56 protein-coding genes (1 of these 56 only partly in view) are annotated in these 56,511 nt (G+C 56.2%); 36 read left to right on the top strand and 20 right to left on the bottom strand.

What is annotated here, in order from left to right:
• The 3 genes from KO116_RS01675 to trhO all read right to left on the bottom strand — a co-directional run.
• A protein-coding gene (locus KO116_RS01675) for an IclR family transcriptional regulator domain-containing protein (RefSeq protein ID WP_035555152.1) crosses the window boundary here: on the bottom strand, nt 1-196 show its beginning. It extends 626 nt beyond the left edge of the window; only the first 196 of its 822 coding nucleotides appear in the window; the start codon lies at nt 194-196; its stop codon lies off the left edge, out of view.
• 179 nt (nt 197-375) lie between these two features.
• Nucleotides 376-1,182: an enoyl-CoA hydratase gene (locus KO116_RS01670; protein WP_035555149.1), complete on the bottom strand. Its 807-nt coding sequence runs from the start codon at nt 1,180-1,182 to the stop codon at nt 376-378.
• Nucleotides 1,183-1,241: 59 nt separating this feature from the next.
• Nucleotides 1,242-2,207: an oxygen-dependent tRNA uridine(34) hydroxylase TrhO gene (trhO, locus tag KO116_RS01665; RefSeq protein ID WP_045812039.1), complete on the bottom strand. Its 966-nt coding sequence runs from the start codon at nt 2,205-2,207 to the stop codon at nt 1,242-1,244.
• Nucleotides 2,208-2,415: 208 nt separating this feature from the next.
• Here trhO and KO116_RS01660 point away from each other — a divergent pair, with 208 nt between their 5' ends.
• Nucleotides 2,416-3,105, top strand: a complete 690-nt coding sequence (locus KO116_RS01660) for a pirin family protein (RefSeq protein ID WP_035555147.1) — start codon at nt 2,416-2,418, stop codon at nt 3,103-3,105.
• Nucleotides 3,106-3,186: 81 nt separating this feature from the next.
• On the opposite strand, the gene serA is transcribed toward KO116_RS01660, so the two are convergent.
• On the bottom strand, nt 3,187-4,431 hold the full coding sequence (gene serA, locus KO116_RS01655) for a phosphoglycerate dehydrogenase (RefSeq protein WP_035555143.1): 1,245 nt from the start codon (nt 4,429-4,431) through the stop codon (nt 3,187-3,189).
• A 249-nt stretch (nt 4,432-4,680) separates the two neighbouring features.
• On the opposite strand from serA, the gene KO116_RS01650 reads away from it, so the two are divergent.
• From KO116_RS01650 to KO116_RS01630, 5 genes are all read left to right on the top strand, one after another.
• Nucleotides 4,681-4,971, top strand: a complete 291-nt coding sequence (locus KO116_RS01650; protein ID WP_035555140.1) for an exodeoxyribonuclease VII small subunit — start codon at nt 4,681-4,683, stop codon at nt 4,969-4,971.
• Entirely contained in the window at nt 4,965-5,858 is an 894-nt protein-coding gene (locus KO116_RS01645) for a farnesyl diphosphate synthase (RefSeq protein ID WP_035555137.1), read from the top strand. The genes KO116_RS01650 and KO116_RS01645 overlap by 7 nt, the downstream gene beginning before the upstream one ends.
• A gap of 2 nt (nt 5,859-5,860) precedes the next feature.
• Entirely contained in the window at nt 5,861-7,786 is a 1,926-nt protein-coding gene (gene dxs, locus KO116_RS01640) for a 1-deoxy-D-xylulose-5-phosphate synthase (protein ID WP_035555133.1), read from the top strand.
• A 33-nt stretch (nt 7,787-7,819) separates the two neighbouring features.
• Complete coding sequence (gene djlA / locus KO116_RS01635; RefSeq protein ID WP_035555129.1) at nt 7,820-8,584, top strand: co-chaperone DjlA; 765 nt, start codon at nt 7,820-7,822, stop codon at nt 8,582-8,584.
• Nucleotides 8,585-8,668: 84 nt separating this feature from the next.
• Entirely contained in the window at nt 8,669-9,292 is a 624-nt protein-coding gene (locus KO116_RS01630; protein ID WP_035555127.1) for a glutathione S-transferase family protein, read from the top strand.
• Here KO116_RS01630 and trhA read toward each other — a convergent pair.
• The gene (gene trhA, locus KO116_RS01625) at nt 9,289-9,984 is read right to left on the bottom strand and encodes a PAQR family membrane homeostasis protein TrhA (protein WP_035555124.1); all 696 of its coding nucleotides are present in this window, start codon (nt 9,982-9,984) and stop codon (nt 9,289-9,291) included. The two genes, KO116_RS01630 and trhA, sit on opposite strands and share 4 nt — an antisense overlap.
• 34 nt (nt 9,985-10,018) lie before the next feature.
• A complete protein-coding gene (gene ribA, locus KO116_RS01620; RefSeq protein ID WP_035555120.1) occupies nt 10,019-10,654 on the bottom strand; it encodes a GTP cyclohydrolase II in 636 nt (211 codons plus the stop codon).
• A 262-nt stretch (nt 10,655-10,916) separates the two neighbouring features.
• Between ribA and hemE the strand changes: the two genes are divergently transcribed.
• The 7 genes from hemE (at nt 10,917) to KO116_RS01585 (ending at nt 17,994) form a co-directional block, all read left to right on the top strand.
• A complete protein-coding gene (gene hemE, locus KO116_RS01615; RefSeq protein ID WP_035555117.1) occupies nt 10,917-12,032 on the top strand; it encodes a uroporphyrinogen decarboxylase in 1,116 nt (371 codons plus the stop codon).
• Entirely contained in the window at nt 12,029-12,895 is an 867-nt protein-coding gene (gene speE / locus KO116_RS01610) for a polyamine aminopropyltransferase (protein WP_035555114.1), read from the top strand. Before hemE ends, speE begins: the two co-directional genes overlap by 4 nt.
• A gap of 254 nt (nt 12,896-13,149) precedes the next feature.
• The gene (locus tag KO116_RS01605) at nt 13,150-14,175 is read left to right on the top strand and encodes an amino acid ABC transporter substrate-binding protein (RefSeq protein ID WP_035555111.1); all 1,026 of its coding nucleotides are present in this window, start codon (nt 13,150-13,152) and stop codon (nt 14,173-14,175) included.
• A gap of 99 nt (nt 14,176-14,274) precedes the next feature.
• A complete protein-coding gene (locus KO116_RS01600; protein ID WP_035555108.1) occupies nt 14,275-15,465 on the top strand; it encodes an amino acid ABC transporter permease in 1,191 nt (396 codons plus the stop codon).
• 15 nt (nt 15,466-15,480) lie between these two features.
• Nucleotides 15,481-16,581 carry an amino acid ABC transporter permease gene (locus tag KO116_RS01595; protein WP_035555105.1) on the top strand — a complete coding sequence of 367 codons (1,101 nt, stop codon included), beginning with the start codon at nt 15,481-15,483 and terminating at the stop codon, nt 16,579-16,581.
• An 86-nt stretch (nt 16,582-16,667) separates the two neighbouring features.
• Complete coding sequence (locus KO116_RS01590) at nt 16,668-17,396, top strand: amino acid ABC transporter ATP-binding protein (RefSeq protein ID WP_035555299.1); 729 nt, start codon at nt 16,668-16,670, stop codon at nt 17,394-17,396.
• A gap of 205 nt (nt 17,397-17,601) precedes the next feature.
• Complete coding sequence (locus tag KO116_RS01585) at nt 17,602-17,994, top strand: RidA family protein (RefSeq protein ID WP_022521312.1); 393 nt, start codon at nt 17,602-17,604, stop codon at nt 17,992-17,994.
• 19 nt (nt 17,995-18,013) lie between these two features.
• Here KO116_RS01585 and KO116_RS01580 read toward each other — a convergent pair whose 3' ends face one another.
• Both KO116_RS01580 and KO116_RS01575 read right to left on the bottom strand, forming a co-directional pair.
• Nucleotides 18,014-19,477, bottom strand: coding sequence for a sensor domain-containing diguanylate cyclase (locus tag KO116_RS01580; RefSeq protein ID WP_035555102.1), 1,464 nt, complete (start codon nt 19,475-19,477; stop codon nt 18,014-18,016).
• Nucleotides 19,478-19,527: 50 nt separating this feature from the next.
• Nucleotides 19,528-20,127, bottom strand: coding sequence for a histidine phosphatase family protein (locus KO116_RS01575; protein ID WP_035555100.1), 600 nt, complete (start codon nt 20,125-20,127; stop codon nt 19,528-19,530).
• 172 nt (nt 20,128-20,299) lie between these two features.
• Between KO116_RS01575 and phnD the strand changes: the two genes are divergently transcribed.
• The 5 genes from phnD to KO116_RS01550 all read left to right on the top strand — a co-directional run bounded on the left by phnD (nt 20,300) and on the right by KO116_RS01550 (nt 24,269).
• Nucleotides 20,300-21,292 carry a phosphate/phosphite/phosphonate ABC transporter substrate-binding protein gene (gene phnD / locus KO116_RS01570; protein ID WP_035555097.1) on the top strand — a complete coding sequence of 331 codons (993 nt, stop codon included), beginning with the start codon at nt 20,300-20,302 and terminating at the stop codon, nt 21,290-21,292.
• Between the two features lie 56 nt (nt 21,293-21,348).
• Nucleotides 21,349-22,146 (top strand): phosphonate ABC transporter ATP-binding protein, encoded by a 798-nt coding sequence (gene phnC, locus KO116_RS01565; RefSeq protein ID WP_035555094.1) that lies wholly within the window; start codon nt 21,349-21,351, stop codon nt 22,144-22,146.
• The gene (gene phnE, locus KO116_RS01560) at nt 22,133-22,945 is read left to right on the top strand and encodes a phosphonate ABC transporter, permease protein PhnE (protein ID WP_035555091.1); all 813 of its coding nucleotides are present in this window, start codon (nt 22,133-22,135) and stop codon (nt 22,943-22,945) included. The genes phnC and phnE (KO116_RS01560) overlap by 14 nt, the downstream gene beginning before the upstream one ends.
• Nucleotides 22,939-23,748: a phosphonate ABC transporter, permease protein PhnE gene (gene phnE / locus KO116_RS01555; RefSeq protein ID WP_035555089.1), complete on the top strand. Its 810-nt coding sequence runs from the start codon at nt 22,939-22,941 to the stop codon at nt 23,746-23,748. Before phnE (KO116_RS01560) ends, phnE (KO116_RS01555) begins: the two co-directional genes overlap by 7 nt.
• 92 nt (nt 23,749-23,840) lie before the next feature.
• Complete coding sequence (locus tag KO116_RS01550) at nt 23,841-24,269, top strand: host attachment protein (RefSeq protein WP_035555087.1); 429 nt, start codon at nt 23,841-23,843, stop codon at nt 24,267-24,269.
• A 33-nt stretch (nt 24,270-24,302) separates the two neighbouring features.
• On the opposite strand, the gene KO116_RS01545 is transcribed toward KO116_RS01550, so the two are convergent.
• A complete protein-coding gene (locus tag KO116_RS01545; protein WP_009286188.1) occupies nt 24,303-25,229 on the bottom strand; it encodes a LysR family transcriptional regulator in 927 nt (308 codons plus the stop codon).
• 180 nt (nt 25,230-25,409) lie between these two features.
• Between KO116_RS01545 and KO116_RS01540 the strand changes: the two genes are divergently transcribed.
• Nucleotides 25,410-26,186, top strand: coding sequence for a ferredoxin--NADP reductase (locus tag KO116_RS01540; protein ID WP_007112363.1), 777 nt, complete (start codon nt 25,410-25,412; stop codon nt 26,184-26,186).
• A gap of 156 nt (nt 26,187-26,342) precedes the next feature.
• Here the strand turns inward: KO116_RS01540 and glnK are convergent, their stop codons facing one another.
• From glnK to KO116_RS01525, 3 genes are all read right to left on the bottom strand, one after another.
• A complete protein-coding gene (gene glnK, locus KO116_RS01535) occupies nt 26,343-26,681 on the bottom strand; it encodes a P-II family nitrogen regulator (RefSeq protein WP_027957942.1) in 339 nt (112 codons plus the stop codon).
• A 190-nt stretch (nt 26,682-26,871) separates the two neighbouring features.
• Nucleotides 26,872-28,119, bottom strand: a complete 1,248-nt coding sequence (locus tag KO116_RS01530) for an ammonium transporter (RefSeq protein WP_035555084.1) — start codon at nt 28,117-28,119, stop codon at nt 26,872-26,874.
• Nucleotides 28,120-28,155: 36 nt separating this feature from the next.
• The gene (locus KO116_RS01525; RefSeq protein ID WP_007112359.1) at nt 28,156-28,494 is read right to left on the bottom strand and encodes a P-II family nitrogen regulator; all 339 of its coding nucleotides are present in this window, start codon (nt 28,492-28,494) and stop codon (nt 28,156-28,158) included.
• A gap of 344 nt (nt 28,495-28,838) precedes the next feature.
• Here KO116_RS01525 and KO116_RS01520 point away from each other — a divergent pair, with 344 nt between their 5' ends.
• The 6 genes from KO116_RS01520 (at nt 28,839) to KO116_RS01495 (ending at nt 37,474) form a co-directional block, all read left to right on the top strand.
• Nucleotides 28,839-29,186 (top strand): accessory factor UbiK family protein, encoded by a 348-nt coding sequence (locus KO116_RS01520; protein ID WP_022521302.1) that lies wholly within the window; start codon nt 28,839-28,841, stop codon nt 29,184-29,186.
• Between the two features lie 143 nt (nt 29,187-29,329).
• Nucleotides 29,330-31,507: a TonB-dependent receptor gene (locus KO116_RS01515; protein ID WP_235272472.1), complete on the top strand. Its 2,178-nt coding sequence runs from the start codon at nt 29,330-29,332 to the stop codon at nt 31,505-31,507.
• A gap of 49 nt (nt 31,508-31,556) precedes the next feature.
• The gene (locus KO116_RS01510) at nt 31,557-32,555 is read left to right on the top strand and encodes a helix-turn-helix transcriptional regulator (RefSeq protein ID WP_045812038.1); all 999 of its coding nucleotides are present in this window, start codon (nt 31,557-31,559) and stop codon (nt 32,553-32,555) included.
• A gap of 159 nt (nt 32,556-32,714) precedes the next feature.
• A complete protein-coding gene (locus KO116_RS01505; protein WP_035555080.1) occupies nt 32,715-34,817 on the top strand; it encodes a TonB-dependent siderophore receptor in 2,103 nt (700 codons plus the stop codon).
• A gap of 149 nt (nt 34,818-34,966) precedes the next feature.
• On the top strand, nt 34,967-35,848 hold the full coding sequence (locus KO116_RS01500; protein WP_035555077.1) for an ABC transporter substrate-binding protein: 882 nt from the start codon (nt 34,967-34,969) through the stop codon (nt 35,846-35,848).
• A 117-nt stretch (nt 35,849-35,965) separates the two neighbouring features.
• Entirely contained in the window at nt 35,966-37,474 is a 1,509-nt protein-coding gene (locus KO116_RS01495; protein WP_035555072.1) for a YifB family Mg chelatase-like AAA ATPase, read from the top strand.
• A gap of 12 nt (nt 37,475-37,486) precedes the next feature.
• On the opposite strand, the gene KO116_RS01490 is transcribed toward KO116_RS01495, so the two are convergent.
• Nucleotides 37,487-38,467, bottom strand: a complete 981-nt coding sequence (locus KO116_RS01490; protein WP_035555069.1) for an alpha/beta hydrolase — start codon at nt 38,465-38,467, stop codon at nt 37,487-37,489.
• 219 nt (nt 38,468-38,686) lie between these two features.
• Between KO116_RS01490 and KO116_RS01485 the strand changes: the two genes are divergently transcribed.
• Together KO116_RS01485 and KO116_RS01480 are read left to right on the top strand one after the other, a co-directional pair.
• A complete protein-coding gene (locus KO116_RS01485; protein ID WP_035555066.1) occupies nt 38,687-40,867 on the top strand; it encodes a malate synthase G in 2,181 nt (726 codons plus the stop codon).
• A 110-nt stretch (nt 40,868-40,977) separates the two neighbouring features.
• Nucleotides 40,978-41,406 (top strand): PaaI family thioesterase, encoded by a 429-nt coding sequence (locus KO116_RS01480; protein ID WP_035555065.1) that lies wholly within the window; start codon nt 40,978-40,980, stop codon nt 41,404-41,406.
• 12 nt (nt 41,407-41,418) lie between these two features.
• Here the strand turns inward: KO116_RS01480 and KO116_RS01475 are convergent, their stop codons facing one another.
• The 4 genes from KO116_RS01475 to KO116_RS01460 all read right to left on the bottom strand — a co-directional run bounded on the left by KO116_RS01475 (nt 41,419) and on the right by KO116_RS01460 (nt 45,667).
• Nucleotides 41,419-41,865, bottom strand: a complete 447-nt coding sequence (locus KO116_RS01475; RefSeq protein ID WP_035555062.1) for a DUF411 domain-containing protein — start codon at nt 41,863-41,865, stop codon at nt 41,419-41,421.
• A 101-nt stretch (nt 41,866-41,966) separates the two neighbouring features.
• On the bottom strand, nt 41,967-44,156 hold the full coding sequence (gene paoC / locus KO116_RS01470) for an aldehyde oxidoreductase molybdenum-binding subunit PaoC (RefSeq protein ID WP_035555059.1): 2,190 nt from the start codon (nt 44,154-44,156) through the stop codon (nt 41,967-41,969).
• Between the two features lie 3 nt (nt 44,157-44,159).
• Nucleotides 44,160-45,110 (bottom strand): FAD binding domain-containing protein, encoded by a 951-nt coding sequence (locus KO116_RS01465; RefSeq protein WP_035555057.1) that lies wholly within the window; start codon nt 45,108-45,110, stop codon nt 44,160-44,162.
• A complete protein-coding gene (locus KO116_RS01460; protein WP_035555054.1) occupies nt 45,107-45,667 on the bottom strand; it encodes a 2Fe-2S iron-sulfur cluster-binding protein in 561 nt (186 codons plus the stop codon). The genes KO116_RS01465 and KO116_RS01460 overlap by 4 nt, the downstream gene beginning before the upstream one ends.
• A 171-nt stretch (nt 45,668-45,838) precedes the next feature.
• On the opposite strand from KO116_RS01460, the gene KO116_RS01455 reads away from it, so the two are divergent.
• Nucleotides 45,839-46,864 (top strand): XdhC family protein, encoded by a 1,026-nt coding sequence (locus KO116_RS01455; RefSeq protein WP_235272469.1) that lies wholly within the window; start codon nt 45,839-45,841, stop codon nt 46,862-46,864.
• Nucleotides 46,854-47,471, top strand: a complete 618-nt coding sequence (locus KO116_RS01450) for a nucleotidyltransferase family protein (RefSeq protein WP_035555051.1) — start codon at nt 46,854-46,856, stop codon at nt 47,469-47,471. The genes KO116_RS01455 and KO116_RS01450 overlap by 11 nt, the downstream gene beginning before the upstream one ends.
• Here KO116_RS01450 and KO116_RS01445 read toward each other — a convergent pair.
• Both KO116_RS01445 and KO116_RS01440 read right to left on the bottom strand, forming a co-directional pair.
• On the bottom strand, nt 47,452-48,567 hold the full coding sequence (locus KO116_RS01445; RefSeq protein WP_035555048.1) for a metallophosphoesterase: 1,116 nt from the start codon (nt 48,565-48,567) through the stop codon (nt 47,452-47,454). The two genes, KO116_RS01450 and KO116_RS01445, sit on opposite strands and share 20 nt — an antisense overlap.
• A 66-nt stretch (nt 48,568-48,633) precedes the next feature.
• Nucleotides 48,634-49,014: a DUF423 domain-containing protein gene (locus KO116_RS01440; RefSeq protein WP_035555044.1), complete on the bottom strand. Its 381-nt coding sequence runs from the start codon at nt 49,012-49,014 to the stop codon at nt 48,634-48,636.
• A 136-nt stretch (nt 49,015-49,150) separates the two neighbouring features.
• Between KO116_RS01440 and thiS the strand changes: the two genes are divergently transcribed.
• From thiS to trmB, 3 genes are read left to right on the top strand one after another with little or no spacing between them, the layout of a single operon-like run.
• The gene (thiS, locus tag KO116_RS01435) at nt 49,151-49,357 is read left to right on the top strand and encodes a sulfur carrier protein ThiS (protein ID WP_035555041.1); all 207 of its coding nucleotides are present in this window, start codon (nt 49,151-49,153) and stop codon (nt 49,355-49,357) included.
• Nucleotides 49,358-49,367: 10 nt separating this feature from the next.
• Nucleotides 49,368-50,177, top strand: coding sequence for a thiazole synthase (locus tag KO116_RS01430; RefSeq protein ID WP_035555038.1), 810 nt, complete (start codon nt 49,368-49,370; stop codon nt 50,175-50,177).
• A gap of 15 nt (nt 50,178-50,192) precedes the next feature.
• Nucleotides 50,193-50,963 carry a tRNA (guanosine(46)-N7)-methyltransferase TrmB gene (trmB, locus tag KO116_RS01425; RefSeq protein ID WP_035555034.1) on the top strand — a complete coding sequence of 257 codons (771 nt, stop codon included), beginning with the start codon at nt 50,193-50,195 and terminating at the stop codon, nt 50,961-50,963.
• A 138-nt stretch (nt 50,964-51,101) separates the two neighbouring features.
• On the opposite strand, the gene KO116_RS01420 is transcribed toward trmB, so the two are convergent.
• On the bottom strand, nt 51,102-52,022 hold the full coding sequence (locus KO116_RS01420; RefSeq protein ID WP_035555031.1) for a LysR family transcriptional regulator: 921 nt from the start codon (nt 52,020-52,022) through the stop codon (nt 51,102-51,104).
• 227 nt (nt 52,023-52,249) lie between these two features.
• Here KO116_RS01420 and KO116_RS01415 point away from each other — a divergent pair, with 227 nt between their 5' ends.
• Genes KO116_RS01415 through argE form a run of 4 tightly spaced genes read left to right on the top strand, consistent with a single transcriptional unit; the run spans nt 52,250 to nt 56,499 of the window.
• Complete coding sequence (locus tag KO116_RS01415; protein WP_035555028.1) at nt 52,250-53,215, top strand: Bug family tripartite tricarboxylate transporter substrate binding protein; 966 nt, start codon at nt 52,250-52,252, stop codon at nt 53,213-53,215.
• 59 nt (nt 53,216-53,274) lie between these two features.
• The gene (locus KO116_RS01410; RefSeq protein ID WP_035555025.1) at nt 53,275-53,778 is read left to right on the top strand and encodes a tripartite tricarboxylate transporter TctB family protein; all 504 of its coding nucleotides are present in this window, start codon (nt 53,275-53,277) and stop codon (nt 53,776-53,778) included.
• A 25-nt stretch (nt 53,779-53,803) separates the two neighbouring features.
• The gene (locus KO116_RS01405; protein ID WP_035555021.1) at nt 53,804-55,276 is read left to right on the top strand and encodes a tripartite tricarboxylate transporter permease; all 1,473 of its coding nucleotides are present in this window, start codon (nt 53,804-53,806) and stop codon (nt 55,274-55,276) included.
• A gap of 35 nt (nt 55,277-55,311) precedes the next feature.
• Nucleotides 55,312-56,499 (top strand): acetylornithine deacetylase, encoded by a 1,188-nt coding sequence (gene argE / locus KO116_RS01400; protein ID WP_035555018.1) that lies wholly within the window; start codon nt 55,312-55,314, stop codon nt 56,497-56,499.
• The last annotated feature ends 12 nt before the right edge of the window (nt 56,500-56,511 follow it).

Raw genomic sequence — 56,511 nt, 5'->3', positions numbered from 1 at the left:
AGGCTTGTAGCAAGCGGTGGGTGGTAGAGGGCGCCAATTCGGCCATCTCCGCCACTTCTGAAAGGGCCAACCCAAGCGGGCTGGCCGCAAGGTACTCCAGCAGCGTTAAGCCACGTACCAGCGACTGGCTATGGCCTCCGCTGGCTTTGGCGGTACTCGCCGGACGACCGACCGTCCTGCGTTTGGCTTCACTCACCTGGCTTTCTCCTAAAAGGCGCTCCTAAAAAGACGCTCCCAAAAGCGCCCCTACTACTGACTAAAAGCGCCCTTGCTGACGGCGCATTACCTGAAAACACAAAGGGCGTCAGGATAACGTGTCAACATGGCGATTGTCGCGTTTACGGAAACGAATTCCATTCATTCAATGACGTCATCTTAGCGGTGCCGCCACTGCGGTGGCCGTTTGGCGATAAACGCATCGATCCCTTCGCCCACATCCTCGGCCAACATATTGCAGGCCATGGTTTCTCCGGCGAAGGCGTAGGCTTCATCGAGCGGCATGGCAAGCTGGCGGGCAAACATGGCTTTTCCGGTACGCACCGCAACGGCGCTTTTAGCGCAGATACTGTCCGTCATCTGTTTAGTTGCCTCATCCAGCGCATCGTCCTCTGCCACGCGGTTAATCAAGCCCCACTCGGCCGCCTGCTCGGCGCTGATAAACTCCCCGGTAAGCAGCATCTCCATGGCGCGCTTACGGGCAACGTTTCGCGACAGCGCTACCGCCGGGGTAGAGCAAAAAAGCCCAACGTTGATACCGGAAACGGCAAAGCGGGCACTGCGCGCCGCCACCGCCAAGTCACAGCTCGCCACCAGTTGGCAGCCCGCGGCAGTGGCGATGCCCTGGACTTTAGCAATTACCGGCACGGGGAGATTCACAATGGCCTGCATGACCTCGCCACAGCGGGCAAATAGCGCCTGGTAGTAAGCTTTATCGGGGTTAGCGCGCATCTGCTTGAGATCATGACCAGCACAGAAGGCTTTGCCTTCGGCGGCAAGTACCACGCAGCGAACGCTGCTATCGTTGGCAATCTCGGTTAGCGCATCGTTAAGGGCTTGTAGCATGGCTTCCGAGAGCGCGTTAAAGCGCTCCGGTGTGCTCATTGTCAGCGTTGTTACGCCCTGCTGGTCAAGGCGCTGTAGAGGGGAAGCCGTTGACGATAGACCGTCAGAGGTGATGGGCATGGTGAACTCCTGGGGTTGAGTAACACTTTGCCCATCAGTCTAGCGCACACTCTTTTTTATCAGGCTTTTTTCATTAGGCGGGTATCACGGCCTAAGGGGTGCGGCTCGCCGCGTTGTTTGGCTAAGTCAATCTGGCGCTGGCGTTCACGGGCGGCGGCGCGGGTCTTTTCTGGCAGCGAATCGATGCAGTGAGGGCAACTAATCCCCGGCTCATAAGCGGAAGACTGCATATCCTCGGCGGAAATCGGCATGCGGCAGGCGTGGCACTGCTCAAACTCACCCTTGCTCAAATCGTGGCGAACCGTCACGCGGTTATCGAACACAAAACACTCACCTTTCCATAGCGACTGCTCTTGCGGGACTTTTTCCAGGTAGTTCAGCACGCCGCCTTTCAGGTGGTAGACCTCTTCAAAACCCTCTTTAAGCATAAAGCTGGAGGCTTTTTCACAGCGGATGCCGCCGGTGCAGAACATCGCCACTTTCTTGTGCTTTTCCGGGTCGTAGTGCTCGCGCACGTACTCGGGAAATTCGCGGAAGGTGGTGGTTTTCGGGTCTATCGCCCGCTCGAAGCTGCCAATGGCTACTTCGTAATCGTTGCGGGTATCGATCACCAGCACTTCGGGGTCGGCGATGATGTCGTTCCAGTTTTCCGGCTCGACGTAAGTGCCCACGGTGTCGTTGGGGTCGATATCCGGTACGCCGAGGGTGACGATCTCTTTTTTGAGCTTCACCTTGGTGCGGTAGAACGGCGTTTCGTCGCAATAGGACTCTTTGTGATCAATATCAGCTAAGCGTGGGTCAGCAGTCAGCCAAGCCAGCAATCCATCAATGCCCTCGCGGCTGCCCGCCACCGTGCCGTTAATACCCTCTTTAGCGAGTAGCAGGGTGCCCTTTACATCGTTATCGAGCATGGTTTGGCGCAGCGGCTCGCGCAGCGCTTCAAAGTCATTCAGGGTGACAAATTTGTACAGCGCTGCGACCACAATGGGCGGCACTGGGTTAGGCATAGCAATGGATACTGACATGTAAAACTCCAGGTAGTCACCCTCGCAAAGGGCGGACCGGGTTAGAAGAGGCGAGGATTTTACTCGAAAGCTAACCAAAAGTTTAGCGCTGGCAATCACATTTAATACATCGATTTATTCGACAGAAACGTACTGAAACCTTCACCCCACGCGACTTCAACGAGGCGTATATTGTCACTATTCCCTCACGCAACCTGCGGAGCACAGCATGATTATTCGTCGTTCAAACGAGCGCGGCTACGCCGACCACGGCTGGTTACGCTCATTCCATACCTTTTCGTTTGCCAACTACGTTGACCGCAACCATATGGGGTTTCGCGCTTTGCGCGTGATCAATGAAGATCGCGTAACCGGCGGCCATGGTTTTGGCGCCCACCCTCACCGGGATATGGAGATTATTTCCTACGTGCTGGAAGGTGAGATGGAGCACAAAGACAACATGGGCAACGGTGAGGTAATGCGCCCAGGCGATGTGCAGCGCATGTCAGCGGGCACCGGCGTGCTGCATAGCGAGTTCAACCACTCCAAGGAGAACGGGCTCCACTTCCTACAAATCTGGATTGAGCCAAAACAGCTCGGCATTAAACCCAGCTATGAGCAGAAGGCGTTTCCTACCGCCGAACGTCAGGGCCAGTGGCGGTTAGTCGCTTCTGAACAGGGTCGCGAAGGCTCAGTGAGTATTAATCAGGACCTCAATCTTTACGCCGGCTTGTTTAGCGCTGGCGAACAACCAACCGCACCACCTTCGCGCCACGCTTGGCTGCATGTGGTCAATGGTGAAATGGAGGTAAACGGGGAGACATTAAGCGCAGGCGACGCTGCCGCATTCCAACCGGATGAGACGATCAATCTCACCGGTAAGCAGGCAGGCGAAGTACTGCTGTTTGATCTAGCTTGATTAGTTGTTATTCGACGCTAACCAAAACGGCCCCAATTAAGGGGCCGTTTAGTTTCTGAATCAACGTTTTAGCTAACAGGATTAGCTATTTTGCGATGAGTAGAGCGCACGAATTTTCAGCGTGTGGTCTACCTCACGCAACGCTTCCAGCGCCTGAGGGCCGTAAGCTTTATCGACATCGATAACCACATAACCCACTTTCTCGTTGGTCTGCAGATACTGGCCCGAGATGTTGATGCCGTTTTCAGACAGTACCCGGTTAATTTGCGACAGCACGCCCGGCACGTTGTCGTGAATATGCAGCAAACGGTGCTTGTCCGGGTGAGCGGGCAGTGCCACTTCGGGGAAGTTAACCGACGTCACGGTGGTGCCGTTGTCGGAGTAAGTGATCAGTTTTTCCGACACTTCGATCCCAATGTTCTCCTGCGCTTCCAGAGTAGAACCACCGACGTGCGGGGTCAGAATCACGTTTTCCAAGCCGCGTAGTGGGCTCTGAAACTCTTCGTTGTTGCCTTTTGGCTCAACGGGGAATACGTCGATAGCGGCACCGTTTAGCTTGCCCGCTTTAATCGCATCCGCCAGCGGCTCGATTTCTACCACACTGCCGCGCGCGGCATTAATCAAGATCGCGCCTTGTTTCATGGCTGCGATCTCTTTCTCACCGATCATCCAGCGGGTAGAGGCCAGGTCAGGCACGTGCAGGCTGACCACATCGGCGCGCCCCAACAACTCTTCAAGGCTCGATACCTGGCTGGCATTACCCATGCCCAGCTTGGCAATCACATCGTAAAAAATAACGTTAAAGCCTAGCGACTCGGCTAACACAGAAAGCTGCGCACCGATGCTGCCGTAGCCCACTATGCCTAACGTTTTACCGCGCGCTTCGTGGGAGTTCTTGGCTGATTTCAACCAACCGCCCTGGTGGGCACGGGCGTTTTTCTCAGGAATACCGCGCAGCAGCATAATCGCTTCCGCCAGCACTAGCTCAGCCACCGAACGGGTATTGGAGTACGGCGCATTGAACACCGCGATACCACGGGTAAGGGCAGCGGTTAAATCGACCTGATTGGTGCCGATACAGAAACAGCCAACGCCGACCAGCTTCTCCGCCGCCTCGAACACGCGCTCAGTCAGCTGTGTGCGGGAACGGATGCCGATAAAGTGAACGTCGCGAATCTTTTCGATCAGCGCTTCTTCATCAAGCGATGTGGGCAGATGCTCGATATTTTCATAACCGGCGTTGTGAAAATTGTCCACCGCACTCTGGTGGACGCCCTCGAGTAGCAGGATCTTGATCTTGCTCTTGTCCAGGGACGTTTTGGCCATGGCTGAATCAACCTCTATGGTCGGCGGCATGCGCCGTGTATCGGTTCACGGGAGGCGCATATCGTAGCACAGACAGCCCCATTCACGCCGGGTCAAGATGATGAAAAGTCTGCGTGCTGACAATGAATGAACCGCAAGTCGTTACCAACAGCGTAGGTGGAAAGGCAGACGCCACCCCCTGGCGTCGGTGTATACTGTGGGCTTATTTCAGCTTATTTTAAAAACATACCGGTTGGCAGGCATACCCCAATGAGCGACACCACATCACCTCCGCAGGATTTCGCCGCGACGGTTGAACAACTCGAAACCATCGTTGAACGTCTTGAGTCAGGCGAGCTCTCATTGGAAGATGCGCTGACCGCGTTTGAACAGGGCGTGCGGCTAACCCGCGATGCCCAGCAGCGCCTGGATAGCGCCGAACTTAAAGTGCGGGCGCTAAGTGAAGACAGCGAAGGGCGCTTAAATGTAGCGCCCTTCGCTGGCCCCGACGACCCCAAGGATGTGGCCGAGGATGAAAGCAAGGAGACGCCCCCATGGTAGCCACGAAGCCTAGCCCGCTTGCCACCCTGCGCCACACCAGTAATGCCCGCGTAGACGCTACCCTCGCGGCACTGTTTGATAGTCGCCCGGCGGTAGCACCAAGGCTTGAGGCCGCCATGCGCCACGGATTGCTGGCAGGAGGCAAACGCCTGCGCCCCCTGTTGGTGTATATGGCTGGCCACGCACTGGGTGCAGAAGACAAAGCGCTAGACGCGCCCGCTGCCGCGATTGAGTTAATCCACGCTTACTCATTGATCCACGATGACCTACCGGCCATGGATGACGACGACTTGCGCCGCGGTCAGCCCACGGTGCATAAAGCCTTTGATGAAGCGAGCGCGATTCTCGCCGGCGATGCCCTGCAGTCGCTGGCGTTTGAAGTGCTGGCCAGCAACGCTCATCCACGGCTGGGCCATTTGGTGCACACCTTGGCTGCGGCCTCTGGCCGGGATGGCATGGTGGCCGGGCAGGCGCTGGATTTAGACGCCGTCGGCGGCCACCCGGATGTCGACGCTCTGGCCCATATGCACGCTCATAAAACCGGCGCCCTGATTGTCGCTGCAGTACGTATGGGCGGCCTGGTAGCCGTGGCGGATGATGACCCCCGTTTAAATGCGCTTACTCGCTACGCTCGCGCCATTGGACTAGCCTTTCAGATTCACGACGACATCCTGGATGTGACCGGCGATACCGTTACCCTAGGCAAAACGTCAGGCGCCGATGCCGCACGCGCGAAGCCTACCTACCCCAGCCTGCTGGGATTAGAGGGCGCTCAACGCAAAGCGCACAGCCTGATTGACGAGGCCATTGCCGCGCTCGCCCCACTGGGCGAACGTGCCGCACCGCTGGCCGACTTAGCCCACTATATGATCGAGCGCGACCACTAAAGATGCCCATGAAGCTGTTCGACGAAATCCCCCGCGAGCGCCCCACGACGCCGCTGCTCGACTCCTTTGATCATCCCGCCGCGCTGCGGGCCATGAATGCCTCCCAGCTCGCCCAACTGGCCGACGAGCTACGCGCCTACCTGCTCTATAGCGTGGGCGTTTCCGGCGGCCACTTTGGCGCGGGCCTTGGTGTGGTCGAGTTGAGCGTTGCCCTGCACCACGCCTTTAATACCCCCCATGACCGCTTAGTCTGGGACGTTGGCCACCAGGCTTATCCGCATAAAATCCTCACCGGCCGCCGCGAGACGATGCTCAGTATTCGCCAGCACGGTGGGCTGGCGGCGTTTCCTCGCCGCGCCGAGTCCGAGTACGACACTTTCGGTGTGGGCCACTCCAGCACATCGATTTCAGCGGCGCTGGGCATGGCGCTGGCAGCCAAAGCACAGGGCGATAAGCGACACGTATGTGCGATTATTGGCGACGGTGCGCTTACCGCGGGCATGGCCTTCGAAGCTCTGGCCCACGCGGGCCACGTGGATGCCAACCTGCTGGTGGTGCTAAACGACAACGAAATGTCGATTTCCGAGAATGTCGGCGGCATGGCGACCTACCTAGCCCGGGTGCTCTCCAGCAAGCCTTACCTGAAAATACGCGAAGAGAGCAAAAAAGTGCTTTCGCACCTGCCCGGCGCACTGGAACTTGCCCGACGCACCGAAGAGCATATGAAAGGCATGGTCAGCCCCGCCACGCTGTTTGAGGAGATGGGTTTTAACTACGTTGGCCCCATTGATGGTCACGACCTCAGCGCGCTAACCGATACGCTGGAAAACCTGCGCGACCTCGACGGCCCGCAGTTCCTGCATATCAAAACGGTAAAAGGTAAAGGTTTCTTGCCTGCCGAGGCCGACCAGATTGGCTATCACGCCATTACCAAGCTGGAAAAGCCCAGCACTGCTGCCAGTAACGGCGCCGCCAAGAAACCCATCATTAAACAAGCCGTCGCCAAGAAAAAATACTGCAATGTTTTCGGTGATTGGCTTTGCGATATGGCCGCCGCCGATTCGCGCTTAATGGGCATTACCCCCGCGATGCGCGAGGGCTCCGACCTGATTCGCTTCTCTAAAGAGTACCCACAACGCTATTTCGATGTAGCGATTGCCGAGCAGCACGCGGTAACGCTCGCAGCAGGTATGGCCTGCGAAGGCATGAAGCCAGTGGTGGCAATTTATTCCACCTTTCTACAACGCGGTTACGACCAGTTGATTCATGATGTGGCGGTGCAGAACCTGGACGTCACCTTTGCCATTGACCGTGCAGGCTTAGTCGGCGAAGACGGCCCCACGCACCACGGCAGCATGGATCTCTCCTTTCTGCGCTGTGTGCCCGGCATGGTGATTCTGGCCCCGGCGGATGAAGCCGAGTGCCGGGCTATGCTGAGTGCGGCCTATCACCACCCTGGCCCTGCCGCGGTGCGCTACCCCCGTGGCACCGGTCCAGGCGTAGCAATACCTACACACCTTGAGCCGCTGACCATCGGCAAAGCCGAGGTGCGCCGCCAGGCCGCCAACGACGGTGTGCGCATTGCGCTGCTCGCGTTTGGCAGTCTCAACAGCGCCGCAGCGGAAGTCGCCGAACGGCTCAATGCGACTCACATCAATATGCGCTCCATCAAACCGCTGGATCGCGATGCGCTGCTGCACGCCGCTGACGAGCACGAGCTGCTGGTGACCCTGGAAGAGAACGTGATTGCCGGTGGCGCGGGTAGTGCCGTGAATGAGCTACTCCACGCTGAAGGCGTCCAGGTGGAAGTGCTCAATCTCGGCCTGCCGGACGCTTTTGTGGAGCATGGCACGCCCGCGCAGCTGCTTGCCGACTGCCGACTGGATAACGATGGCATAGAGCGGGCTATTCGCGCTCGACTGCCATAAGCCATTATTTTTTAAATTACTTTTGAGACCCATATGCTATTTCTAATTATTATCTTCGCTTTGATTGGCCTTGCGTTTGGTGGCCCGGTGGGTCTCCTGATTGGCGGTGGCCTGGGCTGGTGGCTAGGCAAGCGCCTTAGCCGTCGTCTTAATATCGCCCGCATGCGCATCCAGGAAGGCTTTCTGGAGTCGATCTTCTCCGTGATGGGCTGTCTGTGCCAAGCCGACGGTAAAGTGACCGACGGCGAGTTGGACGTTGCCGAGAAACTGTTTGACCAGATGCACCTCCAGGGCGAGCAGCGCGCCAAAGCCCGCGCCGCCTTCGAGCGTGGCCGCGCCGATGATTTCAATTTGGACGCCGAACTGGCCAACGTTAACCGCCTCACCCAGCGCCAGCCGGTGCTGCGCCAAGTATTTATCCAGGTTCAGCTCTCGGCGATTGCTGCCGATGGCGTGCTTCACCCCGCCGAACACGAGATGATTCTGCGTGTCGCCCGCGGCGTCGGCTGCAGCGACGCTGAAGTTCAACAGATCGAAGCGATGCTCCACGGCGCCGCGGCTAACTCCCAAGGCGCCAGCGAAGAAGCACTGAAAGACGCTTACCGTGTATTAGGAGTTTCTGATGACGCCAGCGATGCCGAGATCAAGAAAGCTTATCGCCGCCTAATGAGTCAAAACCACCCGGATAAACTGGCCGGTAAAGGCCTGCCCGAAAGCATGCGCGACATCGCCCAAGCGCGTACCAGCGAAATCGGCAATGCCTACGAGCGAATCCGTACGGCGAGGGGCAGCGCCTAAAGGCAGCCTTATCAATAAGTGAATCGACAACGTTACTAACGCCCACTAGATTGAAGCATCGACTGTTTTCGTCAGGAGCACGCCATGATCACGCTATATAGCTTCCCCCAGTCGCGCTCGTTAAGAGTGGCGTGGACGCTTGAAGAGCTAGGCCTTGAGTACCAGTGCCAGCACGTGGCCTTGGATAAAGGCGAGGGCCAAACGGCCGCGCATTTGGCACGTCACCCGGATGGCAAGGTACCGGTCATTGAAGATGGCGATGTACACCTGTTTGAGTCGGCGCCTATTTGCCGCTATCTGGCCGAGACCTATGGCGATGGCACGCTGCTGCCCAGCGACCCCGCGGCCCGCGCCCAAGTTGATCAATGGCTCAGCTTTATCGTGACGGAAATTGAGCAGCCGCTGTGGAATCAGGCCAAGCATAAGTTTGCCTTGCCAGCAGACAAACGTGTTCCTGCTATTTTGCCGGTTTGTGCCTGGGAGTTTCAGCGTGCAGTCGGTGCCTTGGAGCGCCGTTATAACGGTCAGAAATATCTAGTAGGTAACACCTTTACCCTAGCGGATCTGTTTCTGACCCATACCCTTTCCTGGGCGGCCAGCATGAAGCATCGCTTACCCGAGCCGCTCTTTGCTTACCGCGAGCGTCATATCAAGCGCCCCGCCATGGCTAAAGCCGTCGCGCGTGAGAAAGCCGCCGCTGAGGGTTAAGCAGGCCTAACGGGGAGAACCGCGCTATAAATAGCAAAGTAGTGGCAGACGCTTCCCCCTATTACAAACAGATGCCAAATAGCGTGGTTATAGGGGATCGCACGCACGGCGTAGAAGATAACCCCGAGCGTGTAGATGATTCCTCCCGCGGCCAGCAGGGTAATACCGGTTGACGATAAATTAGCCGCCATCTCCTCTGCTGCGAGTAAAATCATCCAGCCCATCAGCAAATAAATCGTGACGCGCAATACCGCAAAGCGATGCGGCCAACATAGTTTGCAGACAATGCCCGCCAACGCGAGCGACCATACAGCAGTAAATAGCATCCACCCGGTGGGGCCGCGCATGTTCACCAATAAAAAAGGCGTGTAAGTACCCGCGATGAGGAGATAAATCGCACAGTGGTCAAGCAGTTGAAAACGCAGCTTCCAGCGCCGATGCGGAATGCCGTGATAAAGGGTCGAGGCGGTGTATAGCAGAACCAATGTAGTGCCGTAGAGGCTCAGGCTAACCACCTTCCATGGGTCGACATGGGCAGCGACGCTCGCAGCGATCAGCAGAACCACCATTCCCACAAGGCTGAGCACGGCTCCGATACCGTGAGTGATACTGTGCAGCCACTCTTCGGCAGCACTGAATTCACCCTGCTCTTCAGAAAAGACTTCACCCTGCTCATTACGTGCGGCTTTCATTCGGGTGGCTCCTAAAACCTATACCTCACTATTATCATCCCTTACGCTCAATATCCACATCGCTGGCGTGAGTGAAGTCATCCAGCGCCATTATATGACCAAGTTTGCCCGCTTTGGTGGCAAGGTACTGCTCGTTATGCGGGTTCAGACCGGTGGTGATCGGTAAGCGCTCCACCACGTTCACTCCATCGCGGGTGAGGGCATCCACTTTGCGCGGGTTATTGGTCATCAACCTTAGCGAGGTGATCCCCAAGTGATTGAGCATCGGTACGCATAGATCATAGCGGCGCATATCAGCACCAAAGCCGAGCTGCTCGTTGGCTTCGACGGTATCTGCACCTTGATCCTGAAGATGATAAGCGCGAATTTTGTTTAGCAACCCAATACCACGCCCCTCTTGGCGCAGGTAAAACAGCACGCCGCGGCCCTCTTCAGCAATGCGCTTAAGCGCTTCCTGCAACTGAAAACCACAGTCACAGCGCATGGAAAAGAGCGCATCGCCGGTCAAACATTCAGAATGTACCCGCCCCAGCACCGGTGCGTCGCCGGTCACATCACCCAACGTCAAGGCAATATGATCCTTGCCGGTGGCCTCATCTTCGAAGCCATGCATCGTAAAGGTTGCCCAGGGCGTGGGCAGTTGGGAAGCGGCAATAAAGCGAATGGTCACAGGTTACCTCGCTGATTGACCAAACCAGTTAACCACACCAGTGTTGGCAAAATGGGCAAGCATTCTAACAGGAAGCGGCGCCCGCCTCACGGTGGCAACGCGACTAAAATCGGCTCATTAGTGGAGAAAAATTGGCCGGATGCGACGATTTTTGCCACCGAGTACGCCGCCCTCGCGCTTATCTTCAAGTACAATTGCTCGCATATGATCCCCGATACGGTTTCGAATACGATGCGGGCAAATTTCCTAAGAGCAAGTGTCTATGACCACTACACCTTTACAAAATGATCGATTCCTTCGTGCACTAGCGCGCCAGCCCGTCGACCGCACCCCGGTGTGGATGATGCGTCAAGCGGGCCGCTACCTGCCGGAATACCGTGCCAGCCGGGCCGATGCAGGCAGCTTTATGGATCTGTGCCGTAATCATGACCTGGCCTGCGAAGTCACTATGCAGCCTTTAGAGCGCTATCCGCTGGATGCCGCCATTCTGTTTTCGGATATTTTAACCATTCCGGATGCCATGGGTCTGGGGCTCTATTTTGAAACCGGCGAAGGCCCTAAATTCCGTAAAACCGTGCGCACCCCGGAAGAAGTTGCAGCGCTCAGCGTACCCGACGCCGAGCGTGACTTGGATTACGTGATGCGTGCGGTGTCGACCATCCGCCGGGAGTTGAATGGCCGTATGCCGCTGATTGGTTTCTCCGGCAGCCCCTGGACACTGGCGACTTATATGGTCGAAGGCAGCTCCAGCAAGGACTTCCGTCACCTGAAAACCATGCTTTACGATACGCCAGATACCATGCACCAGCTGCTGGATACGCTAGCGCATGCGGTCACCGACTACTTAAATGCACAGATTCGCGCCGGTGCCCAGGCGGTGCAGATTTTTGATACCTGGGGCGGCGCGCTTTCGACCCCTGCGTATCTGGAGTTCTCGCTGCGCTACATGGAGCAGATCGTTTCCGGACTGATCCGTGAACACGATGGCCGTCGCGTGCCGGTGATTTTGTTTACCAAGAATGGCGGGCAGTGGCTTGAGCATATCGCCTGCGCCGGTGCCGATGCCCTGGGTATCGACTGGTCTACCGAGCTTTCCGATGCCCGCGCCCGCGTTGGCCATAAGGTCGCCCTGCAGGGCAATCTGGACCCTAACGTACTATTTGCGCGCCCCTCGGCTATCCGCGCTGAAGTGGCTCGCGTGCTGGAAAGCTACGGCCACGGCCCTGGCCATGTGTTTAACCTGGGCCACGGTATCAGCCAATTTACCAACCCGGATCACGTCACCGCCTTTATGGAGGCACTGCACGAGCTCAGCCCGCAATACCACCGGGATATCCCGACGCAACCCAAGACAGCGCAATCAGGAGCCAATTCATGAGCGATTTACGCGACGACCAGTGGTTTACCGAAGTCTTTGATAGCCACGGCAGCGCCTTCTCGCTGAAAATTTCTGAAAAGCTGCTGGATGTACAGAGCCAGTACCAGCATCTGGAAGTCTATGCTACCGAGACTTACGGCAACCTCCTGGTGCTGGACGGCTGTGTGATGCTGACTGATCGCGATAACTTCCTCTATCACGAGATGATCGCGCATCCAGCCCTGTTTACCCACCAAGACCCTAAGCGGGTGGTGATTATCGGTGGTGGCGACTGCGGCACGTTAAAAGAGGTGCTGCGCCACTCAGGCGTTGAGAAAGTTACCCAGATTGATATCGATGAAGAAGTGACGAAAGCCTCTGAGCGCTTCTTTCCATCATTGGTAGAATCAAATAATGATCCGCGCGCCGAGCTACTGTTCGCCGATGGCGTCAAGTGGGTGGACGATGCACCGGATGAGAGCATCGATGTGCTGATTATCGACTCTACCGACCCCGTCGGCCCCGCTGAAGGGTTGTTTAAAACCGATTTTCTCAAGCGCTGCCACCGCATTTTGAAAAGCGGCGGCGTGATGGTGCAGCAGAGCGAGTCACCGCTTTACCACACGGGTTCGATCATTCGTGAGTTACGCCACGATATGCTGAAAGCGGGTTTCGACAGCGTCGCGACCCTGCCCTTCCCACAGCCGGTTTACCCCTCAGGCTGGTGGAGCGTCACATTGGCGGGTAAAGCCACTGATGTGAATACGTTCCGTGAACAGGCAGCCGCCAGCCACGAACTGCCGCTTGAGTACTATAGCGTTGATGCCCATCGCGGTGCGCTCGCCCTGCCGCCGTTTATGCGCAAGGCATTCACGGCTGAATAAACACCCTTCACTGCTGCCTTTCTGCCACCGCCCACCCCAGCTTGCCCTATAAAAGTGCAAAGCAAGGTGGGTGGTAACATTTTTGCACCTAGACGTTCGTCTCGAATTCGTTGAGTAGCGTTGAAAAGCGCTGAATGTGCGCCTGTACCCTTGTTGGCATCTTCCTTGCTAGGTTTAGTTACATGCTACGGCATGCATGGCTATTTCAATGACAGATTTCAATAACCAATTTCAAGAACTTCGAGGGAAACTAAATGTTCAATAAAAAACACCTAGCGCTTCTGGCGTCCGCAGGCTCATTAAGCCTAGCGGGAATGGCGACTGCTCAAGCCGATACCTTAGAAGATACCATTGAGCGTGGCGCCGTTCAGTGTGGTGTGAGCGATGGTTTGCCGGGCTTCTCAGCGCCAGACGACGATGGTAATTGGCAGGGTCTGGACGTTGATGTTTGCCGTGCAGTCGCAGCAGCGGTACTCGGCGATGCGGATGCGGTTAACTATATTTCTCTAAATGCCGTTGAGCGCTTCACCGCACTGCAGTCTGGTGAGGTTGACTTACTTTCACGTAATACCACCTGGACCACTACCCGTGACACCACGCTGGGCCTTAACTTCACTGGCGTTAACTTTTACGACGGCCAAGGCTTCATGGTTTCACGCGACCTGGGCATTACCGGTGCCGATGAGCTCGACGGTGCTTCTATCTGTATTCAATCGGGCACCACGACCGAGCTGAACTTAGCCGACTACTTCCGTGCTAACGACATGGAATTCAACCCGATCGTTTTTGATACTTCTGAGCAAACTGTGGGTGGCTATCAAGCTGGCCGCTGCGACGTTCTAACGTCTGACACCTCTCAGCTAGCGGCACTACGTATCCAGCTTGATGATCCTGAAGCGTCGATGATTCTGTCTGACGTTATCTCCAAAGAGCCGCTGGGGCCTGTGGTTCGTCAGGGCGACGACCTTTGGTTCAACATCGTGAAATGGTCGCTGTTTGCCATGATCAATGCTGAAGAGTACGGCGTTACCAGCGAAAACGCTGAAGAGATGCGTGACTCTAACAATCCTGATGTTGCTCGCCTGCTGGGCCAAGACGGCAACTACGGCGAAGGCATGAACCTAGAAGCTGACTGGGCTTACAACATCATTAGCCAAGTCGGCAACTACGCTGAAAGTTTTGAACGTAACGTGGGTATGGATTCGCCGCTTGAAATCGAGCGCGGTGTTAACGCCCTGTGGAACGACGGTGGCTTCCAGTACGCTCCCCCGATTCGCTAAGCGTCTCGCTTGACCCCGGCCCGTCATCTCTCAAGTACTTATTACGAGAGTATAGGCGGGCCATTTGATTGACCCTTTCCGTGTCGCGGAGACGCCACCATGTCTGTAAGACCCAACGTTCGCCCCGCTGGCCATAAGCCGCCGTTTTGGCGAGATCGCGCTAAGCGCGCACTTATTTTTCAGCTCATTCTTGTCGCCGTAGTGGCGGCTTTTCTGATCTATATTATCGGCAATACCCAAGCCAACCTGAATGCCCGCGGCATCACCACCGGCTTCGGCTTCCTGGGCAATACAGCCGGCTTTGGTATTGGTCAAACCTTAATCGAGTACTCCTCCCAAAGTACCTACGGCCGCACCTTCGTGATCGGCTTGCTCAACACGCTGCTGGTCGGAGGGCTGGGGGTAGTGGCTGCTTCGATCATTGGGTTTATCGTCGGTATTGCGCGACTATCGCCCAACTGGTTGATCGCCAAGTTAGCCAACGCCTATATCGAGACCTTTCGTAATATCCCGCTGCTGCTGCAGATTTTTTTCTGGTACTTCGCGGTGCTGCGGACGCTACCCAGCGCTAGAGAGAGCATGGCATTTGGAGAAGCCATTTTCCTCAATGTACGCGGGCTCTATTTGCCCCAGCCACTGTTTGAATCAGGCTTTGGGCTCATCCCCGCTACTTTCGTAGTGGCGATCATTGCCAGCATCGTTCTGGTCATTTGGAATAAGCGCCGCCATGAAGCCACCGGCAAACGCTTGCCGGTTTTCTGGATGTCTCTGGTGATTATTTTTGGCCTGCCACTGCTAATACTGGTGGCCACCGGCGTTCCGGTGACCTGGGAAATGCCGGTACTGCGTGGCTTTAATTTCGGTGGCGGGATAACCATCATTCCGGAGTTTCTGGCGCTATGGCTAGCGCTTTCCATTTATACCGCATCGTTTATTGCGGAGATTGTGCGCTCGGGCATTCAAGCGATTCCCCATGGCCAAACCGAAGCGGCCCAAGCACTTAGCTTGCCGCGCAAGCTCGTTCTGCGCCTAGTGGTGATTCCTCAAGCCTTACGCGTCATTATTCCGCCACTTACCAGCCAATACCTCAACCTGATTAAAAACTCTTCTCTGGCCACCGCCATTGGCTACCCCGACCTGGTGTCGGTTTTTGCTGGCACCACGCTCAACCAGACCGGTCAAGCCATCGAAGTGATAGCCATGACCATGGCGGTTTATCTAATCATCAGCTTGCTGGTGTCCATGTTCATGAACTGGTTCAACGCTCGCGTTGCGCTGGTCGAACGCTAGGCCGGAGGCGACCCCATGATTCACAATAAAGAAACCATACCTCAGCGCCCGGCCCCCAAAGGCACCATCGGGCCAATTGCCTGGCTACGTGGCAACCTGTTTAACGGTCCGATCAATACTGTTTTCACGCTGTTAGGCCTGTATGTGCTTTACCTGCTCGTGGTGCCAACGGTTCAGTGGGCGTTTATCGATGCCAACTGGGTAGGCGACAGCCGCGAAGACTGTACACGGGCAGGCGCCTGCTGGGTATTCGTCAACGCGCGTTTCTCCCAGTTCATGTATGGCCTCTACCCAAGCGAAGAGTACTGGCGCGCCAACATTGTGTTTGCCATGTTCGCGGGCATTATTGCCTGGATGGTGGTCCCGCGCCTGCCGTTTAAGCGCTGGATGGCGCTGTTTGCGCTGCTGATCTTCCCGGTCATCGCGTATGTGTTGCTGCACGGCGGCTACTTTGATCTACCGCGTGTTTCCACCCACCGCTGGGGCGGCTTAATGCTGACCCTGCTACTGGCCACAGTGGGTATGGTTGGGGCACTGCCGATTGGCATCGTACTCGCCCTTGGGCGACGCTCGAACATGCCTATCGTCAAAACCTTCTGCGTGATTTTTATTGAGTTCTGGCGTGGTGTGCCGCTTATCACCATTCTGTTTATGGCCTCGGTAATGCTACCGCTATTCCTGCCGTCGGAGCTCAGTGTGGATCGGCTAGTGCGGGCGCTGATCGGCCTAACGCTGTTCCAAAGTGCCTATATGGCCGAAGTTATTCGCGGTGGTTTGCAGGCGATTCCCAAAGGTCAGGATGAGGCCGCCGCGGCGCTGGGGATGACGTATTGGAAGCGCATGGGGCTAATTGTGATGCCCCAGGCGCTAAAAATGATGATTCCGGGTATCGTTAATACGTTTATCTCACTGTTTAAAGACACCACCCTGGTGATGATCATCGGGCTGTTTGACCTGTTGGGCATTGTGCAAGCGGCGCTTTCCGACTCGCGCTGGCTGGGCTTCTCAATCGAGGGGTATGTATTTGCCGCGTTCGTGTTCTGGATCTTCTGTTTCAGCATGTCGCGCTACAGCCAGTACCTGGAACGCAAGCTAAATACCGGCCATAAGCACTGACGCCGCATCTCTATTTACGTTTTGAGTAGGATTTCAACATGACACAAGCAGCCACCAACACCTCTGACACCAGTACTTCTGACCTGATGGTCGAGATGCGCAACGTCAATAAGTGGTACGGCGATTTTCACGTACTACGTGATATCTACCTCGAAGTAAAACGCGGCGAACGTATCGTGGTTTGCGGCCCTTCGGGTTCGGGTAAATCAACGCTGATTCGCTGCATTAACCACCTCGAAGAGCACCAAAAAGGTGAAATTGTGGTGGGCGGCGTACCGCTGACCCAAGACGTTAAGCGTATCGAGCAGATTCGTCGCAGCGTGGGCATGGTGTTTCAGCACTTCAATCTATTCCCGCATTTATCAGTGCTGGAAAACTGCTGTATCGCGCCAATGTGGGTACAAAAGAAGCCCCGCAAAGAGGCCGAAGCGTTGGCGATGGAGTACCTGGAGCGGGTGCGCATTGCCGAGCAGGCGACTAAGTACCCTGGGCAGCTCTCGGGCGGACAACAGCAGCGTGTCGCAATTGCCCGCTCGCTGTGTATGCACCCAGACGTGATGCTGTTTGACGAGCCCACCTCCGCCCTCGACCCCGAGATGATCAAAGAAGTCCTCGACGTTATGGTGGAGCTAGCGGAAGAGGGCATGACCATGATCTGTGTGACCCACGAAATGGGCTTCGCCAAAACCGTGGCCGACCGGGTGATCTTTATGGACCAAGGGCAGATCATTGAGGAGAACGCACCTGAGCCATTCTTCAATAACCCACAGTCTGAGCGCACCCAGCTGTTCTTAAGCCAGATTCTGGGGCATTAATCCACAGCCCGCGAAACAAAGCAGCTGTTGATAAGTACGTCATCATGGGCCTCATTTGAGGCCCATGATGTTTTAAAAACGTTAAAAAAAACAGCATGTCATTGCGAGCGTAGCGCGGCGATCTTGAGGTTATTCTACCGCTACAAACCAGATTGCTTCATCGCTCCGTTCCTCGCAATGGCATCATTCCAAAAAGGATAAGCACATGATTGAAAAGCTGTTTATTGACCGCGCGCCACAGCCTATCGCACCGTTTTCCCACGCCTGCCGCGTCGGCGATCTGGTGTTTATCACGGGGCAAATGCCGACGGTGCCCGAAACCAACGAAATGCTGCTGGGCACTTTCACCGAACAGACCCACCGGGTAATGCAAAACTTGGCGATTGTGCTGGAAGAAGTCGGCAGTGCCTTCGAGTATGTGGTGCAATCACGGGTATTTATTACCAATATGGGTCATTTCGACGAAGTGAATAAGGTCTACGCGAGCTACTTTCCGCAGCCGCTACCTACCCGCACCTGCATTGGAGTGACCGGCTTAGCCGGCGGTGCCGATGTGGAAGTCGATATGATTGCCTGGATTCCACCGTCGCAGCAATAAACCTTATCAGTAGCCGTTATCACCGCTGCCAGTGCGCCACAACGCGATTGCGCCCCGCCTCTTTGGCGGCATAGAGCGCTTGGTCGGCCTGGGCAACAGCGACTGCCTGACAGTGGTCTAAATCACTGGTGAGCGCCAGAGGGGCAATCCCCACGCTGACGGTGAGTGTCACCATCAGCGGCGTTTGCGAATCACCCGCCGTCAGATAAAACGGCTGCTGGGCTATTCGATGGCGAATACGCTCACCCAGCTGGACTACCTGTTGATGCGATAAATCACCCGCCGTAACGGCAAACTCTTCACCGCCGAGCCTTGCCAGACAATCCTCGGGCCGCAGGGCATCATGGACGCGCTTTGCCATCTCCACTAGCAGCGCATCACCCGCGGGATGACCGTAGCGATCATTGATATTTTTGAAGTAATCAATATCAATCATCAGCAAATAATAGGTTGCCGCTTCAGGCCGCTCATTGAGCTGTGCTAAGTGATTAGCTAAGCCACGCCGATTGCGCGTACCGGTCAAGGCATCGAACTCCGCCGCTGCCCAGGCCTGCTCTTCGCTTTTTTTGCGTTGGCTAATGTCGATGACTAGACCGCCAATACGCGCCAAGTAGCCATCGTCGGAGTAGTAGCTTTCCATCACCAGCTCGTGCCAGCGCCACTGCCCGGATGCGACCCTGAGCTGGACATCAATACGGCATTGGGTTTGCAGCCGCTGATGGCATTCGCGAATCACACCAAACACCCGTAAGCGGTCGGCGGGCATGGCATGGGCTAGTAAGCGACGCAGCGGAAGCCTAGCGTAATCGCCAGGATAACCCAGCGAAATCAGCAACGCCGAAGAGCACCAGGTGGCGCCGCTGCGCGTGTTGATCTCCCAGGTGCCACAGGCGGCGACCTGCTGTAGTAGATCGACCTGACGCTGCCTACGGGTAAGCTGCTGACGATAAATAGCCGAGGCGATTAGTTCAGCGCCGATCACTAGCGCCTGCAACCCCGCTCCCTCCCAGTCAACTTCGCGCTCACAGTCATCAAAGCCCAAAGTGCCCCACCACTGGCCACCTACCATAATCGGAACGGTCACCATCGATTGAATCGACTGGCTTTCCAAATTGTCGCGCAGCGATCCCAGATCCACTGTAGAGGTAATACAGGTGTGGGAGTCACCACGCTCCCGACGATTGACCATTTCCTCATACTCGGGATCGTCGATCAGCGTGGTAAAAAAGCGAAAGCGTTTTTGCGTTCGCTCACGGTAGTGCGATGCAGATGCCCATTCAAAAACAAAATCCTGCAGGATACCCTCTGGGTTACGCTCTATGGTTTGAAATATCCACACCCGATTGACACCCGACGCTTCCCCTAGCGCCGCTAATAGCTGATCAACACCCTCACTCCAAAAGTGCGCGTCGATTAACGCATGGCTGCCCACGGCAAGGGCGTTCAGCAGGCGCGTCGCATCCGGCGAAAAAGGAGCAGGCATAACAGGTTCTCTTTACTTTTCTTAGAGACTACCACACAGCTTACAATGGATTACACGCCATCCCCATAAAGAGTGATGCTAGCGGGAGCTAGCGGAGTTTGCTCACGGTGAGTCGTCAGCGGTTTCCCTGCCAGGGCAGTCAGCAGGATTTGCAGCGGATCACCGTGACTGACGAGCAGGATGGTTTCGCCGCTTACCTGCTGTTCCCAATCCGCGATGACTGCTTGCATACGTTGTGACACCGCGCTTAAGGCTTCCACCTGATGATGACGATGCTCGGCATCCTCGGCATCTAACGCCCACACGCTAGGGTAGTGCTCGTCTCCCTGACCTTCTAAGTCACCAAAATTTCGCTCCCGCAAGCGTTTATCCACGCAGGGTGCTAACCCGAACTTAGCGGCTACTCGGGCGGCGGTTTGCGTGGTACGCAAAAAGTCTGAATGCACTACGCGGGTCGGCGCAGGCCAGTGCCAATCAGCAACGAGCTGGGTAAGTTGTTGCTCGCCATGCATCGAAAGGCCAAAGTTTTCTATTCCTCGCTCTGGCGAGCTGACAATCACGCCCTGTTGATTGGCCTGGCTATGACCGTGGCGCATTAATAAATAGCGATTGCGCCAATGGTCGGAGAGTGGCTGTAAAGTATTTGACATAAGTTTGTCACAAACCCTAGATTGAAGGTGTCTGCTTTCGAAAATAACCATCCTTGGCGCGGAATGTCCACTTATGAAACATTTTCCGTTTCATTAGTGGCAAAACGCAGCAAAGGAAACACAGTTTGATCCATAGCAAGAACACAACAATAACGCACAAATGAGGCTTACCATGGCAACTTCGCTCTTCCGCAAGCGCCCGCTTGCGATGCTTACCGCCGCATCACTCTTACCGCTCGCCCTACTCACTACGCCCGCTTTCGCAGAGTGCGAACGCGGCGACTTAGATACTATTTACTGTGATGAAAATGGCGATATGGTCGCCGATCGCCCTGCCGATGAGGCTGAGTGGGCGAATCCAGATACGCTGATTTTTGCTTACACCCCCGTAGAAGACCCGGCTATTTACTCGGACATTTGGCAACCGTTTATCGATCACTTGGCTGAGGTCACCGAGCGGGATGTGCGCTTCTTTGCGGTACAGTCCAACGCTGCTCAAGTGGAAGCCATGCGCAGCGGACGCTTACACATCGCCGGTTTCTCCACTGGCCCTACGCCGTTTGCGGTGAACTTGGCCGGAGCCGTGCCGTTTGCGTTAATGGGCTCTGATGACGGCCAATTTGGCTATACCCTGCAGCTGTTTACCCATGTTGACTCCGATATCCATGAGGTCGAGGATCTCAAAGGCAAACGCGTTGCCCACACTTCTCCAACGTCCAACTCGGGTAACCTAGCCCCTCGCGCACTGCTGCCTGAGCTCGGCATCACTCCCGATGAGGATTACGAAGTGGTCTACTCGGGTAGTCACGATCAATCCATGCTCGGCGTTGTGGCCCAAGACTATGACGCCGCCCCGGTGGCTTCTGAAGTAGTCGAGCGAATGGCCGCCCGAGGCCTCTACGATGAAGAGGATGTGCGGCTGATATTTGAGTCCGACCGCTTCCCCACCACCTCGTACAACTACGCGCACAACCTGCACCCAGATTTGGTCGAAAAAATTGAAGAAGCCTTCTTCAGCTTTGATTTTATCGGCACCGAGTTAGGTGAAGAGTTTGAGGGCGTCGAGAAATTCATCCCCATCAACTACCAAGACAACTGGAAGGTGATTCGTACCATCCAAGCAGCCAATAACGTGAGCTATACGCCAGAAAACTTGGAAGAGTAAACGTAGCGCACCGCCGCCGGCGGTGCGGTTATTGTCTCGACGATGGAAGCGGACACATGCTGGAAATTACCAATCTGGTCAAACGTTATGGCCACGATGAAGCCGTGCTGAAAGGGCTTGACCTCAAGGTAGAGGGAAACAGCGTTGTTTCTATCGTAGGTGCCTCGGGGGCGGGTAAAAGCACCATGCTAAGATGTATTAATCGCTTGGTCGAACCGACTTCGGGCTCCATCAAACTCAACGGCAATGAGCTAGTGAACCTGAAGGGCGCTGAACTGCGCCGCGCCCGCCGCAAAATCGGCATGGTGTTCCAGGGCTTTAACCTGCTGGATCGCTTAACCGTGATGGAGAACGTGCTGGCCGGGCGGCTGGGCTACGTCAATCTCTACCAGGCGATTTCACGCCGCTATCCTCAGGCCGATATTGAGCGTGCCTTTGTACTGATGGAGCGGGTGGGCATTGCTCACTACGCCAACAAACGTGCCGATGAGCTCTCCGGTGGCGAGCGCCAGCGGGTCGGCGTGGTGCGCGCACTGATGCAGGAACCTGAAGTGCTGTTGGCCGATGAGCCTACCGCCTCACTAGACCCGCGTACTTCTGAACAGATTATGGTTCTGTTGCAGAGTTTGGCCAGCGAGCTGTCGCTGCCGGTGCTGATCAATATCCATAACGTTGCTCAGGCCAAAACCTATACCGAGCGCATCGTGGGCCTGCGCCACGGCAAGATGATCTTTGATGGCTTACCAGCCGACTTCAACAAAGACGCGTTAGACGCTATCTACGGCGGCATTGAAGCGCCAGACGATGCGATTACCGATACGCCTGTGGAGGAGCGCTCCCATGACTCCGCCTGACGCCCCTTCAACAGCGCCCCGTACCTGGAAAAAGCCGCCGTTTATTGCCAATCCGCTGCTGCGCTACGGGTTGATCCTGGTGGCAATGGTCTACTTAGTGTGGGCCTTCGGCTCGCTACCGTTTAACTGGGCGCGTATCTCTGAAGGGTTGCCCCGCGCAGCGCGTATTTTTAGCGGCGGCTTCCCCCCCAACTTAGAGCGCTACGAGCTGCTGATTACCGGCTTTAAAGAGAGCTTTCAAATCGCCATTTTGGCAACGCTGATGGGGGTTTTGCTCTCTATTCCCTTTGCCGTGATGGCGGCGCGTAATATCGCACCCATGCCTATCTATGTTATTGGCCGTGCAGTGATTATTGTATCGCGCAGCTTTCACCCCGTGATCGTGGCGATTCTATTTGTTGCTGCGGTTGGGTTTGGGCCGCTCGCGGGGATTTTGACCCTAACCCTCTACTCCATTGGCTTCGTAGGCAAACTGCTGGCCGAAGAGATAGAGGAGATTAACTGGGGCCAAGTAGAGGCCATGAAAGCCGCTGGCGCTGGGTATGTGGCGATTCTGTTCTATGCCGTTTTTCCGCAGATACTGCCACGCCAAGTGGGGCTTTCCATGTACCAACTGGACAGCAACTTGCGCGCATCAGCGGTGGTCGGAATCGTGGGCGCAGGCGGCATTGGCGGTACGCTAATGAACGCCTTTGGACGCTACGACTACGATTTCGCCTTTGCGATTCTGCTCATTATCATCGCGGTCATTTTGCTCAGTGAAGGTGTCAGCGGCTGGGTAAGGAAAAAAATATGGTAGATCACGCACAGCAGCTTGCCGATCGTATTTGGCAACGCTATGACCGCAAACAGCGCCTTATTCGATACGCCGTTCTGCTAGCGACCTTGATGGTAGTGGTTTGGGCGGTGCGCGATATTGATATTTTCTGGCCTTGGGTGTGGGATGCACCCAATCAAATTTCTGCACTAGGGGGTCGTATGTGGCCGCCCAGTGCCGATGGGTTAAACGGCATTATCGCGGCGCTGATTGAGACCGTGCATATCGCCACGCTAGCCACTTTCTTGACCATCTTTTTAGCGCTACCGGTGGCCTACATTGCCGCCCAGAACACCACGCCTAACCGGGCCTGTCTGTGGCTGGGGCGTTTTATTCTGGTCTCCAGCCGTTCGGTAAATACCATTATCTGGGCACTTCTGTTCGTGGCCATTTTCGGCCCCGGCGTGTTAGCCGGCATCCTCGCCATCGTATTTCGCTCCATTGGTTTTATTGGCAAGCTGATGGGTGAAGCAATCGAGGAAATTGATCGGCGCCCCGTAGAGGCGATGGAAGCCACCGGAGCCTCCAAGGCCAAAGTGGTCGCCTACGCGATTGTGCCCCAGGTCATGCCAGCATTTTTTGCCATTGTGATCCTGCGCTGGGATATCAATATCCGCGAATCGACGGTGCTTGGCTTAGTGGGCGCGGGCGGTATTGGGGTCATCCTACAGGGTGCGATTGATACCTTTGCCTGGCCAACCGTGGCGACCATCTTGATGGCCATCATTGTGCTGGTACTGATTGGGGAAGCCTTAACCAGCCTGCTGCGCAGCAAGGTGCTGTAACCCGCGTTGCTTAAGCCCTGGCAAGCGTTTGACCTAACGCCAAACGCTTGCCATGGTTAGATGACCATCAACGACATGGAGTATGCACAGCGATGACAACCTATATCGTGGTAGCCGACACCGCCCGCGCACGTATCTTTACTCGTGATGCCTTGACGCTGGCGGAACAGGAGAGCTTGGTTCACGCAGAAGGACGGCTGCATGAAGGTGATTTGATCACCGACCGTCGCGGTGATGTGCACGAGTCGATGTCTAGCACGGCGCGCTCTTCCGGCGAAGAGGGAGCGGCCTCCAAACATGAAAACGAGCTGTTTGCTAAAGAGGTCGCCAACCGCCTGTATAGCGCCCGTGTGGATAACAGCTTAGAGAAGCTGATTATGGTCGCACCGCCCAAATTTTTAGGCCTATTACGGGATAAGCTTGATGGCCCCACGCAGAAACTGGTGATTCACTCCCTGTCGAAAGACTTAAGCAAAGCCTCGCTAGCAGATATACAAACTGCCGTAAGCGACTTACGCTAGATGTATCGGTAACCACATTGCTTATCACGTTCATTAAGGAATCGGCGGCAGTGCAATATCGTCACTGCGCTTGGCCCCGGCGGTCATTTCACGGCACAAGCGCAGGAACTCGCGCACGCCGGTGGTGAGATATTTGTGCCGGTGCCAGATAAACGTAAACTGACGCTTTAGATCCAACTCCGGCGTAGGCAGCGGCACCAAGCTGCCGCGCCGGAAGGCATCTCGCAGTGCCAGGCGCGAGACACAGCCAATCCCCAGCCCTGACTCCACGGCACGCTTAATACCTTCCGTATGCTCTAGCTCTAGCAGGGTGTTAAACCGGCTGCGGCGGTGGCGCGCGGCATGCTCCAGAGTCATGCGGGTGCCAGAGCCCTCTTCGCGCATAATCCAGTCCTCACGCAGCAGCTGTTCAAGTTCAAGGTGCTCGCGGCCTGCCAGTGGGTGTCGCGGCGAGCAAAACACGCACAGCTCATCTTCCACCCAGGGTTGGCTGATGATCATGTCATCGTCGCACTGCCCCTCGATCAAGCCTAAATCCAGCGAGTGCTGGCGCACGCCTTCGATAATATGGCGCGTATTGCGCACTGCCAAGCGCACCCGGCTACCGGGGTGGCGCTGCATAAAATCGCTGATCAGCAGCGTGGCCAGGTAGTTGCCAATGGTCAGCGTAGCCCCTACATCCAGCGACCCAACCCCTTTCTGGCCACGTAGAAGCTCTTCAATCTCTTCGCCGCGATCCAGCAGCGCCACCGCTTTGGGCAACAGCTGAAAACCCAGTGCGTTAAGTTTTAAGCGTTTACCAATCCGATCCAGCAGTTGGCAGTCGAACTGCCGCTCAAGCTCCGCAAGCGCCGTGCTGGTTGCCGACTGAGACATGGCCAGCGCCCGCGCCGCATGGGAGACGCTCTCATGCTGAGCAACCGCCACAAAGACTTCCAACTGCCGCAGGGTGTAGTGCATAGAGTCTGACCTTTATTTGATCTATATCTATTTTTCAGATAACCGTTATCAATATAATTCGCTTAACAGATATACCACCCTTTGCTTAGACTTGCTGGCAACATATTTAATCATTTTTATTCTTTTTAAGAATATGACCGATGCGGACTAGCGCCAGCATCGACTAATGGAGAAAACGGCATGAGTAAGTTTGCTCTGGAAGAAGTGCTTAGCGTCCATCACTGGAACGATACCCTGTTCAGCTTCCGCACCACCCGCGAGCGCAGCCTGCGTTTCAAAACCGGTCAGTTCGTGATGATTGGTTTGGAAGTGAACGGCAAGCCGCTGATGCGCGCTTACTCCATTGCCAGCCCCAACTACGAAGACCACCTTGAGTTCTTCAGCATTAAAGTACCCGACGGCCCGCTCACTTCACGCCTTCAGCACCTGAAAGTAGGCGATCAGATCATGGTTAGCCGCAAGCCCACCGGCACACTGGTATGCGATGACCTACTGCCGGGCCGCAACCTCTACATGCTCTCCACCGGTACCGGCTTGGCGCCGTTTATGAGCCTGATCCAGGATCCTGAAGTGTACGAGCGCTTCGAGAAGGTAGTGCTGGTTCACGGTGTGCGGGAAGTTTCTGAATTAGCCTACGCCGACTTTATCACCAAAGAGCTTCCAGCCCATGAATACCTGGGTGAAGACATCGCTGAAAAGCTGGTCTACTACCCCACCGTTACTCGGGAGGAGTTCCACACCATGGGGCGCCTAACCGACCATATCCGTACGGGCAAGCTGTTTGAAGACACCGGCCTGCCGCCCATTGATCCGCGCCAAGATCGCGCGATGATCTGCGGCAGCCCCGCCATGCTGGACGATACCAGCGCGCTACTTGACGAGCTGGGTCTGAATATCTCGCCGCGCATGGGCGAGCCGGGCGACTACGTCATCGAGCGTGCGTTTGTCGAGAAGTGAGACGTAAATAGTGAATCGTAATGAGTGAGTGGTGAATAGAAAAAAGTTTATAGCCGCCAGAATGATCGCATCACTCATACAAAGCCCCTGGGGAGAGCATCCACAGGGGCTTTGTCTACTCGGCACTACTTACCATTCACACCTTACCCTTCACCGTTAAACCGCGTCTTTGCCCGTTTCGCCAGTACGGATACGAATCACCTGCTCCAGCGGCATCACAAAGATTTTGCCGTCGCCGATTTTACCTGTGTTCGCCACCTGGGTGATGGCATCAATCACCTGCTCGACCATGTCGTCGTCCACGGCGACTTCCAGCTTCACCTTGGGCAGGAAATCCACCACATACTCAGCACCACGATACAGCTCGGTATGCCCTTTCTGGCGCCCAAAGCCCTTCACTTCCGTCACCGTAATACCCTGAACGCCGATATCGGAGAGCGACTCGCGTACATCGTCGAGCTTAAACGGCTTGATAATCGCTGTGATCAATTTCATTACCATATCCTCTAACTGGGTGGCCATGATGGGGTCGGGTTGAACGGCTGCGAATGTTGCAGCCGTTAACCGCTAACTACCAGCATACACCGCTATCGGCAGAGAATAAAAAAGCCTCCCACTAAGGGGAGGCCAGAAGGAGCACGCCTGCTCACTAGGTCAGCATTAAATTATTTCTTAATGCCGCTGTTTATTTCTTAATGCCAAATTCGGGATAGGCTTCGAGACCGCACTCAGCGATATCAACGCCTTCATACTCTTCTTCTTCGCTAACCCGGATGCCCATGATGGCTTTCAGGATGAGCCATACCACCAGGCTGGCCAGGAATACCCAAGCGAAGATACCTACGATACCGATGATCTGGGCACCGAATGATGCGCCGTCATTGTTCAGCGGCACTGCCAGCACGCCCCAGATACCGACAACACCGTGAACCGAGATCGCGCCGACCGGATCATCCAGCTTCACTTTATCGAGGGTGACGATGGCTGCGACCACGATGATGCCGCCAATCGCGCCGATAATGGTAGCGCTCAGTGCGGTCGGAGAGAGCGGATCGGCGGTGATGGCCACCAGGCCAGCCAGGGCACCGTTCAATGCCATGGTCAGGTCAGCTTTGCGGAACCACAGTTTGGCCAGGATCAGTGCCGCAATCACACCACCTGCCGCTGCTGCATTCGTGTTTACAAACACCTGTGCCACGTTGTTAGCAGAATCGACAGCCGCAAGTTTAAGCTCGGAACCGCCATTGAAACCGAACCAGCCCATCCACAGAATGAAGGTACCCAGCGTTGCCAGCGGCATGTTGGCACCCGGAATCGCGTGGATAGAGCCATCTTTGCCATATTTGCCTTTACGTGGCCCGAGCACGATGACACCAGCGAGTGCTGCAGATGCACCGGCAAGGTGCACAATGCCTGAACCCGCATAGTCAGAGTAGCCTACTTCAGACAACCAGCCGCCGCCCCAGGTCCAGTAGCCAGACACCGGATAGATAAACGCGGTCATTACCACTGCAAAGGCCAGGAAGGCCCACAGTTTCATGCGCTCGGCCACGGCACCCGATACAATCGACATGGCGGTTGCCACAAAGACTACCTGGAAGAAGAAGTCAGAGCGCATAGAGTAATAGGGAGCATCATCGCCGCCTGCGGTCACCGCATCAGCGCTATTCTCAGCGCCAATCAAGAAGCCCAGGTTAGGCAGAAAGCCGCCCGCGCTGCTGGAGTACATGATGTAGTAGCCGACCAACAGGTACATGGTGCAGGCAATGGCAAACAGCGCAACGTTTTTGGTTAGAATTTCGGCGGTGTTTTTGGAGCGTACCAGGCCTGCTTCTAACATGGAGAAGCCAGCGGCCATCCACATCACGAGCACGCCACAAATTAGAAAGTAGAACGTATCGAGCGCGTAGCTCAACTCTGTAAACTCATTCATTGTATGTTCCCCGTTTAATGTCTGGTTAAGCCATGATTAGACGGCGTCAGCGCCGCGTTCGCCGGTACGAATACGGATCACGTCTTCCAGTGGCGTAACAAACACCTTGCCGTCACCGATCTTGCCGCTGTTAGCCGCACTACAGATTGCATCCAATACGCTCTCCAAACGGGCGTCGTCTACGGCCACTTCCACTTTTACCTTGGGTAGAAAGTCGACGACGTACTCCGCGCCACGATACAACTCGGTATGCCCTTTCTGACGGCCAAAACCTTTAACTTCAGTGACCGTAATGCCCTGAACGCCGTTGTCGGCCAATGCCTCACGAACGTCGTCGAGCTTAAATGGCTTGATGATAGCGGTGATGAGTTTCATCCCGGATCTCCCCTGCTGGATAAGTCCTGCTAGATTGGTAGCGGCACAGCCGCCAGAATAAGCACCTGAACCGATAATGCGCATACTGTGCCAGCTGACTTTTTTTGCTTATAAGTCAGCCAATTAGCCGTCATCAAAAGTGCAGCTCAGCGCTAAATCTGAGCAAATCCATTCTCACACCACCGCTATTGCACCAAAAAAGAGCGTAAGCAAAAGTAGCCTGCTCTATTTCGATGCACACCCTGGGTTAAGCAGTAAAAGCACGCGATACATGCGAATTCGCCAACTGTTGCGTATCCTTACCGGTAAGCAATATTTAAAGCAGGTTTATCTAGGAGAGAACGATGGCGCCTCAAGACCGTATTAGCCGCTTGGCCCAGCAGATTGGTGACCGTTTACAAAACGCCTCCCAGGCGCCAGAAGATATTCAAAAGGGCGTGCAGCAAGTCGTGCGTGGCGCCTTCGACCGCCTGGAGCTTGTCTCACGGGAAGATTTCGACATTTTAATGGATGTACTGCAGCGCACCCGTTCGCGGGTAGAGGCGTTAGAGCGCCAAGTCGCTAACCTTGAAGCAGCCGTTGATGCCTCCGCGCCAACGACGTCCACGCCGCTCGAAGCTGAAGCCCCACCAGTTCCAGAGCAGCATGCGCCGGAATCAGATGCAGAAGACGAGAAGAATAAACCCGCTTAACGTTTAAGCTTCATTAGCAGCAATAGGGGAATGGCCTATTGCTGCGCGCACCGCAAAATAAATACGAATCACTATCGTTGACTTTGTTTTTCGTGGTGATACTCTCCGCCTTTGATTTTCTTACCGTCTGCGGATTGTTCACTATGCACGCCCTGTCACTATCAAACCTATCTGTTGCAAAGCTGCCTTTTGCAAAGCCTTTCTTTTCGCCGTCGTCTGTTTCAATATCTGGGCTTGTTGGCACCAGCCTGTTACTGAGCTTCTCCAATGGCGTTTTCGCCCAAAATACTGCGTCTAGCGCCGACGAGACCATGGTGGTCGTTGGATCGCGCACTCCTAGTCAGATCAGTCAAATTCCCGGTGCTGTATGGGTAATTGACAAAGAGATGCTGCAACAGCAGACCCGCAATGGTGCAGACCTAAAGACAGCATTGGGGCATCTGGTACCGGGGTTGGATCTGGCGCCTCAAGGGCGCACCAATTATGGGCAAAACATGCGAGGCCGGGGCGTGCAGGTGCTCATCGACGGCGTATCGCTGAACAGTTCCCGTGGGCTTTCCCGACAGTTCGATGCCATCGATCCCTTCAATATTGAGCGCGTGGAAGTGCTTTCCGGCGCCAGCAGCCTGTATGGCGGCGGTGCTACGGGGGGCTTAATCAATATCATTACCCGCAAAGGTGAAGAAGGCCTGAACTGGCGTACTGAAGCAGGCATCACCACCGGCTTCAACAACAGCGATGACATAGATCGACGCCTCGCACAATCCATCAGCGGTGGTAACGAGCGGGTTCAAGGCTATCTGGGTACCGCCATTGGCGACAACGGCCGCCACTATGACGGCAGCGGCCAGGAAATCTTTCCCGATATCGCCCAGACCGACCTACAGGATAATCGCAGCATTGATGTATTGGGCAACCTCTCTTTCCGCTTGACCGATGAACAGAGTCTGGAACTGGGTGCCCAGCTGTACCGTTCAGGCTATGAAGGTGACCGGGGTGTTTACTTTCCCAACCTCGACGCTGCCACGCCCAACTTGAACGATGCCGAAATTCGCGATGGCTACCGTTCACAGCGCGATCCGGAAACCGACCGTAAGCTCGTCAACGTCAACTATCACCACGCCAACCTGTGGGGGCAAAACTTCTACCTGCAGGCGTTCCACCGGGAGGAGGAGTCCAGCTTCCAGGCATTTCCCTACCCAATTTCCGACGGCCTGCAATTTCGCGCCTCGCAACAAAACACCGATTTAAGCGGCATCAAAGCGCTGTTTGAATCGCGCCTGGGTGATGACGTTTCGCTAACCTACGGCCTCGATCTGGATCGTGAAACTTTCGATGCCAGCCAGATGCTGTTCGATACCAACATCTCGGACGCCTCCGGCGGCCTGGTGCAACAGGCATCAGGGGTTGAACCCCGCTACCCCGGTTATCAAGTGGACGGGCTTTCAGGCTTCCTCCAGGGCGATTGGCAGGCCACCCAGGCGCTCAAGCTCTCCGCAGGGTTGCGGCAGCAGCATATGGACGTCGAAGTGGATGAATTCCAGGGGATTCCTGGCGGCGAGAATGACTATGAAGCAACGCTCTTCAATGCCAGCGCCCTCTACGACTACGGCAACGGTCACCAGAACTGGCTGCAGTTTAGCCAGGGCTTCGAACTGCCAGATCCTGCCAAATATTACGGCAAGAGCCCCGACGTCAGTGTCGATAACAACCCGTTATCTGCCATCGAGACGGATCAAGTAGAGCTAGGCTGGCGCTATCAGGGGGGCAATTGGACGGCCCAGACAGCGCTTTACTACGCCTGGTCGGACAAGGCGGTAGAGAACGCCGAGGATTTAAGCGTCAGCGTTGTGGATGAGAAGAAGCGCGACTTCGGCCTGGAAAGCGCCGTGACTCGTTATTTCGATAATGGCCTGGAGGCAGGGGGCACTCTGCACTTGGTGCGTTCCGAGCAGGAGAACGACCAAGGGGAGTGGGAGAAGCGTGACGCCCGCTATGCATCCCTCTCTTCCGCCACCGCCTTTATTAGCTGGACGGACTATGTACGTTCGGCTCGCTTACAGGCCAACCACAACTTCGACCTGAAAGACGATGCCGACCGGGAGATCGATGGCAATACCACCCTCGACTTATCGCTCAGCCAGGAAACCGATCTTGGCACCTTAAGCCTAGGAGTGCAGAACCTGCTGGATGATCAGTACTCCACCGTCTGGGGGCAGCGAGCCGCCATGTTCTATTCGCCCTACTACGGCCCAGAGTACCTCTATGACTACCAGGGCCGCGGGCGTACTTACACCCTGAACTGGTCGATGGAGTACTGAGAGGTGGTTCGCTACTCGCTGACAACCGCTCAAGGGTGAGGTAACGAGGATGGCTACACTCGGCCCAATAACGCCATCTTGCGTACCACTGACCACCCATGACCTGCTGGCTATTGGTCAGCGCTTCGGGATCGACTACCGCTTTCCCGAAGCGCCCGAACGCTCCCAGCCAGCCCCTTGTGTTGCCCGTGGGCGGGTGATGGACGTCGAGATAGACCCCACACTGCGCGTGACACACTCGGATCTTGACGTCCTGCACGCTTACGCCTCCACTTCCCGGCGTACCGCGCCGTGGTTTCTCAGCGTGATACTCGAGGGCCATATCCAAGTCGGTCTCGGGCACCAGTCGTTTCAGTTGCAGGCTGGCGACGCCTTCAGTGCGCATTTCAACGAGCAGACGGGGCTTGAGGTCTTCCAGCCCGCGCCACAGCGTTTGCGCATCCTCAACGTATCGCTTCTGGCTTGTAAAGAGCTGCCCTCTTTCTCGTCCATTAACCCTTCGCCTATCGATGTTGCCCCTCCGGCAACGCCCGTACTGCATACCTGGCAGGTGCCGCAGTTCCTTATTCATAGCCTGGAGGCAGCGCTGGCTTCGAACTGGCCAGTAGAGCGACAGCGCCTGCTATGGCAAGGTCTCGCGCTCCAGTTATTAGCTCATGGGTTGCCTGCCGCCTCCCTTGAGTCCAACGACGCAGGAAAAGCAGTTAGCCTGCCGTCGGGTCTAACCCAACGCGATCACCAACGCCTGGAGTGCTTGCGTCAGCAGCTCGAACACTCCCCCAACCAGGATTATCGGCTTGAGCAGTTGGCCCGCAATGCCGCGATGAGCCCGAGCAGCCTACGCACCAAGTTTCACCGCTGTTACGGCTGCTCAATATTCGACTACCTACGACGTTGTCGCCTGACCCAAGCTCAAGCGTACTTACGCAAAGGTTATAGCGTGCAGCAAACCGCTCACGCCTGCGGCTACCGCCACGCCACCAATTTTGCCACCGCCTTTAAACGCGCTTTTGGCATTGCGCCTCATGAAGTGTTCCATCGCCATTAAAGGCCGCAGGGTTGTTTTGGGAGCGCTAAGTTCCTTTGTTGGGCGTTTTTTGGCAGCACGCATACGCCCTTTGTCATTGCGCATACCTTTCAGCCGTCATTAAGCGCAATAATTCTCATTAACACATTGGTTAATTGATGCTTACTGCAGGTGCCTCCCATGTTTATCCCCCATCACCGTTTTCTACGCGCTCCGCTTAGCGTCGCCGTTCTCTCAGCACTGGCTGCTTCCCCGGTATACGCTCAAGAAAACAACGAGTTAGCCACCGTCACGGTCACTGCCCAGCAGGCGGCTACCAAAGTGGAAACGCCCACGATCGAAATACCCCAGAGCGTTTCCACCATTACCCGCGAACAGATGGACAACCGCGGGGTAAGTACCGTACAGCGCGCCACCGACTACACGCCCGGTGTTTACAGCAACCAGATTGGCGCCTCCAACCGTTTTGATTACCTGGTACTCCGCGGGTTTTCTGACGGCAGCTTGAGCAATACGTTTTTAGATGGGTTAAAGGTGATGGGTGATGCCAACTCCCATAGCAGTATGCGCATCGATCCGTGGTTTCTAGACAGCATAGAAGTTGTCCGCGGGCCCGCCTCGGTGCTCTATGGCCGCGCCTCCCCTGGCGGCGTGGTCGCCCTGAACAGCAAGCAGCCAGAGTTTGAACAGAGCGGTGAGCTACGTTTTCGAGTGGGTAATAATAACCAGCGCAGCGCCGCTTTTGACCTCACCGGGCCGATTGGCGAAGAACAACGGGTGGCCTTTCGCCTAACCGGGATTGCCAGCGCCGCGGATACCCAGTTTGGCCCGGCGGAAGAGGAGCGCTATGCCATTGCTCCCCGGCTCACCTGGGATATCACCGATGACACCAGCCTCACCGTAGAAGCCTACCTACAGGATGAACCCGAAGGCGGCTACCACTCCGGCGTACCCTATGAGGGGACCGTGGTCGCCCATAATGGCCGCAAAATCAGCAATAACTTTTATGATGGTGAAGAGGATTACGACGCCTACGAGCGCACCCAGCGCATGGTCGGATACGCCCTGGAACACCGCTTCAACGAACAGGTGACCGGCCGCCAATTGATGCGCTATCTCAATTCCGACGTGGTGCTCAATCAGGTCTATGGCTATGGCTGGACATCCCCTTCGTCTGACGAGCTCACCCGCTACTACTCCGGCAGCAATGAATCCCTGGAAGCCTGGACACTCGACAACCAGTTAGAAGCCACCCTCAGCAGCGGCTTTATGGATCACACACTGCTTGTCGGGGTTGATTACCAGCAGCGAACAAACGACGTATCGTGGCCCTCTGGGTATTTCCCACCGCTCAATGCCTTTGACCCGGTTTATGGCAGCGACCCCATCGAGTTTTACGCCCCGGTACGCGAGCGCCATGAGATCGACCAGACTGGGGTTTACCTGCAAGACCAGATAGCCCTCAATAACTGGCGCTTCACCTTGGGTGGCCGCTACGACTGGGTCAATATCGACAATACCAACCGCGATAGCGGTGATACCAGCTCCCTCAGCGACACCCAGTTCAGTGGCCGCGCCGGGGTGGTCTACCTGTTCGATAACGGCGTGGCTCCCTACCTGAGCTACTCCACCGCGTTCACCCCCACCAGTTTCGTGGATGAGAGTGGCGATCTGCTCCAGCCCATGGAAGGCGAACAGTGGGAAACCGGCGTTAAATACCAGCCTAACGGTAGCCAAAGCCAGTACAGTGCGGCGCTATTCCATATCAGCCAGGAGAACGTCGCCACCAAAGAGCAGCCCACCGACCCATACCGCGCCGTGGGGGAGATCGAATCCCAAGGGCTGGAGCTGGAAGCGCAAACACGGTTGACCGATACCCTCTCGCTGCAGGCAGGCTACAGCTTCACCGATATCACTTACGCAAAAAGCGATGACGGCAACCAGGGCAATAACGCCATTTACTCACCCCGACACCAGGTTCAGCTATGGGGCCACTACGAGGGCAACAAAGGTTGGCTAAACGGTGTGGATATGGGGATTGGTGTACGCCACTATGCGGATATTGCCGCTGACCGGGCTAACACCGAAAGCGTACCCGACTACACGCTGGTGGATGCCACCCTTGGTTACGATCTCAGCCAACTCGGTGTTGAGGGTGTTGAGACACGTTTGAATGTGAGCAACCTGCTGGATAAAGAGTACGTGGCTTCCTGCAACTCCCTGGAGTACTGCTACTTTGGCGCCGAGCGGAGCGTGACGGCCAGTGTCCACTATCGTTTCTAAACTTTCGTTTTAAGCACTGCTAAGTAATCCTTAGCACATCTGCCCAGGCAACGACGCCTGGGCAGTTTGCTTTCTGAAAACAGGTTTGCAAACAATAAATATTATCGTTTAAATACATCACTTATTTTTCTGGATAGCCTTTCTCCACCATGCGCCACGCCACCCCGCTATCTTTTCTCGCACGCTGCGGGCTGTTCGCCGTTTGCCTCCTGGCCTTCTCCACTGCCCAGGCGCAGTGGGCGACGGTCGATTGGACCATCGCCGAAACACTCATGGCCATTGATGCCCCTGTTAGCAGCGTTGCCCAGCAGGACGCGTATCACGACTGGGTGGGCGAGCCCCGCATCCCCGAGAGCGTCAGCGATATGGGTCTGCGCACCCAACCTAATTTAGAGCTACTGGCCCAAATACCGCCCGAACAGACACTGATCTCTCCCATGTTCGCTGGCTTAACACCGCGCCTGGAGCGAATCGCCCCGGTCACCTCGTTCGCGCTTTATTCGCCCGGCACCGATACTTGGCAAGAGATGCAAACCCTGACCCGCCAGTTGGGCGAGTTAACCGAGCGTCAGCCCCAGGCCGAGCAACTGATCAAAGAAACCCAAACCTTGATGGCCACGCTGCGCGAATCCCGGCCCCTCTCACAGTCAGAAATCGCGCCGTTACTTATGGTGCAGTTTATGGATGCCCGCCATGTGCGTGTCTTTGGCGATAACAGCCTCTACAACGCCGTTCTTGAGCAGCTCGAACTCCCTAATGCCTGGGATCAGCCCACCAACGCCTGGGGATTTGCGCTGGCGGGGGTTGAAGCGCTGGCACGCTACCCTGAGGCAATGCTGGTTATCATCGACCCGCTCCCCGCCGGGGTAGAAGAGCAACTTGCAAAAAGCGGCCTGTGGCAGCACCTTCCCAGTGTTAAAAACAATCGATTGCTGCGCCTGCCGCCGGTATGGAGCTTCGGCGCATTACCTTCGGCTCAACGCTTTGCCAAGGAACTGACCGCAGCGCTGGAAGCAGCGCCTGCACAATAATCACACAGCAGGACGCTACCAAAGCGTTATTAACTAAGGTAGTTTAAGACTTAAATTAAAGTAGATTGTGCTCACATTAGGGTCAGAGCTTTTACCAAAAACCAGCGAGGGACGGCGATGACGTTAGCCATTGTAGCCACGCGCGCAGGCGTAGGTTTAGACGCACCAGCGGTGCATGTAGAGGTGCATTTAGCTAACGGTTTGCCAGGCCTAACGCTGGTGGGCCTACCGGAAACCGCTGTGAAAGAGAGCCGCGAACGGGTACGCAGTGCGTTGGTTAACGCAGGCTTTGACTTCCCCAACACCCGGCGTATTACCCTTAACCTTGCTCCTGCTGATCTCCCCAAAGAGGGCGGCCGTTTTGATTTGCCCATTGCCCTGGGCATTCTCGCCGCTTCTGGGCAAATGCCGGTTGAGGCATTGGAAGGCATGGAATGCGCTGGTGAGTTGGCCCTAGATGGCAAACTGCGCGCAGTGCCGGGAATACTGCCCTTTGCCCTGGCTACGCGGCGGGCAAAAAAAGCGCTGATTATTCCCCGCGACTGCGCCGATGAAGCGGCCCTGGCAGGCGACTTACCGGTACTGCCTGCCGACACGCTATGGCAAGTCGTCGCCCACCTACTCGACCAAGAGAAGATCCTCCCGCACAAGCTCAGTGCCTCGGTTAAGGCCTCTACGCCGGTGGATGACCTCGCCGATGTGCGCGGCCAGCAGCAGGCGCGGCGTGCGCTCGAAGTCGCCGCTGCTGGTGGTCATAATCTCCTATTCGCAGGCCCACCAGGCACCGGTAAAACCATGCTGGCCAGCCGCCTGCCAGGCATTCTGCCGCCGCTTTCCGAAGAGGATGCGCTGGAAGTCGCCGCCGTGCGCTCGGTCTGCGGCCTGCCACTGGAAGCTGATTGGGGCAAAAGGCCATTCCGCCAACCCCATCACAGTGCCAGCGCCGCCGCCCTGGTCGGCGGCGGCTCAAAACCCAAACCCGGCGAGATTTCACTCGCCCACCACGGCGTGCTGTTTTTAGACGAACTCCCCGAGTTTTCCCGCCATGTATTAGAAGTGCTTCGGCAGCCACTAGAAACCGGTACGATCCATTTAGCCCGCGCCAGCCATGAACGCCGTTATCCAGCTCGGTTTCAATTGGTAGCCGCCATGAACCCTTGCCCCTGCGGCCACTTAGGCGATCCGCGCCAGCGCTGTCAGTGTACCGCCAGCCAAATCCAGCGTTATCAAGCGCGGCTTTCTGGGCCGCTGCTGGACCGTATCGACCTTCAAGTGGAAGTGCCCGCGCTGCCACCCGAACAGCTTACTGCGCAAACCCAAGGCGAATCATCAGCAGCGGTGCGTGAGCGAGTAATAGCCGCCCGGGAGCGACAAATGGCCCGCGGCGCGCTGAACAGCCAGTTAAGTGGTAAAGCCCTGGAAGCCGCCTGCGACCTGAATGATGAAGAACGCGCCTGGCTGGCGGGCGTGCTCGAAAAGCTCAAGCTTTCTGCCCGCGCCTACCACCGCGTTTTGCGGGTGGCACTTACCCTAGCCGACCTGCAGGGTGAGCCCAAACCCACTCAACCGCACTTTATTGAAGCGATTGGCTACCGGCAGTTGGATCGGATGTTGAAGGGAGCTTAACGAAAAGCGGCACTAGGATTGATTCTCGCTAAGCTGGTCTACAAACCCATCCAGCGCTTCAAACAGCACCTCCCGGATGGGATCGGCTTCATTTACCAAGTGGTGGCGAGCTTCCGGGTGGCGGTGAATTTCGGCATTGGGAAACTTCTTCGCCAGAATCGCTAAATTCCACTCCCAATCGACGGTCAGATCCTGCTCGCCCTGGAGTATCAGGGTAGGCAGCGGATTGGGCTCCTGGGCCAGTAGGCGGGGCATCCAGCGGCGCATAGCGCTCACCCAGGCAACGCTCAAGCGCTCTGGCTGCAGCGGGTCACCCTCGCGTAGAAACTCGGTGAACTGCTCGTCGGTAGAGTTGGGGCGATATTTACGCGGCAACTCTTTTACAAACGGGCTGGCAATCAAGTGCAGCCAGCTGGTTTGGCTCCATCCCCAAGGCCGCACCAGGGGCGCCAGCAGCACCAAACCCGACCAACCGGAAGCCTCACGGCGGGTGAGTGCATCGGTAGCTAAAATCGCCCCACCGGTACTCTGGCCCACGCCTAACCACGGCGCAGGCGCCATGCCTTGGCTCTTTAGGGTCGTCTGCAAATGGGCCAGGCAGTGCTGATAATCATCGAAATCTTCTATTGCCGCCCGCGCACCGCTGGAAAGGCCGTGGCCGGGAAGATCCCACAGCACGACTCGCCAGCCTTTAGCCAGCAGGCGTTCAAGCAAATGGCGATATAACCCCATATGATCGAAATAGCCATGTACCACAAAGGCAGTACCCACTGGCCGCGGGGGGCTCCACACTTGGCACCACAGCGCAAAGCGCCCCGTATCGATAAAGCCTGCATGCACTTCACTGGTATCTAACAGCAGTGCTTCTAAGCCATAGTGGTGGAAATAGCCTTGCATGGCGTCTGCCAATACTTCCCCTGGCAACAGGCGGCTGAGGGCGGTATCGCCCGAGGCGTGGCGAAACAAGCCTTCCAGATGTTGGAAATCACGCATCGTTGTTTCTCCATAACGCCATTTTCCGTTGGCCTAGACGCGGCTGATGAGCCGCGTTCCCAAACCCTAATACCTAGTCATTTGGTCGAGCATTTTAGCGCATTAGGGTCTACGCTGTTTACATGCCCGAGCAGGTGTGGAATTATTTTCCATAAATACATTTTACTCTGACCGTGGCCAACACATTCCCCCCACGGGCATCCTCACAGGAGAAACCCCATGAGCGAGCGTATCACGCGCCACCGTTTACAGGTGGCAGCCGATTTAGATCGTTTTATCAATGAGCAGGCGCTACCGGGAACAGGCGTTGATGAAAATGCCTTTTGGGCCGGTGTGGATGCCCTGTTTCATGATTTGACCCCGAAAAACCGTCAATTACTGGAAGAGCGCGACACGCTGCAAGAGAAACTCGACGTATGGCACCGAGAAAATCCCGGCCCGGTGACCGATATGCCGGGATACCGCCGCTTCTTAAAAGAGGTTAACTACTTGGCAGAAGCGCCGGCTAACGTCAAAGCGACCACCGCCAACGTTGACCGGGAAGTCGCCGTTCAGGCAGGCCCGCAGCTGGTGGTGCCGGTGAGCAATGCACGCTATGCGTTGAATGCGGCTAACGCGCGCTGGGGCAGCCTTTACGACGCCCTGTACGGCACCGATGCGATTTCCGAAGAGGATGGCGCGGAAAAAGGCACCAGCTTCAACCCGAAACGTGGCGCCAAAGTGATTGCCTACGCCCGTGGCGTGCTTGACCGCGCGGCACCGTTGGCCACAGGTTCTCACCGTGATGCGGTGAAATACACCATTCGTGATGAGCACCTGGTGGTGTCGTTGGAGGGTGGTCGTGAGACGGGCCTTAAGGATTCCGGGAAGCTGATCGGTTTTACCGGTCAAGCGGCTAAACCCGACGCGATTCTGTTGGGTAACAACGGCCTGCACCTGGAAATCCAGATCGATCCCAACGACTCCATCGGCAAAACCGACCCGGCAGGCGTTAAAGATGTCGTGGTGGAAGCTGCACTGACCGCCATCATGGATTGCGAAGACTCCGTAGCGGCTGTGGATTCAGAAGACAAGGTCGGTGTTTACAGCAACTGGCTGGGCCTGATGAAGGGCGATCTGGAAGAGAAGATCGAAAAAGGCGGCAAGACGTTTACCCGCAAGCTGAACGCCGACCGCACCTGGCAAACCACCGATGGCAGCAGCGTCACGCTACCTGGCCGCTCGCTGATGTTCGTGCGTAATGTGGGTCACCTAATGACCACACCAGCGATTCTGGATGAGAACGGCAACGAGCTACCGGAAGGTATTCTTGATGCGGTGGTTACCTCGCTGCTCGCGCTGCACGACCTGAAGAAAGACGCTGACCAGCCGCGCAACTCGCGCACTGGCTCGGTTTATATCGTCAAGCCGAAGATGCACGGCCCTAAAGAAGTTGCCTTCGCCAATGAGCTGTTTAGCCGCGTTGAAGACATTTTGGGCATGCACCGCGACACCCTGAAAATGGGTATCATGGACGAAGAGCGTCGCACCACCGTTAACCTCAAGGCGTGTATCGCTGAAGCGGCTTCACGGGTGGCGTTTATCAACACCGGCTTCCTCGACCGTACCGGCGACGAGATGCACACTGCCATGGAAGCGGGCCCGATGGTGCGCAAGGGCGATATGAAAAGCGCCGCTTGGATTCAGGCCTACGAGAAGAGCAACGTGCAAGTGGGTCTTGCCTGCGGTCTGCGCGGTCGTGCCCAGATCGGTAAAGGCATGTGGGCCATGCCTGACCTGATGCACAACATGCTGGAGCAGAAAATCGGCCATCCTAAAGCCGGTGCCAACACGGCTTGGGTGCCATCTCCTACGGCCGCTGCGCTCCACGCGCTGCACTACCATCAGGTCAACGTCACCGACGTTCAGCGCGAGCTGGAAGCGTTGGGCGAGCCCGACTATCTGGACGACTTACTCACCGTGCCGGTAGCGGAAAACGCCAACTGGTCGGATGAAGAGAAGCAGCAGGAGCTGGACAACAACTGCCAGGGTATTCTCGGCTACGTAGTACGCTGGGTAGAGCACGGCGTGGGCTGTTCAAAAGTGCCGGATATCCACAACGTGGGCCTAATGGAAGACCGCGCCACGCTGCGTATCTCCAGTCAGCACATTGCCAACTGGCTACACCACGGCATTGTCGATGCACCGCGAGTGGAAGAAACCCTTAAGCGCATGGCCAAGGTAGTCGACGAGCAGAACGCAGGCGACCCGACCTACACCGCTATGAGCGCCGACTTTGAAGGCTCTACCGCGTTCAAAGCTGCCTCAGACCTGATCTTCAAAGGTCGCGTACAGCCCTCCGGCTACACCGAGCCACTACTCCACGAGTGGCGCCAGGTGCACAAAGCTAAACGTGCATAAGATTAAGTAAGCCCGCTCGCTTACTCACATAGCCCCAAGGCTCGCGCCTTGGGGCTTTTTATTTAGGCTGATTGACGTTAACGTTAAATAAAACGTGAGGAATAATAACAATGACCGTAATGACGGCTGAGCAGATTGAGCACTTCCTGGATGAGGTCTTTCCCCAGCGAATGGGCAAGATAGAGAATGTGGGCGAGATGCGCGCTACGATGCGCTTAGCGATCGGCAATGAACATCTTCGCCCTGGGCCGCGGGTTTCCGGGCCCACGATGATGGGTTTTGCGGATGTGGCCATGTATGTCGCTATTTTGGCCCAGATTGGCCCCGAAGCGATGGCGGTCACCAGCGACCTTAACTGCCACTTTCTGCGCGCGGCTTCCGGTGATCACGACATTATCGCCCACGCCAAGCTGATCAAACTCGGCCGCCGCCTAGCGGTGGGCGAAGTACAGATTTTTTCAGCCAGCGATGACACGCGCCCCGTGGTGCATGTCACCGCCAGTTACGCTCTGCCAGACGCACCGCTAGACAACGCTTAATGCAACCGCTGGTTAAGGCGCTAGGGTCATAAACGGGGTATCTTCCTGGTCGGTAAACGCATACACATTGTAAGGGGCCTCTTGCGGCCCCGGCATACCCGGCGTACCAATGGGCATCCCGGCCAAACCAATGCCGTCGATATCAGGTTGCGTTTCAAACAGTGCCTGCACCGCGTCCATCGGCACATGGCCCTCAATCCAGTACTCGCCTATTTCGATGGTATGGCACGACCCTAAACCATAGGGAACACCCGCCTGTTGCTTGATATCACTCAGTTCAGCGTCATCCACGATAGTGACATCAATGCCCAGCTCTTCAAGATGGCGTGCATAGGCATCGCAGCAACCGCACTGAGGGTTTTTGTACAAGGTCGCCTCGGCAGGCAGTGCCGCGTGCGCCGAGGTCGCCCCGAGAACTAGAGCGCTAGATAGTAATATTGAGGTGGTTAAGCGGCTCATAAATACCCTCCTGATTAAGAGCGAATAAAGAAACGTTGGTAAGCGACGCAGCATCCAATTGAAAGCTTACAACCTATGTGTCGCCCCAAGGTCAAGCTAGCTCAACGCTCAGTGCTAGGGAGTTGATCGATCATGCGATCCAGCGTCATCGGGTACTCACGGATCCGGACACCGGTGGCATTGTAAATCGCGTTGCCAATCGCAGCCGCTACGCCGCAAATACCCAGCTCACCCACCCCTTTTGCTTTTAGGGGCGATGAAGCAGCATCGGTGGTATCTAAAAAGATGACCTCCTGTTCGGGAATATCCGCATGTACCGCCACTTCGTAGCCTGCCAGGTCGTGATTGACGAAGAAACCGCGCTCGGTATCCACGCTCATGCCCTCGGTCAAGGCAGCGCCAACGCCCATGGTCATGCCGCCAATCACCTGGCTGCGCGCCGTGATGGGGTTGAGGATGCGGCCTGCATCGCACACGGCCAGCATGCGCCGCACACGGGTTTCCCCGGTAAAGGCATTCACGGCCACCTCGACAAAGTGCGCGCCGAAGGTGCCGATCTCCAGCTCGTCCTTGAAGTCGCCAAAGTTGATCGAATCCTCAGCCACTATCTCTTCGCCATCGGCTATGTCGGCCAGCGCTAGATCTGTCTGTCCGGCGACCACGCGGCCCTTTTCAAAGCGCGCCTCGTCAACGTTCAGGCGCTTGGCGATCTGCTGCTGAAGCGCCACACAGGCAGCATATACGCCAGCGGTGGCGCTAGTCGCACCAAACTGCCCGCCTGATCCGGAGGAGGTTGGGTAGGCGCTATTGCCAAGACGCACTTCTACGTCCTGCATCTCCATTCCCATGGTTTCTGCCGCCGTCTGGGTCAGGATGGTGTAGGAGCCGGTACCGATATCGGTCATATCGGTTTCCACGATCAGGCGACCGTTCTGCAAGCGTACCCGTGCGCCCGAAGTCATGGTGGGCGCGCCGCGATAGGCACCAGCCATGCCGTGGCCAATCAGCCACTGGCCTTCGCGCCGACCGCCCGGTTGAAGGTTACGCTCTGCCCAGCCGAAGGTATCGGCGCCCTTACGCAGGCACTCCACAAAGTGGCGTTCGGTGAACGGCTTAGAGGGCTCCTCGGGGTTGACCTGGGTATCGTTGAGAATCCTGAACTCCACCGGATCCATGCCGAGCTTCTCCGCCATCTCGTCCATAGCGATCTCCAGCACCGCCAGCCCCGAGGCTTCACCAGGGGCACGCATGTCCGCCGATTCGGGCAGGCCCATATCGATAGGATGGTGCGCCACGCGACGATTTTCGCCAGCGTAGAAGCAGCGGGTCTGGTTGACCGCGTCTTCACCACTGCCGCCGGGCAGCGTATGGGAAACGGCAGCATGGTCGAAAGCGGTAATCTTGCCATCTGACCCGGCCGCGATGCGCAGACGCTGAATGGTGCCGGAACGGTGCGTGGCGTTGTTGAAGATCATCGGGCGCGGCAAGGCGACTTTGACCGGCCGCCCGGTCTCGCGCGAGCCAAGTGCCGCCAGCACCGCATCGGCGCGTAGCCACAGCTTGCCGCCAAAGCCACCGCCCACGTAAGGGCTTTCCAGGCGGATCCTCTCGGCGTCGATATCGAAGGTGGTAGCGAGCGCCTGGCGCGTCCACTGGATCATCTGATTCGACGTCCATACCGTCATCTGGCCGCCATCCGACCAATCCACGATAGACGCGTGGGGCTCCATCATGGCGTGGCTTTGCGAGGCGGTGCGGTAGGTTTCATCCAGCGTGACCGGCGCGGCATCAAACGCCGCATCTACATCGCCGACGTTAGCCACCGGCTCGCCGGTGCTCTGAAGGCGCGTCCAGGCGTCTTCAAGATCAAACACGCCTTTCGCCTCTTCGTAGCGCACCTCGATCAATGACGCCGCCCCACGCGCCTGCTCCAAGGTATCGGCGACCACCACCGCGATGGCCTGATGGTAGTGCTCAACGGTGGCGCCGCCGAACAGGTGGGCCACATTGCTGTCGGCACGCGCCAGCGACTCAAGCTCCAGGGTGGTAATAACGGCCGCCACGCCGGGTGCAGCGCGGGCAGCCGAGGCGTCCATATGAGTGATTTTTCCCCGGGCAATCGTTGCGCACACGGGGTAACCCACCAGTTGGTTGGCTGCCACGTCATGCCGCTCGTAGGCATAGGGTGCGCGACCGGTTACCTTGAGCAGACCGTCGATTCGCGCGTGAGGCTTGCCGATAACGCGAGCATGATCGAACAGATTATCTTCCGTTGATTGATTAAAATCCATGGGTCACTCCTGAGCCAGCAGCGCGGCGAGCGTTCGTTCTGCTAGGGTAAGCTTGTAGGCGTTCTCTTGCGTTGGGCGGGCGCCGTCCAGTAAGCGGGCCATGACAGCCGATGCGCCCTGCGGTAACGCCGCATCGGCGTCATCACGGCGCCAAGGCTTGGGTGCCACACCGCCTAGGGCAACGCGCCCCGTTCCGTCGGGGGCTTGAATCAGCGCAACGGACACCAGCGCAAAGGCGTAAGAGGCCCGGTCGCGCACTTTGTAATAGGCGTGGCGGCCCTCAACAGGAGGCGGCAGCAGCACGGCGGTGATCATTTCGCCTGCTTGCAGAGCAGTCTCCACCTCCGGCGTATCGCCGGGTAGTTGATAAAACTCATCCAGCGTCAGTCGACGTATTTCACCGGTTGACGTCACGGTTTCTACTTCGGCATCCAGCACGCAAAGGGCAACGGCCATATCAGAAGGGTGCGTGGCAATACACGCATCGGACGTGCCGATAATACCCAGTTGGCGCGTGGCGGCGCCTTTGCTCAACGCTGCGCAGCCCGCCCCGGGCGAGCGCTTGTTGCAGGGCATGCCAGTGTCATAAAAGTAGCCACAGCGCGTGCGCTGGAGCAGGTTGCCGCCGGTGGTCGCCTTGTTACGCAACTGGCCGGAGGCACCCGACACCAGCGCCCGGCTCAATACCGCGTAGTCCTTACGGACCCGGGTATCCGCCGAGAGCGCGGCGTTGCTGACCAGGGCACCAATGCGCAGGCCGCCCTCATCCGTCGGGGTAATCTCGTCAAGACCCGTGCCCCCTACGTCGATCAGGTGCTTGGGGATTTCGATCTCATGTTTCATCAGGTCCAGCAGGTTCGTACCGCCGGCAATAAACTTGGCGCCCGGCACTTCCACCGCACGGGCCGCCGCCTGGGCCGGGTCGCTGACACGTTCGTAGGAAAAGGCTTTCATGAGCGCGCCTCCGCCACCTGGTTGATGGCTTTGAGAATGTTGGCGTAGGCGCCGCAGCGGCAAAGATTGCCCGACATCCGCTCACGAATTTCCGCATCGCTGATCTCAATAGGCGCATTCAGATCTTTGGTAACATGGCTTGGCAGCCCCGCTTGAATCTCTTCAAGCACCGCCTTGGCCGAGCAGATCTGCCCCGGCGTGCAGTAGCCGCACTGGAAGGCGTCATGATCGACAAAGGCTTGCTGCATAGGATCAAGATGACCGACCTCAGCTGCCCCTTCGATGGTCGAAATATCATCGCCTTCATGCATGACCGCAAGGGACAAGCAGGCGTTGATACGTTCGCCGTTCACCGACACCGTGCAGGCGCCACACTGGCCGTGGTCACAGCCTTTCTTGGTGCCCGTTAGCTTAAGCTGCTCACGCAGGGCATCCAGCAGCGTTGTGCGATTATCCAGGGTTAACGTATGCCGTTCACCATTAACGGTTAGTGAAAAGGTGCTGCTATCGGGGTTCACGGTCTTGGGGTGTCTTTCGACGTTATTAGAGGAGTTCATTGCTATATGCCTTCCTTGCGCGTTGCTTTCGCTTATTTAGTGCCATAAGGCCTTTAGCATAGACACGATTACGCCAGGCAGCCCAACTCTGTGTCCAAACCTTGTAAAACAAAACCTCTATCTACGTCAGTTGCGCTACGCTATGACACGTCTATCCACGCAAGATAGGCAATGGATGCCGCTTGCTCACTATTGGAAACGTTTGAAATGCAGCATTTGGACTTGCAGGTTATCGATCAAGCGCTGACCTGGTCCCAGGAGGGCGAAACGGTCTGGCTGTGCACCGTGCTCGCCACGTTTGGCTCATCGCCCCGCGCCCCCGGCGCCTGGATGGCGGTGACCAGAGACGGCAGGCACCTGGGGTCGCTCTCCGGCGGCTGCGTGGAGGATGATTTCATCAAGCGCCTAGCCGAGGGGCAGTTTGAAAAATCGGCGACCGTTATACGCTACGGCGATGCAGACGACGCTCAGGGCGGGCATATCGCACTGCCCTGCGGTGGCATTCTAGAGGTATTGGTGGAGCGCCTACCTGCCACGCCGGATATACGCGAGCACCTTGGCACGTTGAAGGCGACGCTTGAAGGCCACCGCCAGTTGATGCGCCATGTCGATATTCACGCTGGTACGCGCTACTTTTCCGACGACACCACATTAGGGCCGCGGGTGGTCTGGCCCAGTGAAGTGAGCGCGCCGCACCGGCTAAAAATGCGACTCGCGCCCGCACGGCGGTTGATCATTGCCGGCATTTCGCCCGTTTCCCACGCCTGCGCTTCGTTTGCCGCCACATTAGGGTTTGAGGTGATTGTCTGCGACCCCGACGAAGCCGCCTGCCAGGCGTTTGATGTTCCAGGGGTCACGGTCAAGGCGCAACTGCCTTCCCAGTACATTGCCGCCAACGGCTGCCACGGCTCCACGGCCATTGTGGCGCTCACCCATGATCCACGTATAGATGACCTGGCGATGATGGAAGCGGTGCGCACACCTGCGTTTTATATCGGCGTGATGGGCTCAAAGCGCACATCAACTGCGCGCGCCGAGCGGCTGATTCGCTCAGGAGGGCTGACCGAAGAGCAAGTCGAGCGACTGCATATGCCGATTGGCCTAGCGCTTGGCAGCATGACCCCGGCGGAAATTGCCCTCGCAATCATGGGGGATATCGTCAGGGTCCAATACGGAAAAGCTACCAATGAGCTCTAGCAATGTCGTCGCCCTGGTGATGGCAGCTGGCTACTCGCGCCGATTTGGTGAGGATGACAAGCGCTGCGCAACTTTAACCGACGGACGCTCGCTGTTGGCAGCCTCTGTCGCGAATGCCGAGCAAGCCTTTCCTATACTGCGCGTGGCAATCCGTGAAGAGGATGATGCGACCCTGCTAGGCCTTGCAGAAAGCACGCCTCTGGTGCGACTTCATCAGGCACATCTTGGGTTAGGGGCAAGCCTCGCCGATGCGATGGCCGCGCTTAGCCACGACGCCCGCCTGAAAAGCGTCGAGGCGGTCGCGATTTTATTGGGCGATATGCCCTGGATTCACCAGAAGACGCTGCTGTCGTTACAGCGGCAAGCCACTCGCGACACCATCGTGCGGCCCTGCCATGAAGGCAAGCCGGGGCATCCGGTTATCTTTGGGCGTATGCTTTGGCCCGCGCTTGAAGCGCTAAGCGGCCATACGGGGGCCAAAGAGATTATTCGCCACAACGCCGCGCACTACCGTGAGTATCAGGTGGAGGATGTGGGTACGCTGATGGATATCGACGAGCCCGCTCACTTAGCGTTATCAACACACGCTACCCCTGGCGGAGCGTAATGCGGGTTAGCTCGGAGGGCTTGCCGAGACGTAAAGCAAACCCTGGCCATAAGCCTGTACCGTTATTGACGTAAAGCGTCATGTCTTGAACATTATAAAAGCCTGAGACGAAACCATTGTTAGCGCTGGCAACCAGTTGATCGAAGCCTAGTATCATCCCACCATGAGTATGTCCGGAGAGCTGCAGATCTACACCAGCCGCGGCCGCAGCCACCGCATTGCGGGGCTGGTGATCCAGCATAATAATCGGCGAGTCGCTCGGTGCCCCTGCTATCGCTTCCTCGACATTCGGCGCAGCAAAAGCGTGCCTGGCGGCCGTAAAATCCGTCACTCCCGCAAGGACTAAGTTCGCCCCCTCGTTGTTGATCACAATGTGTTGATTTGCCAATACCTGCATGCCGAGCGACTGGTAATACTCCATCCACTGCGGGTAACCAAAATAGTACTCATGATTACCCGGAATGGTATAGACGCCGTCGGGCGCTGAAAGCGCTTGTAAAGGGGCCACATCTGCACGACGCACATCCAGGTCGCCATCGATCAAATCCCCGGTGATGACGATTAGATTTGGCTCAAGCGCATTGGCCTTTGACACCACCGCTTCAACCCAAGGGGCTTCAAACAGCCGGCTGATATGCAGATCAGTTAACTGCACAATCTCATACCCATCAAACTCCGCTGAAAGCCCTTGAATGGCCACCTCGATATCCTTAACCGCAGGAATTCTAGCTGCTTGGCTGACGGCAAAAGCAGCCACGCCTAACGCCAACGCTCCCATGCTGTAACGCAGCGAAGAGGGAATGGCGACACGCCTTCTTTTTACTGCCATTAGCATCAGCGCTATCGCATCAACCACTAGCTGAAACACTGCTAGAAACAGCATCGTGCCGAAAATCCAATTGACGACCAGCACAATAGCTCTTGGCACCTCAGGAGAGAACATGGAGCCAAAAGCCATCAAGGTAAGCCAATGATGCTGAGCCACCAGCAACAGCGCAACGCTGAGGAGAGCTTTAAACCAGAGCGGCCATTTGAGTGGCACTAAATAGCGAAGAATAACAATCAGGCAGGGTATGGCGACGACAAAATGAAACATAGAGATGCTCATGAATGGGAAGAAGCGCGGCGCACAGCCACGCGAATATTTGGCCTACAAAGGTGCCTACTGCTTGGCCATCAGTGCGACGACCGCAACCGCCAGCCACCCGGCCATTAACAAAACGCCGCCAATGGGCGTCACAATGCCGAGGCTTAGCCCCGCCAAGGCCATTAAGTAGAGCGAGCCGGAAAAGCACACAACCCCCAATGCCCACAGCGCCAGCACCCAACGCTGACCTGCCAGCGGATGTACTCGACGCCACACCAGTACGATCATAATGGCTAGGGTGTGCCACGCCTGGTAAAGCACGCCGGTCTCGACGGCACTCACCATGGCCTCGGTCGTGCGCGCCGCCAAGCCGTGTGCCGCATAGGCGCCCAGTATTACCATCATGGCGCCTGATAGCGCCGCTATACACCACCACACTTTATCTGTTTGTTGCACACTGCTCTCCTGCTTCAATTTCATCTCTCACTTTCACTTGGTCCATCGTGCTGATTATACCCACGGCGTACCTTGCGCGGCGCTAAACCGCTACAATAGAGCACGAACTGCCACGACGAATGAGACGCGCCTATTTATGTCTATCCAGATACGTCTAAACGGTGAACCCCATACGCTGTCCACCGGCCTAACCGCCGCCGACCTAGTGGAACAACTGGGTCTTAGTGGCCGTCGTATTGCCGTGGAAATTAACGAAGAGATTGTCCCCCGCAGCCAACACGCCGACACCCACTTGGCCGATGGCGACCACGTGGAAGTGGTTCACGCGATTGGCGGTGGCTAAAGGAAAAACTATGACGCAATTAACGCATGAACCACTAGCGGATACGCCGCTCACCATTGCCGGGCGCGATTTTCATTCGCGCCTGCTGGTGGGCACTGGCAAGTACAAAGACTTTACCGAAACCGGTGCCGCCATTGCCCAGAGCGGCGCAGAGATTGTGACCTTTGCTGTGCGCCGTACCAACTTAGGCCAGGACGCTGGAGCGCCCAACCTGCTGGACGTTATCTCGCCGGAGCGCTACACCCTGCTGCCCAATACCGCCGGCTGCTATAACGCTAAAGATGCTGTGCGCACCTGCCGGTTGGCCCGCGAACTGCTCGACGGCCACAACTTGGTCAAGCTGGAAGTGCTCGGCGACGATCACACGCTTTATCCCAACGTGGTCGAAACGCTAAAAGCCGCTGAAACGCTGCTTGCTGATGGCTTTGACGTCATGGTGTACACCAGCGACGATCCTATTGTGGCACGCGAACTAGAAGCCATGGGCTGCTGCGCCATCATGCCGCTAGGCTCACTGATTGGCTCGGGCCACGGCATTCAAAACCCACACAACGTGCGCTTGATTGTTGAACAGAGCAAGGTACCGGTACTAGTGGATGCGGGCATTGGTACGGCGTCAGATGCTGCCATGGCGATGGAGCTAGGCTGTGACGGCGTGCTGCTGAATACCGCTATTGCCCACGCTCGCGAGCCGCTTCGCATGGCCAACGCCATGAAGCTGGCCGTGGAAGCCGGACGCGATGCGTTTCTAGCCGGCCGCATGCCGCGCCGCCAATCTGCCGATCCCTCTTCACCTTTCGCTGGCCGTATTAACGGTTAATTGATTCGAGACCCCATGACTGACACCAACGATAGCGTACCCGAAAGTCACGCCGCGCCCGAAAGCAACGCCACCACAGGGCCGGAAGGTACGGATGCACCGCTGCATCGCCGCGGCATTAAAAGCTATGTGATCCGCGCGGGCCGTATGACCCAGGCGCAAAACCGTGGCTTAGAAGATATCTGGCCGCGTTTTGGCCTGACCATCGCCGACGGCCGCCAAGACCTGAACGTCCTGTTTGGCCGTCAGGCACCGCGGGTAGTAGAAATCGGCTTTGGCATGGGCAACTCGCTGATAGAACAGGCTGAAACCCATCCAGACACCGACTTTATCGGCATTGAAGTCCACGCCCCTGGCGTTGGCAAACTGCTCGATGAAGTAGATAAGCGCGGCCTGACTAACCTGCGCGTTTACCGCGAGGATGCCCTGGCGGTGCTGGAGCAGTGCCTGCCCGAAGGCTCTCTGACCACGCTGCAGCTGTTCTTCCCTGACCCGTGGCCGAAGAAGAAGCACCATAAGCGGCGCATCGTGCAGCCTGCATTTGTTGAGCTCATTCGTACTCGCTTAATGCCGGGCGGAACTTTCCACTTAGCTACCGACTGGGAAGCCTATGCGGAGTGGATGGCCGAGGTAATGGAAGCGGCCCCTGGTTATGCCAACACCGCCAGCGCAGAAACCGCCCCGTATGTGCCACGCCCGGCGTTCCGCCCGCTAACCAAGTTTGAAGCCCGCGGCGAGAAACTCGGCCATGGGGTTTGGGATTTGATTTATCAGCGGGAAGAGTAAACGTTCTGCCAACTAGATTGACAGAGAGGGGGTATTGCAGTGTTAGACGCTACGGTCAGCATCAATTCTGAACGGGCGTCTTTCGTATTAACCGAGAATAGCTGCATCCAGATGACTATTAGGTTTAAACATCTTCTTTTAATTATTAAGCGATATTAAAATACCCATTTGATGCAAGCTATCGATTTCAGCGTATATCTCTTCGCAGAAAGATTCAGCCACGTTACTTAATGGCTTGTGTTTAGATTTAAGTAAGGCAATTTCCCACTCAATGGTTGGCTCCATAGGCTTTGATACAACGGCTGTTCCCTGAAGCAGTAGTTCTGCAATGGGATCAATCACTGCGACCCCAAGTCCGCGATCAACTAATGCGCACACCCCCCGCATATGGCGCATTTCAACGGCAATATGCCGCTTTATATCTACTGTCTGCATAATGTAATCCACGCGGGCACGCAGAGGACTATCCGCCATCAGCTCTACGAATGTCTGGTTTTGTAAGCTAGTAAGCGCCACCACATCTTGCTTAGCAAGAGGGTGCGTACGATGCATGATGCACCTGGCAGAACAGCGTGCAAGACTACTAACCGTTGCTCCATAAGTGTCTGCTTCAAGCGTTATTCCCAGCGCCACATCACAGGTATTGTTGTCGATCATTTTAAGCAACTCTTGCAACCCGGCATCGATGACCCGAACGCCTACATTAGGGTGATTTTGTTTAAAGCGCTTAATGACATCGAGTAAAAAGGTATCGCAAAAAATGGGTTGTGCAGCGACTACGACACTGCCCAATTGGTTATTAACAATAGCATCCGCATCTTTTTGAGTATCTCGAATACTCGCCATTAGCCGTAAAACGGACGCGTGGTATAAAAACGCTTCTGAAGTTGGCAAAAGCTGATTGCGAGCACGTTTGAACAACGCAAAACCCAGCTCGTCCTCTAGCCCGATGAGCAAACGACTTACCATTGATTGGCTGATTCCTAACGTTTCTGCAGCCGCTTTCGTGGTGCCATGCTTCATGAATGCATCAAACGCTTCAATTTCTTTTATTTTCATGGTGTTAATCCCACTCAAGAAGTCTTTTACTCAATAAACAGCGAATAAAAACAACGTTTATAAACAATAAGCTTGCAACTTTGACTCACCACTAGAACAAAATCGAATACTAAATCGAATTGTTGCAACAAATTTCATACCTGTCTATGTTAAAAGCGCTGGGTTCAAAAATGCTATTAATAAATCCACTCTATGAAAGCTATGCAACAACGATTGCGGAGATAAGTATGAAACTCACCTTAAGCTTAGCGGCAGCAACACTGCTCGCTGCCTCCACCGCCTATGCTCAGAGCTACCCTTCCGAACCCGTCACACTGGTAGTCCCTTATGGCCCAGGCGGCGCCTCCGATCTGGCCGGTCGGGCGCTAGCGGAGTCGGCTCGCGAATATTTAGGACAGCCTGTCACGGTCGTCAATCAAGCCGGCGCAGGTGGAATGACCGGCGCTCGCGATGTGACACAAGCTGACGCCGATGGTTACACCCTGCTGTTAGCCCGCGTCGGCATGGCTCTATCACCGGCGGTCAACGAAAACAGCAGTGTTGATTGGGATGAGTACACCTTCATCAGCCCGCTTGAAGCCACACCGATGATTCTTGCCGTGGCTGAAGACTCTCCCTATGAAAGCGTTGAGGATTTACTGGAAGGCATCGAAAACGACCCTGGTGCGATGAGCTACGCCGCTTCCGGCGCCACCGCCATTGATGGCTTTACGGTGCAGTCGCTACTGGCTGACGCGAAAATGGATCCGCTGACGGCGGCTACGTTGATTCCCTACCGTGGGGGCGGCGAACTCGCAACAGCATTACTGGGTGGGCATGTTGATTTTCTCGCCATCGCGGCAGCCTCTCTGATGCCGCATATCGAGAGCGGTGACATGCGTCCGTTAATGGTGTTCTCACCAGAGCGCATGGAAGCACTACCGGACGTGCCGACGGCTGAAGAGTTGGGTTATGAGTTGGCTGGCCAGGTGATGGGGTGGAGCGCGCTGTATGGCCCGCCAGATTTACCTGAAGAGGTCATGAATACCTGGGCAGAGGTAATGGAGCAGGTGGCTGAAGATGAAATGTGGCTCAGTCGTGCTGACGATCGTGGCTCAATTTCCACTATTGGCAGCGTCGATATGGAGACCTACGCAAAAGAGCAGTATGAGTTTTATCGCACCTTAGCGGAACAGTTTGGCTATCTAGAGTGAGTCAGCGTTAGGCACCACGTTGTCGTCACTGCATACATCATTTCATCACTGGAGGGGTCATGGGTATAACACGCGGTTTAGTTATTACGGTGCTGTTCGGTATCGTGCTGTTTTTACTGATACCCGCCTATGTGCCCCGCCCGCGCTTTATTCCAGGGTTCGCGCCACCGCCTGATATGTGGCCACGCACGGTATCCATGCTCGGCATGGCACTGGGCATACTGCTCGTCGGGCTTTCTTTTTCACGCAAAACCGAAGCAATCGCTGACCCTGAAGATGCCAGCACCATCCGCGGTGACACGCCACTTGTCACGCTGCTCACCCGCTTCGGCTGGACGGTACTCGCCTTTGCGCTCTTTATCGGTTCAGTGATGCTGCTCGGTTTTTTGCTATCGAGCATTCTGCTGTTAATGGCGATGCTGATATTGACGGGTTATTGGCGCCACAAAGTGGTGGCGGCCATCGTTGCCGTTGCACTCCCACTGGTCCTCTACCTGTTTTTCTCCAGCGCACTCAATACGCGTTTCCCTGTCGGCAGCCTTTTCAAGGCTATCGGTATTTAACTTACCGCGTATAGGACTGACCACTATGCTCAACGACCTGCTGGTTGCCTTCCAGGCGGTTGCCACCATTGAGAACTTTCTGATCATGGCCGCCGGTATTTGGGGCGGCGTGATTATCGGCGCTATTCCAGGCATGACCGGCACCATGGCGGTGACGCTGGCGCTGCCCTTTACTTTTTATATGCAGCCGATTCCGAGCATTTTGTTACTCGTCGCACTGTACAAAGGCTCGACCTACGGCGGTTCGGTATCCGCGATATTGATCAAAACGCCAGGCACTGCTTCGGCTGCCTGCACCACCCTTGATGGCTACCCATTGGCTCAGCAGGGCAAGGCAGGCAAAGCCCTCAACATGGCGCTCTATTCCTCCTGTACCGGGGATTTTATTTCCAATCTCTCGCTGATTTTTATTGCCGCGCCACTGGCGCTACTTGCGCTGCGTATTGGGCCACCCGAATACTTTATGTTGATGATTTTCGCACTTACCACCGTCGCTGGGGTGTCAGGGCGTTCGCTGCTGCTTGGCCTTGTGTCGGCTTGCTTAGGGCTACTGTTAGCCACCGTGGGCGAAGATATGTACGGCTCGTTCCGCTTTGATCTAACCGTGGATATGCAGAGCGGTCTTGCCGTTGCACCCGTGCTCATCGGACTGTTTGCGATCCCAGAGCTGCTTAAGATTATTGTCTTTCGTAACAACCAAAGCCATAAGCCCATGCAGCTGGGCGATAACCGCGTAACGCGAGATGAGCTGCGCCAATCCTTAAAGGCAATGCTCAAAGGCAGCATGATTGGTGTCGTGATGGGGGCAATTCCCGGCATAGGGCCTTCGGCGGCGGCTTTCTCCTCCTACGGGGAAGCACAGCGTAGCTCAAAGAATCGCGAGAACTTTGGTAAGGGCGAGTTAGAAGGGATCGCAGCATCAGAGTCCGCTAATAATGGTTGCTGTGGCTCCACCATGATCCCTTTGTTAGCACTGGGCGTGCCGGGCGATGTGATTACGGGCGTGATGCTGGGCGCCTTTATGATTCACGGCATGACCCCAGGCCCTATGCTATTTGAGAACAACCTTCATGAGGTTTATATGCTGTTTATTGGCATGTTGTTCTCTTCTGTTTTGCTGTTTGGTGCTGGTAAAGCAACGATGCGCTTTTTCTCGCATATCTCGCGGATTCCCCCCGGCTTAATGGCGCCGATCGTACTTGCTCTGTGCGTATTCGGTATTTTTTCGATCTCCAACAGTATGTATGACGTCATCGTACTGCTAGCGATGGGCATATTTGGATTTTTCATGTTCCTGTTCGCCATTCCCGCCGCCCCCTTTTTAATCGCCTTCATTCTTGGCCCGATGCTGGAAGAGAACCTGCGTCGTGCCCTTGCGCTCTCTCGCGGTGATCCAAGCATCCTGGTGTCGTCACCTATCACCTGGTTATTCGCTTCGCTGGCGATATTCGTGGTGGTAGTGACAATTCGTCAGCAGCTTAAAAAAGCCAAGGCCTGAGCCAAAGATTCCCTTATTGCCAAGGATTTAACGCTATGCAAGCTAGTGCTACGCCTAACGCTCACCCGCAGTTGGAAGCCGCGATATCACACCTCACCGACCTTATCGCTTACGACACAACGAGTGCTTACTCCAACCTCGAGCTTATTCATCACATCGAGAGGTTCTTCGCCAGTCTTGGCGCGGATGTGACGGTGCTGCCCGATGAGAGCGGCGAAAAGGCCAATTTAGTCGCCCGCCTGGGCCCAGCCGACGTAGCAGGCATCGTCCTCTCTGGTCATACGGATGTGGTGCCCGCCAACCCAAAAAATTGGCAAAGCGACCCTTTCAAAATGGAGCAGCGCGGCAGTCGCTTATTTGGTCGGGGCACCTGCGATATGAAAGGCTTTGCCGCCTGTGTGATGGCAGCAGCACCCGCTTTTGCCAATGGCGAACTGCAGCGCCCTTTCTATTTCTGCTTCTCTCACGATGAAGAGGTGGGCTGCCTGGGAGCGCCCGCCATCGCACGCTACTTAGCCGAACTCAAAGTGCCACCAGCTCTGGCGATTATCGGTGAACCCAGCGAAATGAAACTGATCAACGGCCAAAAGGGCAAAATCGCCATGCGGGTGACGGTGCGCGGAGAAGGGGGCCACTCATCGTTCTCCCCTCAACACGTCAATGCGGTGGAGTATGCCTCGCGTATCATCACCATGATCGCCGAGCGATCACGACGATATGAGCAAGATGGCCCCTTCGACCACGACTTTACCGTCCCCCACGCCACAACGCTGACCACCATAATAGAAGGCGGTGTGGCGACCAACGTTACCCCCGATATCTGTAGTTTCATCTTTGAGCTACGCAGCATTGATCAGGAAGCGGCCGCCACTGATATTCAAACGCTGATCAGCGATATAGAGACTGCCCTACTCCCCGAAATGCAGCGCCAATCAGCCGATTCCGCCATTGAGTGGCAAGAGCTATTTGCCTACCCCGCCATGGGGGACGCCACCGACAGCGATATGTTCAAAAAGCTTGAACCCATTCTTCCCGAGCGTGGCGGCAAGGTATCTTATGGCTCAGAAGGCGGCGTGTTCGAGATCGATGGCGGCATACCCTCAGTGATTGTTGGGCCCGGCTCTATTCGCCAAGCCCACAAGCCCGATGAGTTCATAGAAATTGATCAACTTAGCCAGTGCCTAGCATTCTTAGATGAATTAAATGCTTGGATGAAACGCTAACGCCCCCATGAG

The organism is Halomonas sp. KO116 (assembly GCF_000734975.2).
In the GTDB taxonomy this organism is placed as follows: domain Bacteria; phylum Pseudomonadota; class Gammaproteobacteria; order Pseudomonadales; family Halomonadaceae; genus Vreelandella; species Vreelandella glaciei.
The sequence above is the reverse complement of the archived record's forward strand: the minus strand, read 5'-3'. Positions and strand labels throughout refer to the sequence as shown.

Coding starts and splice junctions, on each gene's coding strand:
- KO116_RS01670 (WP_035555149.1), bottom strand. CDS start 1,182: ATGCCCATCACCTCTGACGGTCTATCGTCAACGGCTTCCCCTCTACAG.
- trhO (WP_045812039.1), bottom strand. CDS start 2,207: ATGTCAGTATCCATTGCTATGCCTAACCCAGTGCCGCCCATTGTGGTC.
- KO116_RS01660 (WP_035555147.1), top strand. CDS start 2,416: ATGATTATTCGTCGTTCAAACGAGCGCGGCTACGCCGACCACGGCTGG.
- serA (WP_035555143.1), bottom strand. CDS start 4,431: ATGGCCAAAACGTCCCTGGACAAGAGCAAGATCAAGATCCTGCTACTC.
- KO116_RS01650 (WP_035555140.1), top strand. CDS start 4,681: ATGAGCGACACCACATCACCTCCGCAGGATTTCGCCGCGACGGTTGAA.
- KO116_RS01645 (WP_035555137.1), top strand. CDS start 4,965: ATGGTAGCCACGAAGCCTAGCCCGCTTGCCACCCTGCGCCACACCAGT.
- dxs (WP_035555133.1), top strand. CDS start 5,861: ATGCCCATGAAGCTGTTCGACGAAATCCCCCGCGAGCGCCCCACGACG.
- djlA (WP_035555129.1), top strand. CDS start 7,820: ATGCTATTTCTAATTATTATCTTCGCTTTGATTGGCCTTGCGTTTGGT.
- KO116_RS01630 (WP_035555127.1), top strand. CDS start 8,669: ATGATCACGCTATATAGCTTCCCCCAGTCGCGCTCGTTAAGAGTGGCG.
- trhA (WP_035555124.1), bottom strand. CDS start 9,984: ATGAAAGCCGCACGTAATGAGCAGGGTGAAGTCTTTTCTGAAGAGCAG.
- hemE (WP_035555117.1), top strand. CDS start 10,917: ATGACCACTACACCTTTACAAAATGATCGATTCCTTCGTGCACTAGCG.
- speE (WP_035555114.1), top strand. CDS start 12,029: ATGAGCGATTTACGCGACGACCAGTGGTTTACCGAAGTCTTTGATAGC.
- KO116_RS01605 (WP_035555111.1), top strand. CDS start 13,150: ATGTTCAATAAAAAACACCTAGCGCTTCTGGCGTCCGCAGGCTCATTA.
- KO116_RS01600 (WP_035555108.1), top strand. CDS start 14,275: ATGTCTGTAAGACCCAACGTTCGCCCCGCTGGCCATAAGCCGCCGTTT.
- KO116_RS01595 (WP_035555105.1), top strand. CDS start 15,481: ATGATTCACAATAAAGAAACCATACCTCAGCGCCCGGCCCCCAAAGGC.
- KO116_RS01590 (WP_035555299.1), top strand. CDS start 16,668: ATGGTCGAGATGCGCAACGTCAATAAGTGGTACGGCGATTTTCACGTA.
- KO116_RS01585 (WP_022521312.1), top strand. CDS start 17,602: ATGATTGAAAAGCTGTTTATTGACCGCGCGCCACAGCCTATCGCACCG.
- KO116_RS01580 (WP_035555102.1), bottom strand. CDS start 19,477: ATGCCTGCTCCTTTTTCGCCGGATGCGACGCGCCTGCTGAACGCCCTT.
- KO116_RS01575 (WP_035555100.1), bottom strand. CDS start 20,127: ATGTCAAATACTTTACAGCCACTCTCCGACCATTGGCGCAATCGCTAT.
- phnD (WP_035555097.1), top strand. CDS start 20,300: ATGGCAACTTCGCTCTTCCGCAAGCGCCCGCTTGCGATGCTTACCGCC.
- phnC (WP_035555094.1), top strand. CDS start 21,349: ATGCTGGAAATTACCAATCTGGTCAAACGTTATGGCCACGATGAAGCC.
- phnE (WP_035555091.1), top strand. CDS start 22,133: ATGACTCCGCCTGACGCCCCTTCAACAGCGCCCCGTACCTGGAAAAAG.
- phnE (WP_035555089.1), top strand. CDS start 22,939: ATGGTAGATCACGCACAGCAGCTTGCCGATCGTATTTGGCAACGCTAT.
- KO116_RS01550 (WP_035555087.1), top strand. CDS start 23,841: ATGACAACCTATATCGTGGTAGCCGACACCGCCCGCGCACGTATCTTT.
- KO116_RS01545 (WP_009286188.1), bottom strand. CDS start 25,229: ATGCACTACACCCTGCGGCAGTTGGAAGTCTTTGTGGCGGTTGCTCAG.
- KO116_RS01540 (WP_007112363.1), top strand. CDS start 25,410: ATGAGTAAGTTTGCTCTGGAAGAAGTGCTTAGCGTCCATCACTGGAAC.
- glnK (WP_027957942.1), bottom strand. CDS start 26,681: ATGAAATTGATCACAGCGATTATCAAGCCGTTTAAGCTCGACGATGTA.
- KO116_RS01530 (WP_035555084.1), bottom strand. CDS start 28,119: ATGAATGAGTTTACAGAGTTGAGCTACGCGCTCGATACGTTCTACTTT.
- KO116_RS01525 (WP_007112359.1), bottom strand. CDS start 28,494: ATGAAACTCATCACCGCTATCATCAAGCCATTTAAGCTCGACGACGTT.
- KO116_RS01520 (WP_022521302.1), top strand. CDS start 28,839: ATGGCGCCTCAAGACCGTATTAGCCGCTTGGCCCAGCAGATTGGTGAC.
- KO116_RS01515 (WP_235272472.1), top strand. CDS start 29,330: ATGCACGCCCTGTCACTATCAAACCTATCTGTTGCAAAGCTGCCTTTT.
- KO116_RS01510 (WP_045812038.1), top strand. CDS start 31,557: ATGGCTACACTCGGCCCAATAACGCCATCTTGCGTACCACTGACCACC.
- KO116_RS01505 (WP_035555080.1), top strand. CDS start 32,715: ATGTTTATCCCCCATCACCGTTTTCTACGCGCTCCGCTTAGCGTCGCC.
- KO116_RS01500 (WP_035555077.1), top strand. CDS start 34,967: ATGCGCCACGCCACCCCGCTATCTTTTCTCGCACGCTGCGGGCTGTTC.
- KO116_RS01495 (WP_035555072.1), top strand. CDS start 35,966: ATGACGTTAGCCATTGTAGCCACGCGCGCAGGCGTAGGTTTAGACGCA.
- KO116_RS01490 (WP_035555069.1), bottom strand. CDS start 38,467: ATGCGTGATTTCCAACATCTGGAAGGCTTGTTTCGCCACGCCTCGGGC.
- KO116_RS01485 (WP_035555066.1), top strand. CDS start 38,687: ATGAGCGAGCGTATCACGCGCCACCGTTTACAGGTGGCAGCCGATTTA.
- KO116_RS01480 (WP_035555065.1), top strand. CDS start 40,978: ATGACCGTAATGACGGCTGAGCAGATTGAGCACTTCCTGGATGAGGTC.
- KO116_RS01475 (WP_035555062.1), bottom strand. CDS start 41,865: ATGAGCCGCTTAACCACCTCAATATTACTATCTAGCGCTCTAGTTCTC.
- paoC (WP_035555059.1), bottom strand. CDS start 44,156: ATGGATTTTAATCAATCAACGGAAGATAATCTGTTCGATCATGCTCGC.
- KO116_RS01465 (WP_035555057.1), bottom strand. CDS start 45,110: ATGAAAGCCTTTTCCTACGAACGTGTCAGCGACCCGGCCCAGGCGGCG.
- KO116_RS01460 (WP_035555054.1), bottom strand. CDS start 45,667: ATGAACTCCTCTAATAACGTCGAAAGACACCCCAAGACCGTGAACCCC.
- KO116_RS01455 (WP_235272469.1), top strand. CDS start 45,839: ATGGATGCCGCTTGCTCACTATTGGAAACGTTTGAAATGCAGCATTTG.
- KO116_RS01450 (WP_035555051.1), top strand. CDS start 46,854: ATGAGCTCTAGCAATGTCGTCGCCCTGGTGATGGCAGCTGGCTACTCG.
- KO116_RS01445 (WP_035555048.1), bottom strand. CDS start 48,567: ATGTTTCATTTTGTCGTCGCCATACCCTGCCTGATTGTTATTCTTCGC.
- thiS (WP_035555041.1), top strand. CDS start 49,151: ATGTCTATCCAGATACGTCTAAACGGTGAACCCCATACGCTGTCCACC.
- KO116_RS01430 (WP_035555038.1), top strand. CDS start 49,368: ATGACGCAATTAACGCATGAACCACTAGCGGATACGCCGCTCACCATT.
- trmB (WP_035555034.1), top strand. CDS start 50,193: ATGACTGACACCAACGATAGCGTACCCGAAAGTCACGCCGCGCCCGAA.
- KO116_RS01420 (WP_035555031.1), bottom strand. CDS start 52,022: ATGAAAATAAAAGAAATTGAAGCGTTTGATGCATTCATGAAGCATGGC.
- KO116_RS01415 (WP_035555028.1), top strand. CDS start 52,250: ATGAAACTCACCTTAAGCTTAGCGGCAGCAACACTGCTCGCTGCCTCC.
- KO116_RS01410 (WP_035555025.1), top strand. CDS start 53,275: ATGGGTATAACACGCGGTTTAGTTATTACGGTGCTGTTCGGTATCGTG.
- KO116_RS01405 (WP_035555021.1), top strand. CDS start 53,804: ATGCTCAACGACCTGCTGGTTGCCTTCCAGGCGGTTGCCACCATTGAG.
- argE (WP_035555018.1), top strand. CDS start 55,312: ATGCAAGCTAGTGCTACGCCTAACGCTCACCCGCAGTTGGAAGCCGCG.